This is a genomic window from Pseudomonas sp. R1-1 (assembly GCF_051132135.1).
Classification (GTDB): domain Bacteria; phylum Pseudomonadota; class Gammaproteobacteria; order Pseudomonadales; family Pseudomonadaceae; genus Aquipseudomonas.
The window spans coordinates 2,752,428-2,809,857 of sequence record NZ_CP071663.1 but is presented as its reverse complement, the minus strand read 5'-3'; the positions used below and the strand labels follow the sequence as shown (position 1 = coordinate 2,809,857).

General features: G+C 62.5%; 50 protein-coding genes (1 of these 50 running past the window's edge). 30 read left to right on the top strand and 20 right to left on the bottom strand.

The features are described from left to right. The 4 genes in view from J3P75_RS12795 to J3P75_RS12780 are tightly spaced (at most 45 nt apart) and all read left to right on the top strand, a layout consistent with a single transcriptional unit that may run on beyond the window. Positions 1-3,646 carry the 3' portion of a BapA/Bap/LapF family large adhesin gene (locus J3P75_RS12795; RefSeq protein WP_434710889.1) on the top strand. The gene continues 8,084 nt to the left of window position 1, outside the view, so only the last 3,646 of its 11,730 coding nucleotides appear in the window; its start codon lies beyond the left edge, outside the window; its stop codon occupies positions 3,644-3,646. A 45-nt stretch (positions 3,647-3,691) separates the two neighbouring features. Then, positions 3,692-5,128 (top strand): TolC family outer membrane protein, encoded by a 1,437-nt coding sequence (locus J3P75_RS12790; RefSeq protein ID WP_434710887.1) that lies wholly within the window; start codon positions 3,692-3,694, stop codon positions 5,126-5,128. Further along, positions 5,125-7,287: a type I secretion system permease/ATPase gene (locus tag J3P75_RS12785; protein WP_434710886.1), complete on the top strand. Its 2,163-nt coding sequence runs from the start codon at positions 5,125-5,127 to the stop codon at positions 7,285-7,287. Before J3P75_RS12790 ends, J3P75_RS12785 begins: the two co-directional genes overlap by 4 nt. A gap of 5 nt (positions 7,288-7,292) precedes the next feature. After that, positions 7,293-8,480, top strand: a complete 1,188-nt coding sequence (locus J3P75_RS12780; protein ID WP_434711278.1) for an HlyD family type I secretion periplasmic adaptor subunit — start codon at positions 7,293-7,295, stop codon at positions 8,478-8,480. Here the strand turns inward: J3P75_RS12780 and J3P75_RS12775 are convergent, their stop codons facing one another. From J3P75_RS12775 to J3P75_RS12740, 8 genes are all read right to left on the bottom strand, one after another. Then, on the bottom strand, positions 8,481-8,984 hold the full coding sequence (locus J3P75_RS12775) for a trypsin-like peptidase domain-containing protein (RefSeq protein ID WP_434597919.1): 504 nt from the start codon (positions 8,982-8,984) through the stop codon (positions 8,481-8,483). A 375-nt stretch (positions 8,985-9,359) separates the two neighbouring features. Next, positions 9,360-9,719, bottom strand: coding sequence for a DUF6124 family protein (locus tag J3P75_RS12770; RefSeq protein ID WP_090283069.1), 360 nt, complete (start codon positions 9,717-9,719; stop codon positions 9,360-9,362). Positions 9,720-9,840: 121 nt separating this feature from the next. Continuing rightward, entirely contained in the window at positions 9,841-10,212 is a 372-nt protein-coding gene (locus J3P75_RS12765; RefSeq protein WP_434710884.1) for a DUF6124 family protein, read from the bottom strand. Between the two features lie 405 nt (positions 10,213-10,617). Beyond that, entirely contained in the window at positions 10,618-13,701 is a 3,084-nt protein-coding gene (locus tag J3P75_RS12760; RefSeq protein WP_434710882.1) for an efflux RND transporter permease subunit, read from the bottom strand. Continuing rightward, positions 13,698-14,804 (bottom strand): efflux RND transporter periplasmic adaptor subunit, encoded by a 1,107-nt coding sequence (locus J3P75_RS12755; RefSeq protein ID WP_434710880.1) that lies wholly within the window; start codon positions 14,802-14,804, stop codon positions 13,698-13,700. Before J3P75_RS12755 ends, J3P75_RS12760 begins: the two co-directional genes overlap by 4 nt. Positions 14,805-15,131: 327 nt before the next feature. Further along, positions 15,132-15,758: a TetR/AcrR family transcriptional regulator gene (locus tag J3P75_RS12750; RefSeq protein WP_434710879.1), complete on the bottom strand. Its 627-nt coding sequence runs from the start codon at positions 15,756-15,758 to the stop codon at positions 15,132-15,134. A 68-nt stretch (positions 15,759-15,826) separates the two neighbouring features. Further along, a complete protein-coding gene (locus tag J3P75_RS12745; RefSeq protein WP_434710877.1) occupies positions 15,827-16,990 on the bottom strand; it encodes an iron-containing alcohol dehydrogenase in 1,164 nt (387 codons plus the stop codon). Between the two features lie 34 nt (positions 16,991-17,024). Next, positions 17,025-18,767: an acyl-CoA dehydrogenase C-terminal domain-containing protein gene (locus J3P75_RS12740; protein ID WP_434711277.1), complete on the bottom strand. Its 1,743-nt coding sequence runs from the start codon at positions 18,765-18,767 to the stop codon at positions 17,025-17,027. 114 nt (positions 18,768-18,881) lie between these two features. Here J3P75_RS12740 and J3P75_RS12735 point away from each other — a divergent pair, with 114 nt between their 5' ends. Next, positions 18,882-19,799 (top strand): LysR family transcriptional regulator, encoded by a 918-nt coding sequence (locus tag J3P75_RS12735; protein WP_434710875.1) that lies wholly within the window; start codon positions 18,882-18,884, stop codon positions 19,797-19,799. Positions 19,800-19,990: 191 nt separating this feature from the next. Continuing rightward, on the top strand, positions 19,991-20,950 hold the full coding sequence (locus J3P75_RS12730) for an EamA family transporter (RefSeq protein ID WP_434710873.1): 960 nt from the start codon (positions 19,991-19,993) through the stop codon (positions 20,948-20,950). Positions 20,951-20,953: 3 nt separating this feature from the next. Here J3P75_RS12730 and J3P75_RS12725 read toward each other — a convergent pair whose 3' ends face one another. Then, complete coding sequence (locus J3P75_RS12725) at positions 20,954-22,129, bottom strand: XylR family transcriptional regulator (protein WP_434710871.1); 1,176 nt, start codon at positions 22,127-22,129, stop codon at positions 20,954-20,956. A gap of 174 nt (positions 22,130-22,303) precedes the next feature. On the opposite strand from J3P75_RS12725, the gene xylA reads away from it, so the two are divergent. The 4 genes from xylA (at position 22,304) to J3P75_RS12705 (ending at position 27,615) form a co-directional block, all read left to right on the top strand. Further along, a complete protein-coding gene (xylA, locus tag J3P75_RS12720; protein WP_434710869.1) occupies positions 22,304-23,620 on the top strand; it encodes a xylose isomerase in 1,317 nt (438 codons plus the stop codon). Positions 23,621-23,768: 148 nt separating this feature from the next. Continuing rightward, a complete protein-coding gene (gene xylF, locus J3P75_RS12715; RefSeq protein WP_090283055.1) occupies positions 23,769-24,770 on the top strand; it encodes a D-xylose ABC transporter substrate-binding protein in 1,002 nt (333 codons plus the stop codon). A gap of 151 nt (positions 24,771-24,921) precedes the next feature. Then, positions 24,922-26,478: a D-xylose ABC transporter ATP-binding protein gene (xylG, locus tag J3P75_RS12710; RefSeq protein WP_434710867.1), complete on the top strand. Its 1,557-nt coding sequence runs from the start codon at positions 24,922-24,924 to the stop codon at positions 26,476-26,478. After that, positions 26,479-27,615, top strand: coding sequence for a sugar ABC transporter permease (locus J3P75_RS12705; protein ID WP_394507078.1), 1,137 nt, complete (start codon positions 26,479-26,481; stop codon positions 27,613-27,615). Between the two features lie 166 nt (positions 27,616-27,781). On the opposite strand, the gene J3P75_RS12700 is transcribed toward J3P75_RS12705, so the two are convergent. Then, the gene (locus J3P75_RS12700; RefSeq protein ID WP_434710865.1) at positions 27,782-28,663 is read right to left on the bottom strand and encodes an MBL fold metallo-hydrolase; all 882 of its coding nucleotides are present in this window, start codon (positions 28,661-28,663) and stop codon (positions 27,782-27,784) included. 231 nt (positions 28,664-28,894) lie between these two features. On the opposite strand from J3P75_RS12700, the gene J3P75_RS12695 reads away from it, so the two are divergent. The 3 genes from J3P75_RS12695 to J3P75_RS12685 are packed head-to-tail and all read left to right on the top strand — an operon-like array spanning position 28,895 to position 32,315. Further along, positions 28,895-29,119, top strand: a complete 225-nt coding sequence (locus J3P75_RS12695; RefSeq protein ID WP_434710863.1) for a hypothetical protein — start codon at positions 28,895-28,897, stop codon at positions 29,117-29,119. A gap of 36 nt (positions 29,120-29,155) precedes the next feature. Then, positions 29,156-30,703, top strand: coding sequence for an alpha-amylase family glycosyl hydrolase (locus tag J3P75_RS12690; protein ID WP_434710861.1), 1,548 nt, complete (start codon positions 29,156-29,158; stop codon positions 30,701-30,703). After that, positions 30,693-32,315, top strand: a complete 1,623-nt coding sequence (locus J3P75_RS12685; protein ID WP_434710860.1) for an alpha-amylase family protein — start codon at positions 30,693-30,695, stop codon at positions 32,313-32,315. The genes J3P75_RS12690 and J3P75_RS12685 overlap by 11 nt, the downstream gene beginning before the upstream one ends. Here J3P75_RS12685 and J3P75_RS12680 read toward each other — a convergent pair. From J3P75_RS12680 to J3P75_RS12670, 3 genes are read right to left on the bottom strand one after another with little or no spacing between them, the layout of a single operon-like run. Continuing rightward, complete coding sequence (locus J3P75_RS12680) at positions 32,304-33,290, bottom strand: SDR family oxidoreductase (protein ID WP_434710858.1); 987 nt, start codon at positions 33,288-33,290, stop codon at positions 32,304-32,306. The genes J3P75_RS12685 and J3P75_RS12680 overlap by 12 nt on opposite strands. Positions 33,291-33,310: 20 nt before the next feature. After that, positions 33,311-33,550 (bottom strand): hypothetical protein, encoded by a 240-nt coding sequence (locus tag J3P75_RS12675; protein ID WP_434597865.1) that lies wholly within the window; start codon positions 33,548-33,550, stop codon positions 33,311-33,313. Between the two features lie 22 nt (positions 33,551-33,572). Then, complete coding sequence (locus J3P75_RS12670) at positions 33,573-34,586, bottom strand: chemotaxis protein CheB (protein ID WP_434710856.1); 1,014 nt, start codon at positions 34,584-34,586, stop codon at positions 33,573-33,575. Positions 34,587-34,838: 252 nt separating this feature from the next. On the opposite strand from J3P75_RS12670, the gene J3P75_RS12665 reads away from it, so the two are divergent. After that, positions 34,839-35,948, top strand: a complete 1,110-nt coding sequence (locus J3P75_RS12665; protein ID WP_434710854.1) for a M28 family peptidase — start codon at positions 34,839-34,841, stop codon at positions 35,946-35,948. A gap of 35 nt (positions 35,949-35,983) precedes the next feature. Here J3P75_RS12665 and J3P75_RS12660 read toward each other — a convergent pair whose 3' ends face one another. Genes J3P75_RS12660 through J3P75_RS12650 form a run of 3 tightly spaced genes read right to left on the bottom strand, consistent with a single transcriptional unit; the run spans position 35,984 to position 37,206 of the window. Next, positions 35,984-36,658, bottom strand: a complete 675-nt coding sequence (locus tag J3P75_RS12660) for an SOS response-associated peptidase family protein (protein ID WP_434597859.1) — start codon at positions 36,656-36,658, stop codon at positions 35,984-35,986. Between the two features lie 45 nt (positions 36,659-36,703). Then, positions 36,704-36,952, bottom strand: coding sequence for a hypothetical protein (locus J3P75_RS12655; protein WP_434710852.1), 249 nt, complete (start codon positions 36,950-36,952; stop codon positions 36,704-36,706). Beyond that, positions 36,949-37,206: a DUF6555 family protein gene (locus J3P75_RS12650; RefSeq protein WP_434710850.1), complete on the bottom strand. Its 258-nt coding sequence runs from the start codon at positions 37,204-37,206 to the stop codon at positions 36,949-36,951. The genes J3P75_RS12655 and J3P75_RS12650 overlap by 4 nt, the downstream gene beginning before the upstream one ends. A gap of 442 nt (positions 37,207-37,648) precedes the next feature. Here J3P75_RS12650 and J3P75_RS12645 point away from each other — a divergent pair, with 442 nt between their 5' ends. Beyond that, positions 37,649-37,867 carry a hypothetical protein gene (locus J3P75_RS12645; RefSeq protein WP_332766885.1) on the top strand — a complete coding sequence of 73 codons (219 nt, stop codon included), beginning with the start codon at positions 37,649-37,651 and terminating at the stop codon, positions 37,865-37,867. Between the two features lie 344 nt (positions 37,868-38,211). On the opposite strand, the gene J3P75_RS12640 is transcribed toward J3P75_RS12645, so the two are convergent. After that, positions 38,212-38,970 carry a gamma-glutamyl-gamma-aminobutyrate hydrolase family protein gene (locus tag J3P75_RS12640; RefSeq protein ID WP_434710848.1) on the bottom strand — a complete coding sequence of 253 codons (759 nt, stop codon included), beginning with the start codon at positions 38,968-38,970 and terminating at the stop codon, positions 38,212-38,214. A 733-nt stretch (positions 38,971-39,703) separates the two neighbouring features. Between J3P75_RS12640 and J3P75_RS12635 the strand changes: the two genes are divergently transcribed. Together J3P75_RS12635 and J3P75_RS12630 are read left to right on the top strand one after the other, a co-directional pair. After that, positions 39,704-40,537 carry an SRPBCC family protein gene (locus J3P75_RS12635; RefSeq protein ID WP_434710846.1) on the top strand — a complete coding sequence of 278 codons (834 nt, stop codon included), beginning with the start codon at positions 39,704-39,706 and terminating at the stop codon, positions 40,535-40,537. After that, positions 40,537-41,706, top strand: coding sequence for a zinc-dependent alcohol dehydrogenase (locus J3P75_RS12630; protein ID WP_394507067.1), 1,170 nt, complete (start codon positions 40,537-40,539; stop codon positions 41,704-41,706). The genes J3P75_RS12635 and J3P75_RS12630 overlap by 1 nt, the downstream gene beginning before the upstream one ends. A 45-nt stretch (positions 41,707-41,751) precedes the next feature. Here J3P75_RS12630 and J3P75_RS12625 read toward each other — a convergent pair whose 3' ends face one another. Next, positions 41,752-42,066: a hypothetical protein gene (locus J3P75_RS12625; protein ID WP_203421867.1), complete on the bottom strand. Its 315-nt coding sequence runs from the start codon at positions 42,064-42,066 to the stop codon at positions 41,752-41,754. A gap of 346 nt (positions 42,067-42,412) precedes the next feature. Between J3P75_RS12625 and cyoA the strand changes: the two genes are divergently transcribed. From cyoA to J3P75_RS12585, 8 genes are all read left to right on the top strand, one after another. Further along, on the top strand, positions 42,413-43,342 hold the full coding sequence (gene cyoA, locus J3P75_RS12620; RefSeq protein ID WP_336354675.1) for a ubiquinol oxidase subunit II: 930 nt from the start codon (positions 42,413-42,415) through the stop codon (positions 43,340-43,342). Between the two features lie 2 nt (positions 43,343-43,344). After that, complete coding sequence (gene cyoB, locus J3P75_RS12615) at positions 43,345-45,318, top strand: cytochrome o ubiquinol oxidase subunit I (RefSeq protein ID WP_203421865.1); 1,974 nt, start codon at positions 43,345-43,347, stop codon at positions 45,316-45,318. Positions 45,319-45,320: 2 nt separating this feature from the next. Next, a complete protein-coding gene (locus J3P75_RS12610; protein ID WP_434710843.1) occupies positions 45,321-45,935 on the top strand; it encodes a cytochrome o ubiquinol oxidase subunit III in 615 nt (204 codons plus the stop codon). 1 nt (position 45,936) lies between these two features. Continuing rightward, positions 45,937-46,275: a cytochrome o ubiquinol oxidase subunit IV gene (gene cyoD / locus J3P75_RS12605; RefSeq protein WP_203421864.1), complete on the top strand. Its 339-nt coding sequence runs from the start codon at positions 45,937-45,939 to the stop codon at positions 46,273-46,275. Continuing rightward, complete coding sequence (cyoE, locus tag J3P75_RS12600; RefSeq protein WP_434710841.1) at positions 46,233-47,150, top strand: heme o synthase; 918 nt, start codon at positions 46,233-46,235, stop codon at positions 47,148-47,150. The genes cyoD and cyoE overlap by 43 nt, the downstream gene beginning before the upstream one ends. Positions 47,151-47,261: 111 nt before the next feature. Continuing rightward, positions 47,262-47,516: a metallothionein gene (locus J3P75_RS12595; protein WP_093101949.1), complete on the top strand. Its 255-nt coding sequence runs from the start codon at positions 47,262-47,264 to the stop codon at positions 47,514-47,516. A 40-nt stretch (positions 47,517-47,556) separates the two neighbouring features. Then, positions 47,557-47,799 (top strand): DUF2934 domain-containing protein, encoded by a 243-nt coding sequence (locus tag J3P75_RS12590; protein ID WP_434710840.1) that lies wholly within the window; start codon positions 47,557-47,559, stop codon positions 47,797-47,799. A 42-nt stretch (positions 47,800-47,841) separates the two neighbouring features. Continuing rightward, positions 47,842-49,014 (top strand): MFS transporter, encoded by a 1,173-nt coding sequence (locus J3P75_RS12585; protein ID WP_434710839.1) that lies wholly within the window; start codon positions 47,842-47,844, stop codon positions 49,012-49,014. On the opposite strand, the gene J3P75_RS12580 is transcribed toward J3P75_RS12585, so the two are convergent. Both J3P75_RS12580 and J3P75_RS12575 read right to left on the bottom strand, forming a co-directional pair. After that, complete coding sequence (locus J3P75_RS12580; RefSeq protein ID WP_434710838.1) at positions 48,974-49,879, bottom strand: LysR family transcriptional regulator; 906 nt, start codon at positions 49,877-49,879, stop codon at positions 48,974-48,976. The genes J3P75_RS12585 and J3P75_RS12580 overlap by 41 nt on opposite strands. 94 nt (positions 49,880-49,973) lie before the next feature. Next, positions 49,974-51,173 carry an MFS transporter gene (locus J3P75_RS12575; protein ID WP_434710836.1) on the bottom strand — a complete coding sequence of 400 codons (1,200 nt, stop codon included), beginning with the start codon at positions 51,171-51,173 and terminating at the stop codon, positions 49,974-49,976. Positions 51,174-51,461: 288 nt separating this feature from the next. Here J3P75_RS12575 and J3P75_RS12570 point away from each other — a divergent pair, with 288 nt between their 5' ends. The 5 genes from J3P75_RS12570 (at position 51,462) to J3P75_RS12550 (ending at position 57,302) form a co-directional block, all read left to right on the top strand. Then, complete coding sequence (locus J3P75_RS12570) at positions 51,462-52,739, top strand: c-type cytochrome (RefSeq protein WP_434710834.1); 1,278 nt, start codon at positions 51,462-51,464, stop codon at positions 52,737-52,739. Further along, a complete protein-coding gene (locus tag J3P75_RS12565; protein WP_434710832.1) occupies positions 52,736-53,209 on the top strand; it encodes a (2Fe-2S)-binding protein in 474 nt (157 codons plus the stop codon). Before J3P75_RS12570 ends, J3P75_RS12565 begins: the two co-directional genes overlap by 4 nt. Further along, on the top strand, positions 53,206-55,440 hold the full coding sequence (locus tag J3P75_RS12560; protein ID WP_434710830.1) for a molybdopterin cofactor-binding domain-containing protein: 2,235 nt from the start codon (positions 53,206-53,208) through the stop codon (positions 55,438-55,440). The genes J3P75_RS12565 and J3P75_RS12560 overlap by 4 nt, the downstream gene beginning before the upstream one ends. A 171-nt stretch (positions 55,441-55,611) precedes the next feature. Further along, the gene (locus J3P75_RS12555) at positions 55,612-56,724 is read left to right on the top strand and encodes an alkene reductase (protein WP_434710828.1); all 1,113 of its coding nucleotides are present in this window, start codon (positions 55,612-55,614) and stop codon (positions 56,722-56,724) included. A gap of 98 nt (positions 56,725-56,822) precedes the next feature. After that, positions 56,823-57,302, top strand: a complete 480-nt coding sequence (locus J3P75_RS12550; protein ID WP_434710827.1) for a helix-turn-helix domain-containing protein — start codon at positions 56,823-56,825, stop codon at positions 57,300-57,302. Positions 57,303-57,430 lie beyond the last annotated feature (128 nt).

The following is a 57,430-nucleotide window of genomic DNA, read 5'->3' as shown; positions in this document are numbered from 1 at the left end:
TTCGCTGCCCACCGAAATCAGCGCCGACGACACCTCGGCACCCGCGCCACTCAGCGATCTGGCAGTGAATGCCAGCGGCACACTGGTCAGCGGTCGCGGCGAAGTGGGCGCAACGGTGCGGATCACCGGCGCGGGCGGCGTGTTGTTGGGTGAAGCGGTGGTTGGGGCGAATGGCACGTTCAGCGCACAACTGAATGCGCCGCAGGTCAACGGCCAGCTACTCAATGCTACACAGACCGATGCGGCCCTCAACACCTCGCCGACGCTTCCGGTCACGGCGCCCGACTCTACCGCCCCGGCGGCACCGACCGCGCTGCTGCTCAGCGGCGGCGGTCTGGTGCTGAGCGGGCTCGGTGAAGCCGGTGCCCTCGTCACAGTGCGCGGCGCTGGCGGCACGGTGCTGGGTACCGCGACGGTGGCGGGCAACGGCACGTTCTCGGTGACCTTGTCCACGGCGCAACTCAACGGCCAGCAATTGAGCGTCAGCCAGAGCGATGCGGCGGGCAACATTTCGCCGTCAACCAACCTCAACGTCGCCGACACCACAGCGCCGGCTGGATTGAGCAATGTGACCCTGAACGGCACCGGGCTGGCGGTCAGCGGCACGGGTGAAGCCGGCGCCACGGTCAGCGTGACCAACGCCGCCGGGACGGTGCTCGGTACTGCGGTGGTCAATGCCGGCGGCACCTTCACCGTGCAACTGTCCAGTGCCCAGCTCAACGGTCAACAGCTCAACGTTCAACAGGCAGACCCGACGGGCAATCTGTCGCCAGTGTTCAACCTGACCGCCAACGACACCCAGGCACCGCTCGCAGCGACCGGTCTGGCGCTGGCCGACAATGGCCTGACCGTGAGTGGCACTGGCGAAGCCGGCGCGACGGTCAATGTCTACGGCCCGGGCGGCGCGCTGCTCGGCAACAGCACCGTGGGCAGCGGCGGCACGTTCAGCTTCAACTTGAACAGCGCGCAACTGGACGGCCAACTGCTGACCGTGCGCCTGGTCGACCCGGCCGGCAACCTCTCGCCGAACGCCAGCCTGACAGCGCCGGACATTACAGCGCCCGGTGCGCCGACCGGCGTCAGCGTCAATGGCAGCGGCACCCTGCTCACCGGCATCGGTGTGCCCGGCGCGACCATCAGTGTGCGTGGCGTCGGCGGCGTGGTGCTCGGCACCGCGACCGTCGCGGCCAACGGCAGCTTCTCGGTGGTGCTGGCTTCGGCGCAGATCAACAGCCAGGTGCTCAGCGTCACCCAGGCAGACCCGAGCGGCAACGTCTCGGCAGCGGCGAGCGCCACCGCGCCCGACCTGACGCCGCCCACCGCCGCTACGGCGCTGCTGGTCGGCGCCGACGGTCTAACCGTCACGGGCACAGGTGAGGCCGGCGCAACCGTCACCATCAAGTCGGCCAGCGGCACCGTGCTCGGCACCGGCACGGTCAACAACCTCGGGGTGTTCAGCATTGTCCTGAACAGCGCGCAGATCAACGGCGAAAAACTCACCGTCAACCTCAGCGATGCGCGTGGCAACGTCTCGGTTGCCGCGAATGTCACGGCGCCGGATATCGACGTCAACGCACCGGTGGTGGCCAGCGATAACCTTGCCGTCGGCACCGTCACCCTAGCCCCGGCCACCGCGTCGCAGACCTTCAACGACTCGTTCACCACGCTGCTGGCCGGCTTCTCGAAAACCTTCACCTTCACCGTGGCCGGCGGCACGCGGCTTGATCCAACCCTGACGTTGACCACCAACAGCCTGATTTCGCTGCTCGACGGCGTGGTCTATACATTGCAGGTGAAGAATGCCAGCGGCACCTGGGTCACCCTGGACGTCAACGGCAGCAGCGGTCTGCTCGACCTGATTGCCCTCACCGGGCAAGGCGTGCGCGTCGACATTGGTAACTTGCTGTCAGGCGACTACCGGTTGACCGTGTCGAGCACCGGCATCGGCGTGCTGACCACGGTCAACACGCAACTGCAACTGGACGTCAGCAGCCTGACCCAGTTCAACGGCATCGCCGGGCCTGCGGTGACCGGCAACGTCATCACCAACGTCGGCGTCGATGGCACCGCCGACCAGACCGGCCCGGACAACGGCGCGCAATTGCAGATCTTCAAGAACGGCGCCTGGGTCAGCGCCGGGGCCGGCACCACGGTGCAGGGGTTGTACGGCACGCTGACCATCGACGCCAACGGCAACTACAGCTACAAGCCCAACGGCAGCGTCAGCAGCGTCGGCAAAGTCGACGTGTTCAACTATCAGCTGGTACACCCGAACGGTTTGAGCGACACCGCCAATCTGTACGTGCGCATCGACAGCCCGCAAGCCACCGAAGTGTGGAACGACGCCAACCTCGGCAGCCCGGCGCTGGTGGTCGATGCCACGGCGGACATCGCGTCGACTGACGTCACGTTGGTCAACCGCGAAGTCACCAGCACTTCCGCCCTCGGCACGTTCAACGTGTTGTTGGGCGGTGGCAGCGGCAACTACAACACCGTGGTCGCGGCAGACACCGTCAGCGACCTGACCGTGGTGGTCAACTCGAGCAACCTGCTGGCGCTGCTCGGTTCGATGACGGTGGGCCTGTACAAACTCAACACCGCGACCAACCAGTACGTGCTGGTCAAGAGCTACGGCGGCAACGCGCTGCTCAATCTCGGCGGTGGCAATTACGGGATCAAGTTCGATGATCAGACCGCCGGCACTTATCAGGTGCGGGTGGCGGTCGGCGGCCTCGGCCTGCTGACCAGCGTCAATACCAGCCTGATCAACGTTGCGACCTACACCAACCAGTTTGTGGTCGGCAGCTATACGCCGGTGTCGGGCAACCTGCTCACCGACACCGCGGGCGGCGGCGCCGATGTGCTGGGCTCGGTCTACACCCTGCTCAGTGTGTTGGTCGCTGGCAGTTACGTGGCGCCGGGTTACAACGGCGTCTCGCTGGTCGGCAACTACGGCACGCTGCTGGTGCAGGCCAACGGCAATTACACCTACACGCTCAAGACCGGGCTGACCGATGCAGTGATCGGTCAGGAAGACACCTTCACTTATCAGCTCACTCACCCCAACGGCACGGTCGATACCGCCACGCTGACCATCGACCTGAACAAGGCCGGCGCCTTCGCCAGCACCGCGTTCTCGGCGCTGGCCAGCGATGACCTCGGTCTGGCGCACGCTAGCGGCAGCGAGCTGATCCAGGGCACCGATGGCAACGACACCCTCGACGGTTCGCACGGCGGCGCCGTTACCCTGCAAGGCGGTGCCGGCGACGACACGCTGATCATCGCCGACCAGCAGTTCACCTCGGTCGATGGCGGCAGCGGCACCGACACCCTGCTCTGGGCCGGTGGCGACGTGGCGATCAACCTCGGCGATCTGCAGAGCAAGATCCATAACGTCGAAATCCTCGACCTCAACCATTCCAGTGCGGTGTCACTCACGTTGAACCTCAGCGACCTGCTGGCGATCACTTCCTCTGACAACAACACCCTGCTGATCAAGGGTGATGACAAGGACAGCGTGCACATGACCGATGACTGGGTCGCCGATGGCGCGCAGCAGGCCGACGGCATCGACTATGTTCAATACACGGCACAGGAGGATCCAAGCCACCACTTGTGGGTGCAAAACGGCATTCAAGTCGTCTGAAAAAAGGCAACAGCAACGTCCGTCTCTCAACAGTAAGGGAAGTCTGTGGAGTCAGTTTTTCGCCAGAAATGGCCGGTGGTCTTGCTGACCATCGGCCTCTACCCCGCGTTCACCGTCGACGTTCGCGCCGACGACAATCTCGACAGCAGTTTGCGCAGCATCAGCCCGGCGCAACTGCAACAACCGGCAGGCAATGACCGCCGTCAGCGCCCTGCCCCTGCTTCGCGGGCGTCCGCCAATGTGGACGCTTTGGGCCTGGAACAAGCCGTGCGCCTGGCCGTGGACTGGCACCCTCGGATTGGCGAGGCCATCGGCACGCTGTTCCAGCAAGGCGAAGGTGTCAACGTCGCCGAGTCCGGTTATTACCCGCAGGTCACCGGCGGCATCAAGGGCGGTTACACCAGCGGTTACGGCAGCGATGCCGGCAGCCAGTCAGTGAACATTTCCCTCAAGCAGATGCTCTACGACTTCGGCAAGGTGTCCAGCTCGGTCGACGCTGCCCGCGCCCGGGTGGCGCGCAGTCAGGCCGGGATTTTGCTGGCGATCGATGACGTGGCCCGCGACACCGCCAAGGCCTACATTGAAGTGCAGCGCTATCAACGTCTGCTCGACGTCGCCCGCGAACAGATTCAGGGCATCGGCGGCATCGTCGAGCTGGCCAGGCAACGCAGCGACATGGGCGCCAGCACCCGCTCCGATATGGTTCAGGCGCAGTCCCGGGCCGAAGGCGCGACCGCCACGTTGCAGGAATTCAAAGCGCAATACGCACGCTGGCAAGCCACCCTGACCAGCCTGCTCGGACGGCGTACGCCGCCAGCGGTCAGCGCAGCCGCCGCGCCGACGCTGAGCCAGGCTTGCGATGCCTCGCAAATCTCCGATGCCCTGCCCGCCGTCCTGCAAGCCGCCGCGCAACGCACCCAAGCCCAGGCGGAACTGGCGCAGGCCAAGGCCGAAGCCTACCCGACCCTGTCGCTGCAACCGTCGGTCAATCAATACCTCGACGACCACTACGACGATCAGAACTCGCGCGCCGATCGCACCCAGGTCGGGATCTTCCTCAACCTCGAAGTGCCGATCTATCAGGGCGGCGCCATCAGCGCGCGCAGCCGCGCCGCCGGGCATGCCTTGACCGCCGCCGACTCGGCCGAAGACTTTGCCCGCCTGCAAGCCCGCCAGGGTCTGGCTGAAGCGCAGGCGCAGACCTCGGGCCTGAACCGGCGGTTGCGCTCGCTGGAATTCCGCCAGACCAGCATCACCGAGGCGCGCATGTTGTATGGCCGCCAATACCTGGAACTGGGCACGCGGCCGCTGCTGGACTTGCTCAACGCCGAGCAGGAAATCCACCAGTCGCGCTTCGATCTGGTCAACACCCAGGCCGATCTGCAACGCCTGCAGATCGATTGCTTCTACAACAGCGGGGCGATTCGCCGGGTCTTCGGCATCGACCACAGCGCCATTCAGAATGTCGAGATCCTGCCATGACCGACGCCAGCATCACTATTCCCGAACCCGTGGCTGCCGAGGCGCGCGAAGATTATTCGCCGTGGCTGGAAGCGGTGCTCAAGGTCGCCCGCCACTACCGCCTCGACGTCTCGCCGGAAAGCGTGCGCCTGGCTTCGGTACACAGCGAAGGCCGCGTCGAAGAAGTCGTCCGGCACATGGCACGGCAGGCCGGGCTCAGCGTCAAGTTCGCGGTGTTCGACAACAAGAGCCTGAGCCGTTGGCGCACGCCGCTGGTGGTGCAGTTGCGCGACGGTCAGGTCGGCGTGCTGGAAAGCATCGGCGAAAACGGCGAACTGGGCATCTGCTTCAGTGGCGATCAAGGCTTGCAGAGCCGGATGGACGCGGCCGTGCTCGCCGAGCAGGCGCTGCGCACGGTGATCTTGCGCCCGACCCAACCCGTGTCCGACGTGCGCACCAACGACTACATCAAGCCCTACGACGAGCACTGGTTCCGTCGCATCGTCCTCACCGACCTGCGGCCGTACACCCAAGTGATGATCGCCTCGCTGGTGGCCAATCTGCTGGGCATGGCCGGCGTGCTGTTTTCCATGCAGGTGTACGACCGGGTGATCCCGGCCGAATCGCTGCCGACTCTGTACGTGTTGTTCGGCGGGGTGATGCTGGCGCTGCTGTTCGATTTCGTCATGCGCATTCTGCGGCTGCGCATCACCGATGTGCTGGGCAAGCGTGCTGACTTGCGGGTGTCCGATCTGGTGTTCGGCCACGCCTTGCGCCTGCGCAATTCCGCCCGGCCGAAGTCCACCGGTTCGTTCATTTCGCAACTGCGCGAGCTGGAGCAGATCCGCGACCTGATTACCTCCAGCACCGCCACGGCGCTGGCCGACATGCCGTTTTTTCTGCTGTTCCTGCTGGTGTTCTATTTGATCGGCGGGCCGCTGGTGCTGATCCCGTTGGTGGCGCTGGTGTTCATGCTGCTGCCGGGGATCATCGCGCAACCGCGTCTGGCCAAACTGGCCAATGCCTCAATGCGCGAAGCCGCGCTGCGCAATGCGATGCTGGTGGAAAGCATTCAGGGCCTTGACGACATCAAGGCGCTGCAGGCCGAGCAGCGTTTCCAGCAACAATGGAATCAATACAACGCCGCCTCGGCGGACAGCAGCCTGCGTTTGCGCACCCTGACCAACAGCCTCGTGGCCTGGACACAGAACGTGCAAGGCGCGGTCTTCGCCGTGGTGATCGTATTCGGCGCGCCGATGGTGATTGCCGGCGACCTGACCACCGGCAGCCTCGTCGCGGCGTCGATTCTGTCGTCACGGATGATGGGGCCGATGGCGCAACTGACCCACGTGCTCACCCGTTGGCAGCAAGCCAAGGTTGCGCTGGAAGGCTTGAACCGGATCATGCAGATGCCGGTGGATCATCCCGAAGGCAGCCAGCGTGTGCACCTGCCGGCGATTCGCGGCGACTACCGGATGCACCAGGCGAGTTTCCGCTACAGCGAAGAATCGGCCCCGGCGCTCAACGCCATCGACCTGACCATCCGCCCCGGCGAGCGCATCGCCCTGCTCGGCCGCAACGGCGCCGGCAAATCGACGCTGCTGCAGGCGCTGGGCGGTGCGATGGATCTGAGCAGCGGCGAAACCACGCTGGACGGCATCGCCTTGGCGCATCTCGATCCGGCCGACCTGCGTCGCGATGTCGGCCTGCTGTCGCAACAGGCGCGGCTGTTTCACGGCACCCTGCACGACAACATAACCCTCGGCGCCGGTCAGGCCAGCGATCAGGAAATCGTCGCCGCGCTGAACGTTACCGGCGCGCTCGAGTTCGTCCGTCAGTTGCCCAAAGGCATGGATCATCTGGTGCTTGAAGGCGGCCTCGGCCTGTCCGGCGGTCAGCGCCAGAGCCTGCTGCTGTCGCGCTTGTTGCTGCGCCAGCCGCAGGTGCTGTTGCTGGACGAACCGACGGCGGCGCTGGATGACGTCACCGAGCGTTTGCTGCTGGAAAAACTCGCGACCTGGACCCAGGGCCGCACGCTGGTGGTCGCCACGCACCGGGTCAGTGTGCTCCAACTGGTCGAGCGGATCATCGTCCTCGATAACGGGCGCATCGTCATTGATGACCATCGCGATGCAGCGCTGGCGCGGTTGCGCGCACCCGGCAAAGGAGTGGCGGTATGAAAACGATGATGACTGACGTGCCGGACCCGATGTCCTACCTCGACGGCCGCGACGAGCGCGCCCTCGCCGGGGGTGCAAAAGTGATCTGGGGCTGCGCGTTGATGCTCGCTTGCTTCATCGCCTGGGCGGCGTGGTTTGAAGTGGTCGAAGTCTCGACCGGCACCGGCAAGGTCGTGCCGAGTTCTCGTGAACAGGTGATCCAGTCGATGGAGGGCGGCATTCTCGAGCAGCTCAATGTCAGCGAAGGCGCCTTGGTCGAACGCGGGCAGATTCTCGCGCAACTGGACCCGGTGAAGAACCAGTCCAACGTCGGCGAAAGCGCGGCCAAGTACCGTGCGGCGCTGGCCAGCGTCAATCGTCTGCAAGCTGAAGTCAGTGAAAAACCACTGACATTCGATCCCTCGCTGCAGGACTTTCCCGAGTTGATCCGCGCCGAAACCGAGCTGTTCCAGACCCGCCGCAAAGGCCTGGCGGAAACCCTCGACGGTATTCAGAGTTCGTTGAAACTGGTGCGCAGCGAACTGGCGATCACCGAAAACCTCGCGAAGATCGGCGCCTCGAGCCGGGTCGAAGTGCTGCGCCTGACCCGCCAGCGCTCCGAGCTGGAATTAAAGGCCACCGAAGCGCGCTCCGATTACATGGTCCGCGCCCGCGAAGATCTGGCCAAAGCCAATGCCGAGGCGCAGATGCTTGAAGCAGTGATCCGGGGTCGCACCGACTCGCTGTCACGCCTGACCCTGCGCTCGCCGGTGCGCGGGATCGTCAAGGACATCGAAGTCAGCACCATCGGCGGCGTGATCGCGCCCAACGGTCAGGTCATGCAGATCGTGCCGCTCGATGAACAACTGCTGATCGAAACGCGCATCTCACCGCGTGACATCGCCTTCATTCATCCGGGCCAGGCGGCCAAGGTCAAGATCACCGCTTACGACTACTCGATCTACGGCAGCCTCGACGGCGAAGTGGTGACGATCTCCCCGGACACGATTCAGGACGAAGCCAAGCCAGAAATTTTCTACTACCGCGTGTTCATCCGCACCGCCTCGGATGAACTGCGCAACAAGGCCGGCAAACGCTTTGCCATCGTCCCCGGGATGATCGCCACGGTGGACATTCGCACCGGCGAAAAAACCGTGCTCGACTACCTGATCAAACCGCTCAACCGCGCCCGCGAAGCGTTGCGCGAACGCTGATCAGCGGCTGGCGAACTTGGTGGTCGGTGGCACGATTGGCGCAAGGCTGGCTTGATAACGCGTCCACTCGCGATTGATTTCCGCGTACGGCAGGAAAATGCTCACGCGCGGTTGATCAAGCAAGTCTTTACGCTTGAGGCGGCTGACGTCATCCCGGGTAAGAAACGCCACGTTGATGCCGACCACCTTGCCGTCGGCGGAAAACACCGGCCCGCCGGACATGCCCTTGGCCAGCGCGCCATTATGAGTGCCGTAAAGCACGTTGCCCTCTTTGACGTCGAGGCGAACCATCGCCGGCAGCGCCTGGCCGGTGCCCTTGACCGACATGTACAGCGAATTGAAGCCCACCGACGTCAGTTCCTCGCCCGGCTTGTAGCCACGCCACGCCGGCACGCTGCCGGCCTTGTGCCGGAAGAACTGCACGTCGGCCTGTCCCTGAAAAACCGCGCCCGACAGGTAAGGAATGTGCTTCACCGTCACGGCGTAATCTTCATTCCATTGCACAGCCGAACCCATCAGCACGTAAGGCAAAGGCGCGCCGGAGTGAACGACAAAGGCTTGGTCTAAAACAGGATCCTGAACAAAAGCGACTGGCATTCCATTGCACCCGCTGAGCAGCATCGACGCTGCAACAAGTGACTTGAGGGGGCGCATTTTCGGCACATCATGTAGTGAGGGAAGGTGCTGCAATATGTCATTGCGCCATTACTTCTGGCAATAGGCTTAGACTACCGTTTGTCTGCCAGCGATATAGTGAGTCAATGATTGGATCCAAGGTTTTAAACCGCGCCGATGGTTGGCATCGAAGTCCGCCAAGAAGCCTCCCATGGTCAGACTCGCCGTGCAGATGGTTGCCTGCCTGCACGGCGAGACGTCGGCTTACTGCGGTGGCACGGCGTTATCCAGCGCCCGGTTCACCGCCAGCTCCCCCAACATGACGATCTGCGCAATGCCCAACAGCGCATTGCGGTTCGACCCTTCCAGCATGCCGGCGAAATTGCCGAGCAAAACAGTCGCCGACGCCAAGGACTCGCTGGCGTTGGCCAGCAAGGTTTCCATGTCGGACTGCGGGTTGATCATGAACAGCTCGTTGGGGCTGTATGGGGTGGCCATGATTTGCGCGGGCACCAGATAATGGTCGAGCGCGCGTTCGGCGGCTTCGTGCAGCTTCTTGGAATCGAACGATTCGTAAGGCGACGCCGGGTCTGTGACTGGCGGCTTGGGAGGTGTCTTGGACATCAGCTGGAACTCCTTGTAAATCCTGCAGGCGGCTTTTGAGCAGGCATCCTGCCTCGCTGTCATGGCCGTAACGACTGGTGGGCACTGAGGGCCTGGCCCTCACCGGGTTGGGCGCGACGTATCAGCTCGGCGTGCGCCGGGCATCCAGTACCCGGTTGACGATGAGCTCGCTGAGCGTGATCACCTGCTGCAGGATCAGCATCGACCGGCGCTGCGGGCTCTCGATGTTGTCGCCGATGTCGCGGGCCATCTCACCGGCGGCCGCCAATGTTTCGCAGGCTTCAACGAGCAACGTTTCTTCATCCACCGTGGGATCAATGAGAAAGATCCTGCCGGTCTTGCGCGACGGGATGGAGGTTTTCAGGGTTTCGGGGTTGAGATAGAAATTGATGGCGCGGTTGGTTGCCTCTTTTATCTTCTGAGGTTCCAGCGCGGGATCGTAGGGGATTGGATCGGCATCGGTTTCTGGAGGGTTGGGCGTTACTTTGAACATTGATGAAGCTCCACTTAATCAGATAAGGAGCCATCACTCTCGCTACCAAACGAGGGTGGCGGCCAAGCGCAGGTTGGTAGACCGGTCTAAGCGGAGTAAAACCCCGGCGCTCCCGAAGGAGCCCCACGCGTGGCCGCCATAAAGCACAGTTTCCGATAAGGACTGTATTGGGCGTTGCCATCACGCTTAGAAGACGGGCTACCAAACCCGATCACTGTTTTCAGTGACAGGGATACGATATAGCCGACCCTATAAGCGTGTAAGCCGGCGGATTCTGAAGCACGCGTAGGCAGCGACGCAAGGCGCTGTAGCCTTTATGGCGTAACAGTTGGTGTAATTTAAACGCGTGCGCTTAGTCGTGTTTAAGCACGACAAATCGTGATATCCGCGTTGTTCAATTTCGCCTCAGGATACCGCTCTCCGCGTGCCCTCCTCCCCAGCCCGAATCCTGAACCAGATCGCATACATCGCCGGCAAGAACACCAAGGTAATAATCGTCCCGACAAACGTGCCCCCTATCAGCGTATACGCCAGCGTGCCCCAGAACACCGAATGCGTCAGCGGAATGAACGCCAGAATGGCCGCCAGTGCGGTCAACAGCACTGGCCTTGCCCGTTGCACGGTGGCTTCGACCACGGCGTCAAAAGGCGCGAGGCCTTCCTGCTCGTTGTGATGAATCTGCCCGATCAGAATCAGCGTGTTGCGCATCAGAATCCCCGACAGCGCAATCAACCCGACCAGTGCGTTGATGCCGAACGGCTGATTGAAGATCAGCAGCGTCGGCACCACGCCGATCAAGCCGAGTGGCGAGGTGAGGAAGACCATGATCATCGCCGAGATCGAGCGCACCTGGACGATGATGATCAGCAGCGTCACGGCGATCATGATCGGCAGCAGCGGCAGGATCGCTTTGCCGGCCTTGCCGGACTCCTCGATGGCGCCGGCCTGTTCAATGCGGTAACCGGTAGGCAGTTGCGCAATGATCGGCTGCAATTGCCCGATGATCACGCCGGAGACGTCCGGTGGCTGCAAGCCTTCGGCGATGTCGCCGCGCACGGTGATGGTCGGGGTGCGATCGCGGCGGCGCAGGATCGGATCTTCCATGCGCACTTCGACCTTGCCGATCTGCGACAGCGGAATGCGTTGCCCTGCTGCGCCGACCAGGGTGAAGCCTTCGATCTGCGCCGGGTCCAGGCGGATGTTGCCCGCCGCACGGCCAACTACCTGCACCGAACGAATGTCTTCACGCACCGCGGTAATCGGCACGCCGCTGAGCAAGAATTGCAACTGCTGGGCCACGGTGCTGGACGTCAGGCCGACTGCCTGCAAGCGATCCTGATTGAGGTTGAAATGCAGCGTCGGTGTCAGCGGCCCCCAGTCGGTGTTGACGGTGCGCATCATCGGGCTGTCCTGCATAACGCCGCGGACCTGCTCGGCGATGACGCGCAACTTTGCCGGATCGGGGCCTATCACCCGGTAAGCCACCGGGAACGGCGAATACGGACCGAAGACGATCTGCGTCGCACGAACGCGCGCTTCCGGGGCCAGGCCTTGAGCAACCGCTTCGCGCAAACGCAACTTGAGGGTTTCGCGGGCGTCCTGACTGTCCGTCAGCACGACGATCTTGGCGAATGACGGGTCCGGCAATTCGGGTGCCATGGCGAGGAAAAACCGTGGCGCACCTTGACCGATATAGGCCGTGACGATTTTCGCCTCCGGCTGTTTTTGCAGCCACGCCTCGACTTTGGCTGTGGCGGCGCTGGTCTGCTCGATCGCGGTGCCGTAGGGCATTTGCACTTCGATCATCACTTCAGGACGGTCAGAAGTCGGGAAGAACTGCTTCTTCACCAATCCCATGCCCGGAATCGCGACGACAAACAGCGCGACAACAGTGCCCGCCACCAGCCATTTACGGGTGATCACCCATGCCAGAATCCGTCGGAAACGGTTATAGCGCGGCGTGTCGTAGATCGCCGCGTGCCCGCCTTCGACTTGCTGGATGTCCGGCAACAGCTTCACTCCCAGATACGGCGTGAACGCCACCGCAACGACCCACGAAGCGATCAAGGCGATGCCGACAATCCAGAACATGTTGCTGGTGTATTCGCCCGCCGTGGACTGGGCGAAACCGTTCGGCAAAAAGCCTATCGCCGTCACCAGCGTACCGGCCAGCATTGGCGCTGCGGTATGGCTCCAGGCATAGGCCGAGGCTTTGATGCGGTCATAGCCCTCCTCCATTTTCACCACCATCATTTCAATGGCGATGATCGCGTCGTCGACCAGCAAGCCCAGCGCGAGAATCAACGAGCCGAGGGTAATCCGGTCAAAGTTTTTGCCGGTAGCGGCCATCACCACAAACACGATCGCCAGGGTCAACGGCACCGCTGCGGCGACCACCACGCCGACGCGCCAGCCCATGCTGAGAAAGCACACCAGCATCACCACCAGCAGCGCGACGAAGAACTTGACCATGAACTCGCCGACCGCCGAGTCGATATTCACCGCCTGATCGGTGACTTTCGACAGGGTCATGCCCAGCGGCATTTCTGCATTGATGTTGCGCGTTTCGGCATCCAGCGCCTTGCCCAGATCCAGACCGTTCCAGCCCTCGCGCATGATCACGCCGAGCAATAACGCTTCCTCGCCGTTGTTGCGCACCAGAAAGGTCGCCGGGTCTTCGTAGCCGCGCTCGACCGTGGCCACATCCGAGAGCATGAGGGTGCGCCCCTGCGCGACAACCGGCGTGTCACGAATTTTCTGCAAGGTGTCGAACGCGCCATCGACCCGCAGGAAAATCTCCGGCCCTTTGGTTTCGACCGATCCGGCGGGTGTCAGCACGTTCTGATTGTTCAGTGCAGCGAAGATGTCCTGCGGCGACAGGCCCAGTGTCGCCAGGCGATCATGGGAAAACGAGACGAAGATGCGTTCTGCCTGCTCACCGATGATGTTGACCTTTTTCACCCCCGGCACATGCAACAGGCGCTGGCGCAAAGACTCCGCATCGCGAACCAGCAAGCGCTGTGGCTCGCCCTTGGCCTTCAGGGCAAACAGCGCGAACGTTACGTCGGAAAACTCATCGTTGACCATTGGCCCAATGACCCCGGCCGGCAGTTTGATCGCTTCGTCGTCGAGCTTCTTGCGCGCCTGATAGAACTCTTCCTGCACCTGCGACGGCGGCGTGCTGTCGAGCAACGACACCATGGTGAATGCCAGCCCTGGGCGGGTGTAGGTTTCCGTGCGGTCGTACCACTTCAGTTCCTGCAAACGCTTTTCCAGCGGTTCGGCGACCTGATCCTGCATCTCCTGCGCGGTCGCGCCGGGCCATGCGGTGATGACGGTTAATTGCTTGACGGTAAACGGTGGATCTTCGGCCCGGCCCAATTTGAAGAACGCCAGAGTGCCGGCGACGGCGATCAGAAAAATCAGAAATACCGTGATCGCGCGTTGGCGTACGGCGATGGCGGAAAGGTTGAATCGACCTTGGCTCATGGACGACTCCCGGCAACCTGGGCGTCATCGCCGGCCAGCAAGCGCACGTCCTCGCCTTCGTGGAGCAGATGCGCGCCGAGCGCAACGATCGGCTCACCGACACTGAGTTCGCCGGCAACCCGCGCCGAATCGTCACTCAACCCCAACACCTCGACGGCGCGCCAGGTTACTTTCGCCGGTGTACCGGCAATCGCCCACACGCCGGCACCTTTGCCTGAGTTGTACAGCGCCGCGATCGGTACTTTCAGCGCTTGTTGCTGTGCTGAACCTTGGGTGATATCAACGGTGACGGTCGAACCGATCGGCGCATTGGCGAGTTTGCCTTCGAGCACGTAGCGCGCCTCGAACGTGCGGGTCGAAGCGTCGGCGGAATCGGCAAGCAGGCGCAGGCTTGCGCTGACAGCCGCCGGATCGCCATAGAGTCTGGCCCGCGCGGTGGAGCCTGCGACCGGGCGCAAAGTCTCGGGCAGATGGACGATGGCTTCCCGCTGACCTGCGCGCGCCAGTCGCACTACGGCTTGCCCCGGACTGACCACTTGCCCAGGCTCGGCGAGTGTCTCCACGATCACGCCGTCGGCGTCCGCCACAAGCACCGCATAACCGGAGGCATTGCGTGCCACGTCCGCTTGCGCAACAGCGGCGCTGAGTTGCGCCTTGGCGGCGTCGGCGGAAGCTTTGAACTGGTCGTAGGCCGATGCCGAGATTGCGCCAGCAGCGACGAGCTTGCGATTGCGCGCTTCTTCATCGGCGGTCTGTTTGGCGCGTGCTCGAGCGGCGGTAACGGCTTCTTGCTGCGCTCGCGCTTGCAGACCGAGGTCGATCGGGTCGAGGCGCATCAGCGGCTGCCCGCGCTTGACCGTCTGACCGGTGTCGACCAGACGCTCGAGGACCTTGCCCGAAACGCGAAAGCCCAAGTCGCCCTGAACCCGCGCTGCCACCACTCCCGTGAATGACCGCGAGCCATCCTCGGCAAGCTGCACGACCGCCGACCTGACGATGGGCGCAAGGGCGCGCGGGTCTTGCGTAGTAGAAGCATCCCCACACGCCGTCAGGACGAGCGGCAGCCAACAGGCTGCGAGGGGAGAAGGTCTGAACCTGGGCATGGGATTTCTTCACTGAAATAGGATGATCATCATATTCTCAGTCGGTGACCAATGTCGTCAACGGTCACTCGTCATCAAATTTGCACTTCGCCCGTTTCAGCCCTGCAGATTTTCCACCTGAATCTCCACGCCACTGCGCTGCCAATCACCTTTACGGTCAGCGACGGCTCGATAGCGATTTGGCGGTTCGGCCCCGATTACCGGCGCCTGCTTGTGCGACGCGATGGCACAAACGCGGTCGAGCGGCGCGGCGCAGGCGTTGTTCAAGTCTTTGGGGATGGCGGGCGACCCGATGAGTCCCAGCCTGTAATGCGGATCAGCGAGGCACTAAGGCATCAAGCTGCGCAGGATCAGGTTCGAGGTCAGCGTCGGCGCCACCTCGATGAAGTCCAGGTTGTGTTGCAGCATCAGCGGATTGACGAAGGGCCGCAGCGTTAGATGGATCGATTCGACAGTTTCGTCCAGCGGCGTCTTGCGTTCGAACTCACCGGCCGTGCGCCCGTCACGCACGATGTCAGTGATAAAGCCTTTGATCCGCGCATCGTAGCGCTGGGCGCTGGGCCAGTTCTCGCCGGCTGCAAAGGCCGCGATGTCGTAGAGCTTGCGGTCGGTGAAGAACAGTTCGACACCGGTGGCGATCACGGTTTTCACCAACAGGCGGAAACGCTCGGTCGGCGACAGCCCCTCAGCGCTGATCGCCAGTTCCACCGCCGCGACGATTTGCCCCAGGCAATTGGCGCAGATGGCTTCGCCGATCGCCTGCTTGGAATCGAAGAATTTGTAGATGTACGCCTTGGAAAAACCGATGGCCTTGGCCAGGTCGGAGACCGTGGTTTTGCCGTAGCCATACTGGCTGAAATGCTGGTTGGCCGCCGCGACAATCTGGTCACGAATGTCGTGATCGACCGGGCCACGCGGGCCGGGAAAGGATGAGGAAGCTGAGGTCTGGTTCATCCCGGCAGCTTACTCACCTGATCGGAGGCTTACAACTGAGCCTCCCTGCCCTCACCGCGAATCACCCGTCACCACGCCGCCTGATAAATCGCCAGCGCGTCGGCTTCGTTGACTTCACGCGGGTTATTCACCAGCAAGCGTTGCTGCTGCATCGCGTCACGCGCCAATTGCCCGAGGCAATCTTCGGGTACATCAACGTCGCGCAGGCGATGGGGCAAGCCGCAGCGTGGCGCTAACTCGGCCAGTTCGGCAATCAACTGCTCTGCCTGACTGCGCCGATCGCCGATACGCAGCCGCTCGCCGAGCAACGGCACGGCCAGCTCGGCGTAATCCGCCTCGGCCACTGGCAGGTTGAAGCGCAGCACATGCGCCAGCACCAGCGAGTTGGATAAGCCGTGAGGAATATGAAAGTGTCCACCCAACGGATAGGCCAAGGCATGCACCGCCGCCACCGGCGCGTTGGCAAACGCCTGCCCGGCAAGACAGGCACCGAGCAGCATGGCCTGCCGTGCCTCGAGGTTGCCGCCGTTGTGCACCGCTTGATCCAGATGGGTCGCCAGCAGGCGCAACGCCTCGCGGGCGAGCAGACTCGACAGCGGGTTGCGCTTGAGTTTGCTGCTGTAGGCCTCGATTGCGTGGACCATAGCATCGATCCCGGTGGCCGCCGTGACCTGCGGCGGCAGGCCCAACGTGCATACCGCGTCGAGCACGGCGAGATCCGGCAGCAGCAACGGCGAGACGATGCCCATTTTGCTGGTTTCGCCGGTGGTGACGATGGCGATCGGCGTGACCTCCGAACCGGTGCCTGCGGTGGTCGGCACCTGGATCAGCGCCAGGCGCGGGCCCTTGGCCTGATCGACGCCGTACAACTGAGTGAGCGTTTGGCTGTTGCCGGGATGGGCGAGTAACGCGACCAGTTTGGCGACATCCATCGAGCTGCCGCCACCGAAACCGACGATCAGGTCGGCGCCGATATGCCGGGCGCGATCGACTGCCGCGAGCACACAGTGTTCATGGGGATCGGCGCTGACGTCACTGAAAATCGCTACCGCGACTTTCGCCGCGCTGAACCCCGGCAGCACGTCATCGAGCAAGCCGAGCCGGGCGATTCCCGGATCGATGACAATCAACACCCGGCGTGCGCCACGCTCACGGCACAGGCTGGCGAGTCGCTGGGCGGCGCCGGCTTCGCAGAGAATCTGCGCGGTGGTGGCAAAGCTGAAGGATTGCATCGGCACGACTCCTTAGGGTTATCCGTTCTGGGGTTCAGAAACTGAAGTCGCTGGCCGCCATTGCCATCAGGCAGTTCGCCCCGCCGAGCACGGCGTCGCGATGGGCGCCGGCGCGCGGCAACAGGCGTCGCCAGTAGAAGTCGGCGGTGTGCAACTTGGCTTGATAAAAGCCACTGTCAGCACTGGCTTGGGCCAATCCCTGTTGCGCGCGTGTCGCCGCTTGCAGCCAGAAACCGGCGAGCAGGACGTAGGCTGAATAGGCGAGAAAATCCACCGACACCGCACCGATTTCCTGCGGATCGCGCTGACACGCTGCGATGACCGATTGGCCAAGCTCGCGCCACTCGCGCAAGCGCTGGCCAACCGCCTGGGCCATTTCCCGCAGCGGTTCATGCGCCTGGGCGGCTTCGGCCAGTTGCGCGAATTCGCCGATCAGCACATTGAGCTCAGCGCCGCCGTCGCCGAGCAGTTTGCGCCGGATCAAGTCCAGCGCCTGAATACCGTTGGTGCCTTCATAGAGCTGAGTGATGCGGCTGTCGCGCATCAACTGTTCCATACCCCATTCGCGGATATAGCCGTGGCCGCCGTACAACGCGACGCCGAGGCTGGCGACTTCCTGACCGACATCGGTAAAAAACGCCTTGACGATTGGAATCAGCAACGCCGCCCGACGCTTCGCCGCTTGATGATCCGCGCCCAGGGCTTGCTCAAGATCGAGTTGCCGCGCGGTATAAGCCGCAAGCATTCGGCAACCTTCGGTGAGCGCTTTCTGGGTCAGCAACATGCGCCGCACGTCGGGGTGGACGATGATCGGGTCCGCGGCCTGCTCCGGCGCAACAGCACCGGCGAGCGAACGCGACTGCAAGCGTTCCCGCGCATAGCGCAGACCACCCTGAAACGCCGCTTCAGCAATGCCCAGGCCCTGCAGACCGACCTGAAACCGTGCGTCGTTCATCATGGTGAACATGCACGCCAGGCCTTGGTTTGCTTCGCCCACCAGCCAGCCCTGCGCGCCATCGAAATTCATCACGCAGGTCGAGGTGCCCTTGATGCCCATCTTGTACTCCAGCGCGCCGCAACTGAGCGTGTTGCGCTGGCCATCGGGCAAGACTTTCGGCACCAGAAACAGGCTGATGCCCTTCACGCCCGGCGGTGCGTCCGGCAGGCGCGCGAGCACCAGATGGATGATGTTATCGGTGAGATCCTGCTCGCCGCCGCTGATGAAAATCTTGTTGCCGGTAACGCGGTAACTGCCGTCGGCTTCGGGCTGGGCGCGGGTGCGCAGCAAGGCCAGATCGGTGCCGGCCTGCGGCTCGGTGAGGCACATGGTGCCGGTCCATTCGCCGCTGATCAGGTTCGCCAGATACGCTTGCTTCAGTTCAGCGCTGCCGTGGCGATGCAGCGCCAGCACAGCGCTTTCGGTAAGCCCGGAATAAACCCGAAAGGCCAGCGACGCCGACATCAGCATTTCATGAAAGCACGCCGAGACCATCTGCGGCACGCCCTGGCCGCCGAACGCCTGTGGTCCGGTCATGCTCGCCCAACCGTTGTCGATGTATTGTCGATAGGCCTGACGAAAGCCGTCCGGCGTGGTCACATCGCGGCCGTGCAACTGGCAGCCCTGCTCGTCACTGTTGCGATTGAGCGGTGCAATGACTTCACCGGTGAACCGCGCGCCCTCCTCGAGAATGCCGTCGAGGACGTCGCGGTCGAGTTCGATCTGCAATTGTCGGCAGTGCGCGCTGACGTCGAACAGTTCGTGCAAGACGAAACGCATGTCGCGCAGAGGCGCCTGGTAGTTCGAAGACGTAGTCACGCGCAGCGCTCCAATCAATAAAGGACAAGCGCCACCCTAAGCAGCGTTCAGATATTTTTGAAATTTAGAATTCCCATGGCATATATTCCGCGCATGAATATTTCCAACTTCGATCTGAATCTGCTGCGCGTGCTCGACATGCTTCTGCGTGAACAGAACGTTTCGCGCGCAGCCGAGCGGCTGGCATTGACGCAACCGACGGTGAGCAACGCCCTGGCGCGGTTGCGCGATCTGCTCGACGATCCGCTGCTGGTGCGGGTCGGCCGACGCATGTGCCCGACGCCGCGTGCGCTGGCGCTGGAAGGACCGATCCGCGCGGCACTGCGGCAGATCGAACAAACGCTGGGCAGTGGCGAGGCCTTCGAGCCGCAACACAGCCACCGGCAACTGCGCATCGCACTGACCGATTTCGTCGAACAGCTGTGCATGCCGGCGTTGCTCGCGCGCCTGCAAAGCGTGGCACCGCAACTGCGCATCGACGTCGCCCACCTGACGCCGAACCTGCCGGTCGAGGCGCTGGACCGCGGCGACCTCGACATGGTGCTCGGCCGTTTCAACGAGGTGCCGGCCCGTTTCACCCGGCAACTGTGGCGCCGGGAAACCTTGCGCATCGCCGTGCGCCGCGAGCATCCGCAGATCAGCGGCGCGCTCGACCTGCAAACCTTTCTGCAACTGCGCCACCTCTGGGTCCACGGCGGGCAGACGCGCGGCATGGTCGATCAATGGCTGGCCGAACAGAACCTCGAACGGCAAATCGTCTACACCACGCCGAACTACCTGCAAGCTGCGCACCTCGCTGCCGCCACCGACCTGTGCGTGGTGCTGCCGACGCAACTGGCGCAGCAGTTCGCCGAATTGCTGCCACTGGAGCTGCATGAATTACCGTTCGCGCTGGAACCGTTCGAGCTCGATCTGGTGTATCTGAGCCATCGCCAGCACGACCCGGCGCTGACGTGGCTGGCGGAGCAGATTCTGGCGATTGCGGCGCCCTGATCGCCCTAGTCATACGATCTCCAGCCCGTAACGTAACCATCAGAAAATCGCCCTTGGTGGCCATGGGACTAGCTTCTTTGGTCTAAGCCACCCTTGCCCGACCCTCCCCGATACGGTACAAACAGCGCAGTTGTACGACAACATAATAAAAATCCAGCGCCATCCCGAATGGCCATTTTTCGAGAACTGCCATGTCCCGCTCTACCATTGCACCCACCGTACCGCCGCCCTTCCCTCGCCACCTCGCCGTGCTCATTCTGTTGTGCATGGGCTGTGCCTTCGCCGGCAACCATGTCGCCGCGCGGGTCGCGTTTGACGATGGTGCGGGGGTGTTGCTGGCGATTCTGATGCGTTCCGGCGGGACATTGCTGGTGCTGGCGCTGCTGGTGCTGTGGCAAAAACAGAGTCTGCGGCTGCCGCCGGGTGCCTGGCGTTGGCAATTGCTGTTGGGGCTGTTGATTACCGCGCAGAGTTTGTGTCTGTATTCCGCCGTGGCGCGGGTGCCGGTGGCGCTGGCGCTACTGGTCGCCAATGTGTTTCCGATTCTGCTGGCATTGCTCACCTGGGCGATGGGCGGGCCGAGACCGAGCGCGAGCACCGCGATGTTGATGGGGTTGATTCTGGTGGGTCTGGTGTTTGTGCTGGACGTGCCCGGGCGTCTTTCGAACGCCGGCAGCGTCGGCGCGGATTGGTGGCTGGGCGTGACGCTCGCCTTCTGCGCGGCCAGCGTGTTCGCCTGTGCGCTGTGGATCACCGACCACAAACTGTCGCAGGTGCGCGGTTCGGCGCGCAGTCTGTTGACCATTTTCATCGTGTTCAGCAGCGTCAATCTGGCGGGCCTCACCGGTGCCCTGCCCGGCGGCTTGAACCTGCCGGCGACCTCGACCGGCTGGCTGGCCCTCGCCACGCTGGTGGTGTTGTACGGCACCGGTTTCATCGTGCTGTTCATTTCCGTGCCACGCCTGGACATGCCGCGCAATGCACCGGTGATGAATATCGAGCCGCTGGCGACGTTGCTGATGGGCTGGATCGTGCTCGACCAGATGCTCAGCAAGGGCCAGGTGCTCGGCGGAGTGATTGTGGTCACTGGCATTGTGTTGCTGACGTATCGCAAAACCGCGGTCAAGGCAGAGGCGAAAGCGTCGGCCTAGTCGCTAACGCGCGCCCTGCTGATACTCACGCGGCGTACAACCCAGCTCACGGCGGAACACCGTGTGCAGGTATTGCGCCGATTTGAAGCCACAGGCCCGGGCCACGTCGACGATTGCTGCGTCGCGGTTCTCCAGGCCACTGGTGGCCGCCGCCAGTTTGAAGCGCAGGATTTCGTCGTGAACGCTGCAGCCGCGCTCATGACGGAAGTGCGCTTCCAGCGAGGAGCGCGAGATGCCGACATAAGCCGCGACCTGCGCGGTCTTGATGCCCTGGCAGGCATATTGGCGGATGAACAGCAGCGCTTGCATCACGTAGGGATTGCCCAACGGCTGGTGCAGGCTTGACACCTGCACATTGACCGCGTCCGGCGGCACCAGAATCTGCGTGCCGCTGGAAGGCATGCCGTGGAGCATCTGGTGCAGCAATTGCGCGGCGGTGCGGCCCATGGTTTCGGTACCCTGGATCACCGAGCTCAACGGCACGCGCGTCAGGCTGCGCGTGAGCGGGTCGTTGTCGATGCCGATCAACGCCACCTGCTCGGGCACGGCAATGCCGGCGGTCAGGCACGCTTGCAACAGCTGCCGGGCGCGGGCGTCGCTGACGGCGATGATGCCAATCGGTTTGGGCAAGCCTTGCAGCCAGGCGATCAGTTGCTCGACGGCGCTGTCCCACAGCGGCGCGCTGGTGCCCATGCCGCGATAAACCTCGGCGCGCAGGCCGTCACGTTGCATCAGCCGGCGAAAGGCTTTTTCGCGCTCCTGCGCCCAGCGATTGGCCTGCGCCTCGGGCAGGCTGAAACAGGCAAAGCGCTGCAGTCCCGCTTCGATCAGGTGGTTATAGGCCAAAGTGATCAGGGCGTTGTTGTCGGTGGCGACATAGGGAATCGCTTTCGGGTACGCCCGCGCATCTTCATAGGAGCCGCCCACCGCCACCACCGGCAACTGGATGTCGGCCAGGGCCTCGCCGATCAGCGGGTCGTCGAAGTCGGCAATGATCCCGTCACCCTGCCAGCGTTCGATGCCTTTCAAGCGGCAGAGAAAGTCCTCTTCCAGAAACAGGTCCCACGAGGCGCGGGTGCTGCTCAGGTAGTTGCCGATGCCGGCGATGATGCCGCGGTCGTAGATTTTGCTGCCGTTGAACAACAGGGCGATGCGGTGAACAGGCGGTAATGTTTTCATTGTTTTCGGCGCGTTCATGGCCTCTTTGCAAAGAGGCGGTCGGCACAGACTAGGCGCGCGCGCAGCGAATCTCAATACGCAAAATCGCACTGTGTGTTGGTGATTTTCATAATCTTCACGCCCGGGGCCGTTGCTAGTATCGAGACACCGCCAAGAACAACAAGGACACCGTCCATGCCGTACTTCCCCGATGTCGCCCCGATTCGCTACGAAGGTCCAGACAGCGATTCGCCCCTCGCCTTCCGCCACTACGACGCCGATAAACTGATCCTCGGCAAACCCATGCGCGAGCACTTGCGCATGGCCGCCTGTTACTGGCACACCTTCGTCTGGCCGGGTTCCGACGTATTCGGCGCGGGGACGTTCAAACGCCCCTGGCACCACGCCGGAGACCCGATGGAAGTGGCCATCGGCAAAGCCTCGGCGGCCTTCGAGTTCTTCAGCAAACTGGGTATCGATTACTACTGCTTTCATGACACGGATGTCGCCCCCGAAGGCCAGTCGCTGAAGGAATACCGCAACCACTTCGCGCAGATGGTCGATCACCTCGAGCAACACCAGGAACAAAGCGGCATCAAGCTGTTGTGGGGCACCGCCAACTGCTTCAGCAATCCGCGCTTTGCCGCCGGTGCCGCGAGCAATCCGGACCCGGAAATCTTCGCCTGCGCAGCGGCTCAGGTGTTCAGCGCGATGAACGCGACCCAACGCCTGAAAGGCGCCAACTATGTGTTGTGGGGCGGTCGTGAAGGCTACGAAACCCTGCTCAACACCGACCTCAAACGTGAGCGCGAACAACTCGGGCGCTTCATGCGCATGGTGGTCGAGCACAAGCACAAGATCGGCTTCAAGGGCGATCTGCTGATCGAACCCAAGCCGCAAGAGCCAACCAAGCACCAATACGATTACGACAGCGCCACGGTGTTCGGCTTTCTGCAGCAGTTCGGTCTGGAAAAGGAAATCAAGGTCAACATCGAAGCCAACCACGCGACGCTGGCCGGGCACAGTTTCCATCACGAAATCGCCACCGCCGCCTCGCTGGGGATTTTCGGCAGCATCGACGCCAACCGCGGTGATCCGCAAAACGGCTGGGACACCGATCAGTTCCCCAACAGCGTCGAGGAAATGACCCTCGCCACCTATGAAATCCTCAAGGCCGGCGGCTTCAAGAACGGCGGATTCAACTTCGATTCCAAGGTGCGCCGGCAAAGCCTCGACGAGGTCGATCTGTTTCATGGCCACGTCGGCGCCATGGACGTACTCGCCCAGTCGCTGGAGCGCGCCGCCGCGATGATCGAGAACGATCAGTTGCAAGCGCTCAAGGATCAACGCTACGCCGGCTGGCAGCAGCCTTTTGGTCAAGCGGTCATGGCAGGCGACTTCAATCTTGAGTCACTGGCCGAGCATGCCTTCACCAACGAGCTCAACCCACAAGCCGTCAGCGGCCGTCAGGAAATGCTCGAAAACATCGTCAACCGTTTTATCTATCGCTGATCCCGATGGGGTCTGTCGGCGCCTCGCCGCTGTGACAATTGCACGACAATTCTGTGCGTGCGGCGCCGGCAAATTCTCTACAGTTCTACCAGCCCGATATTCATCGTCAGGCCGTGTCTTTCAAACAAAAATAAAAGGACGCACCACCATGAAGAACCTCAAACGTACGCTCTTGGCCAGTGCTCTGGCGCTGCTCTCGCTACCGGTGCTGGCTGACGCTGCCCACCCGAAAATCGGCTTCTCCATCGACGACCTGCGTCTGGAACGCTGGTCCCGCGATCGCGATTACTTCGTCGCGGCGGCGGAAAAAATGGACGCCAAGGTGTTCGTGCAGTCGGCCGATGCCAACGAGCAGAAGCAGATTTCGCAGATCGAAAACCTGATCTCCCGTGGCGTCGATGTGATTGTCATCGTGCCGTTCAACGCCACCGTGCTGACCAATGCTGTGGCCGAAGCGAAGAAGGCCGGAATCAAGGTCGTGTCCTATGACCGGTTGATTCTCAACGCCGATGTCGATGCGTACATTTCCTTCGATAACGAAAAGGTCGGCGAGATGCAGGCCGGCGGCGTGCTGAAGGCCGCGCCGAAGGGCAACTACTTCCTGCTCGGTGGCGCGCCCACCGACAACAACGCCAAGATCCTCCGTGAAGGCCAGATGAAAGTGCTGCAACCGGCCATCGACAAGGGCGACATCAAGATCGTTGGCCAGCAGTGGGTCAAGGAGTGGAACCCGACCGAAGCGCTGAGCATTGTGGAAAACGCCCTGACCCGCAACGACAACAAAATCGCCGGCATCGTCGCTTCCAACGACGCCACCGCCGGCGGTGCGATCCAGGCCCTGGCCGCGCAACAACTGGCCGGCAAAGTGCCGATTTCCGGGCAGGACGCCGACCTCGCCGCCGTCAAGCGAGTGATCGCCGGCACGCAAACCATGACCGTGTACAAGCCGCTGAAACTCATCGCCTCGGAAGCGGCCAAGCTCTCGGTGCAACTGGCGCGCAACGAAAAACCCGCCTACACCTCGCAATACGACAACGGCAGCAAGAAGGTCGACACCATACTGCTCACGCCGACCCCGCTGACCAAGGACAACATCGACTTGCTCGAACAGGACGGGTTCTACACCAAGGCACAGATAGCCGGGCAGTGATCAGGACGGTTTGTCCGAAACCCTTGCAGGAGCGAGCCTGCTCGCGAAGGCGGCAGGTCAGCCAGCCGAGCAGTGTCTGAACTGACGCTATCGCGAGCAGGCTCACTCCTACAGGTCTGGTGTTTGAGTCCTTGGTATATGAGCCTTTTCCATGTCTGACTACCTGCTGCAAATGAACGGCATCGTCAAATCCTTCAACGGTGTCAAAGCGCTCAATGGCATCGACATCAAGGTCCGGCCCGGTGAGTGCGTTGGCCTGTGCGGTGAGAACGGTGCCGGCAAATCGACGCTGATGAAAATCCTCTCGGCGGTCTATCCGCATGGCACCTGGGACGGTGAAATCCTCTGGGACGGGCAACCGCTGCGGGCGCAATCGATCAGCGAAACCGAAGCCGCCGGCATCGTCATCATTCATCAGGAACTGACTCTGGTACCGGACCTCTCGGTCGCCGAAAACATCTTCATGGGCCACGAACTGACGCTACCCGGCGGGCGCATGAACTACCCGGCGATGATCCACCGCGCCGAAGCGCTGATGCGCGAACTGAAAGTCCCGGATATGAACGTCTCACTGCCGGTTTCCCAATACGGCGGCGGTTATCAGCAATTGGTGGAAATCGCCAAGGCGCTGAACAAACAGGCGCGCCTGCTGATCCTCGACGAGCCTTCATCGGCCTTGAGCCGCTCGGAAATCGAGGTGTTGCTGGACATCATCCGCGACCTCAAGGCCAAGGGCGTCGCTTGCGTGTACATCTCGCACAAGCTCGATGAAGTCGCCGCTGTGTGCGACACCATTGCGGTGATCCGCGACGGCAAACACATCGCCACCACCGCCATGGCCGACATGGACATTGCGCAGATCATCACGCAGATGGTCGGCCGGGAAATGAGCAACCTCTACCCGTCCGAACCGCACGAGATTGGCGAGGTGATTTTCGAAGCGCGGCATATCACCTGCTACGACGTCGACAACCCCAAGCGTAAACGGGTCGACGATGTGTCGTTCGTGCTCAAGCGCGGCGAGATCCTCGGTATCGCTGGACTGGTCGGCGCCGGCCGCACCGAGCTGGTCACCGCCCTGTATGGCGCGTATCCCGGCCGCCATGAGGGCGAAGTCTGGCTCGACGGCCAGCCGATCGACACCGCCACGCCGCTGAAATCGATCCGCGCCGGCCTGTGTCTGGTGCCCGAAGACCGCAAGCGCCAGGGCATCATCCCCGACCTGGGCGTTGGCCAGAACATCACCCTCGCCGTGCTCGACAGTTATTCGAAACTCAGCCGCATCGATGCCGAGGCTGAGCTGGGCAGCATCGACCGGGAAATCTCGCGCCTGCACCTGAAAACCGCCAGTCCGTTTCTGCCGATCACCAGCCTGTCCGGCGGCAACCAGCAAAAAGCCGTGCTGGCAAAAATGCTGCTGGCCAAGCCGCGGGTGCTGATTCTCGATGAGCCGACCCGCGGCGTCGATGTTGGCGCCAAATACGAGATCTACAAATTGATGGGCGCGCTGGCGGCCGCCGGCGTGTCGATCATCATGGTCTCCTCGGAACTGGCCGAAGTGCTCGGCGTCTCCGACCGCGTGCTGGTGATCGGCGAAGGCCAGTTGCGCGGCGACTTCGTCAATCAGGGTCTGAGCCAGGAACAGGTGCTCGCCGCCGCGCTCAGCCAGCCCGGCAGCCATAACAATAATGATCGGAAATCCGCGTAAATGAATCAGGTCAAACAGCTGTTCACCCGCTACAAAATGCTCGCGCTGGTGTTCGCCGTGGTGCTGATCTGGCTGTTCTTCAGCTGGCAGACCGAAGGCGGTTTTCTTACCCCGCGCAACCTTTCCAACCTGCTGCGGCAAATGTCGATTACCGGGATTCTCGCCTGCGGCATGGTGCTGGTGATCATCAGTGGCGAGATCGATCTGTCGGTCGGCTCACTGCTTGGCCTGCTCGGCGGCCTCGCGGCGATACTCGACGTGGTCTATCACATTCCGCTGCTGGCCAACCTGAGTCTGGTGGCGCTGTGCGGGCTGATGATCGGCCTCGGCAACGGCTACATGACTGCGTACCTGCGCATCCCGTCATTCATCGTCGGGCTGGGCGGCATGCTGGCGTTTCGCGGGATCTTGCTGGGGATTACCGGCGGCACCACCATTGCCCCGGTATCGCCGGAACTGGTCTACATCGGTCAGGGTTACCTGCCCCACGCCATGGGCACCGGGCTGGGCATCGTGCTGTTCGCGCTGACCGTATTTCTCACCTGGAAACAGCGGCGCAATCGTGCCCTGCACGGCCTCGCTGCGCACTCGCTGGTGCGCGACGTGATTCGCGTGCTGGTCATCGGCGCGGTACTGGCCGGCTTCGTGCAGACGCTCAACAGCTACGACGGCATTCCCGTGCCGGTCCTGCTCCTGCTGGCCCTGCTCGGTGTTTTCAGCTACGTCACCAGCCAGACCGTGTTCGGCCGTCGCGTGTATGCGGTGGGCAGCAACATGGAAGCGACGCGCCTGTCGGGCATCAACGTGCAAGCGGTCAAGCTGTGGATTTTCGGGATCATGGGCGTGATGTGCGCCCTCGCCGGCCTGGTCAACACCGCGCGCCTCGCCGCCGGTTCACCCTCGGCCGGCAGCATGGGCGAACTCGACGCCATCGCCGCCTGCTTCATCGGCGGCACCTCCATGCGCGGCGGCTCCGGCACGGTCTACGGTGCCCTGCTCGGTGCGCTGGTGATTACCAGCCTGGACAACGGCATGTCGATGCTCGACGTCGACAGTTACTGGCAGATGATCGTCAAGGGCAGCATTCTGGTGCTGGCGGTGTGGGTGGATGTGAGTACGCGCACGGGGCGGCGTTGAGGTTCGGATCTCGTTGATACTGACAGGGAAGCTCCTCACCCTAGCCCTCTCCCGAGGGAGAGGGAACTGATTCGGGGATATTGGGGATCTGCGCCGACGTGAGCGTTCTGCGGTGAATCTGCAATCGATCGGGAGTCGCGGCGGTTAGCAATGGCGATTGCAACCCTCACAAATGCCGCAACCGGTCCCCCTGCCCCGGCGATCTCGCCGCCGCGTCAGCCCCGGCGTGCATTGCCCGTTCCAGTTCACGCGCATCATGGCTGCAATAGATCTTCACCGCCGCCCGCGCATCGGCGGCCAGTTCGCGCAGGCGTTGCTGGTTGTGCAGTCGCGCCTGGCGATCGCTGTCCATCATGAATTGGTACAGGCGCATGCCCGGCGGGCAGCGGCGTTTCGGCAGATGGACTTCATCGTGGTGGAAATAGGCGTCGCCGGCGTGCAACTGCCAACCGTCGGCGGTGCGCAGGGCAATGCCGGCGTGGCCGAGGGTGTGGCCGCTGAGCGGCACCAGCAGGATGTCTTCTTCCTCGGCGCCGAGCACGGCGCGCACCGAATCGAATCCAAACCAGGTGTCGCCCTGCGGCGCGTACAGCTCCCAGCCTTCGACGTCGCGCCATTGCGCCGGAACGAAGCGCCGCCGTTCGATCCAGTCATTCGCCGAACGGGCATGTTGCAGTTCCTGCTGCATGACGTGCACCCGTGCCCGTGGGAAATCCTGCAGGGCGCCGGCGTGGTCGAAGTCCAAGTGGGTTAGCAGAATATGGCGTACGTCATTGGCGTCGAAGCCCAGCCGGCGGATCTGCTCAAGCGCGGTGAAGCGGTGCTCGAGACGGATGTTGTTCAGCGTGCGGAAAAAGCGGCTCAGGCGCTGCGGATGCTGGACGTCCTGCTGGCCGAAACCGGTGTCGACCAGAATCAGGCCGTTGCTCGCGGTTTCGATCAGCAGGCAGTGGCACACCACCGACGCCGTCAGGCCGCGACTGTAGCCATCGAACAACGCGCCACCCAACGGGCACATACAGCCGCAATTCAAATGATGCACACGCATGTTTTACCTCCCTCGCGCCGGGCGCGCTGCCGAACCGTTATGCGCGGTTGACCCGGCCTGAGCGGCCACTGCTCGACTGAGTCGACGTATGGCACGGCGGGCGTTGCGCTTGGGCAATTGGAGGGAACAACCGCCCGTCTTCAGCGTCATCACTGAAAGCGCCGGGCGTTTATCCGCCGCGTCAGCACCACCCAAACAGTCACCCAGCCCCGCATGAAAAGGATGGCCACCATGTTCGATAAACCCCGCTACATCGTCAGTTTCATCCTCGACAATCAGCCGCAGAGCCGAACCCTGGAGCAGGACCTCGACGGCCTTGATCCGCAGCAGGCGGAAGCCGTGCTCAGGCAGGCATTTCCCGAACTCAAGGACGCCCGCCTGAGTGACGTGCAGGTGCAAAAACGGACCAAGCCTGACGAAGGCGATAACGTTCCCGGGCACTACCAGCAGCCGTAAACCAAGGCGTGTCAAAGCAAATTCAAGGAGAGGACCATGTCCGCTACGCAGAATTTGACATGGTGGAAAAACGTCGCGATTTATCAGGTCTATCCGCGCTCGTTTGCCGACGGCAACGGTGACGGCATCGGCGATCTGCCGGGGCTGATCGCGCGGCTCGATTACCTCAAGACGCTCGGTGTTGGCGCGTTGTGGTTGTCGCCGGTGTACCCGTCGCCGATGTGCGACGCCGGTTACGACATTTGCGACTACACCGACATCGACCCGCTGTTCGGGCGCCTGGCCGATCTCGATCAGCTGATTTCCGAGGCGCACAAGCGTGGCCTCAAACTGCTCATGGATTTTGTGCCCAACCACACCTCGGACCAGCATCCGTGGTTCATCGAATCGCGCGCCAGCCGCGACAACCCCAAGCGCGACTGGTACCTCTGGCGCGACCAGCCGAACAACTGGCGCGCGTCGATCGATGGCGGCAGCGCCTGGACCTGGGATGAAGGCAGTCAGCAATACTATCTGCACTTCTTCCTGCCGCAGCAGCCCGACCTCAACTGGCACAACCCGGAGGTCGTCGAGGCCATGCACAACGTGCTCAAGTTCTGGCTCGACCGCGGCGTCGATGGCTTCCGCATTGATGTGGTGCATTGCGTCGGCAAGGATCCGACTTTCGCCGATGACCCGCGCTGCATGGCTGGCGAAACCATGGTGCAGATCAACGATCAGCCCTACAGCCATGAAGTGCTGCGTGGCTTGCGTCGGTTGGTAGACCATTACCCCGGCGACCGCGTGCTGATCGGCGAAGTGAACATCCGCTCGACCGCACGGGTGGCGGCGTATTACGGCGCCAGTGATGAATTGCACATGTCGTTCAACTTCCCGCCACTCGACGCGCCGTGGGACCCGGTGGTGTTTCGCCTGTGCATCCGCGAAGTCGAACGTTGCCTCGGCGAGCAATCGGCATGGCCGACCTGGGCCTTGTCCAATCACGACAACAGCCGCATCCGCAGCCGTTACGGCGGCTCGCTGGCGCGCACAAACGCAGCGGCGGTGATGCTGCTGAGTCTGCGCGGCACGCCGTTCATTTTTCAGGGCGACGAACTGGCGCTGGAGGACACCCAGGTCAACGCACAAACCCGCGTCGACCCCGGTGGACGCGACGGCAGCCGGGCGCCGCTGCCGTGGCTGGCGCAGACGCCGCACGGCTGGTCGGGTACAGCGCCATGGCTGCCCTTCCCGCCTGAAGCCGAAGCGCTGGCAGTGGAAACTCAGGAAAGCGCCAGCGACTCCACGCTCAATCTGTACCGGCGCCTGCTGCATTGCCGCCGCGAGAGCACAGCCTTGCGCCTCGGCGACTGGCAGGAATTGCCCTCGCACCCACAGCTATTGGCTTATCGGCGCCACTGCGAGGATGACGAACGCATCGTCTGCATCAACTTCGACGCGGCCGAGCATGCCTTTGTGTTGACCGGCGAGTGGATCGTCGAAGTGGCCAGTGATCGCCACGGCGAAGACCAACCGTTCGCCGGCCTCGTCGCCGCGCACCAAGCGCTGATCCTGCGTCAGAAAGGAAGTGCCCATGAGTGCTGAATGGCCGCATACCACCGTGATTTATCAAGTCGACCCGTCGCAGTTTTTCGACCGCAACGACGATGGCTGCGGCGACCTTGCCGGCATCGTTGAGCGCCTCGATCACCTGTGCTCACTGGGCATCGGTGCGCTGTGGTTGCTGCCGATCTTCGGCTCACCGTTTCGCGATTGTGGCTATGACGTCAGCGATCACCAGGCCGTGGAACCGCGTTTCGGCAGCGAAGCGGATTTCCGCCGGCTGATCGACGCGGCCAACCAGCGCGGCATACGGGTGATCATGGAACTGGTGCTGCAACACACCAGCGACCAACACCCGTGGTTTCAGCAGGCGCGCCAGGATCGCCACTGCCGCTATCGCGACTATTACATCTGGTCGGACCAACCGGTGGACGATGGCAACCAGCCGATTTTTCCCGGTGTGGAAGACAGCATCTGGCAATGGGACGAACAGGCCGGGCAGTTCTACCGGCATCTGTTTTACCGGCATGAGCCGGACCTGAACCTGCAAAACCCGGCGGTAATCGCCGAGATCGAACAGATCATCAGCCACTGGCTGCGTCTGGGCGTTGCCGGGTTTCGTCTGGACGCCGCGTCCCACGCCGTGGAACAGGCCGGCGGCGGCGAGGAAGAACGCGGTGTGTGGCTGCTCGAACGGTTGGCCGCGCATGCGCGTTCGATCAACCCGGAATGCCTGTTGATGGGCGAAGTCGATGTCGAGCCGCAGCGGTTTCAGCACTATTTCGGCAGCGGCAATCGCTTGCAACTGGCGCTGGATTTCTGGATGAACAATCACCTGTTTCTGGCCCTCGCCCGCGAGCGTGCCGAACCGCTGCTGCGCGCGTTGCGCCAGCGCCCGCACGCCCCGGATGGCGCCGGCTATGCGGTGTGGCTGCGCAACCATGACGAACTGGATCTGGAACGCCTGAACCCGGCCGAGCGCGAGGAAGTCATGCAGGTGTTTGCCCCGCAAGCGAACATGCGTGTCTATGGCCGCGGTATTCGCCGGCGGCTAGCACCAATGCTCCATGGCGACGTGCGGCATCAGGCCTTGGCGCAGGCGCTGCTGGCGTCGTTGCCGGGCACGCCGATCATTCGTTACGGCGAGGAAATCGGCATGGGCGATGACCTGCGACGGCGCGAACGCCTCGCGGTGCGCACGCCGATGCAATGGAATGCAGAGGTCAATGGCGGATTTTCCCGCGCGGAACAAACGAAGCTGCCGGCACCGCTGATCGAGGACGGACCGTTCAGCTATCAGCGGGTAAATGTTGCCGGGCAGCAAGACGATCCCGAGTCGCTGCTGGCGCGCTGTCAGGCGATCTTTCAGCAGCGGGCGCAGCTCGGCGAAATCGGCTGGGGCGCCTCTGAACCCCTTGCGCAGGCGCATCCGGCGGTGTTTGCCATGCGCCATGTCGGCGCAGCGACCACCGTTGTGCTGGCCAACCTCAGCCGGCAAGCGGTCGAGCTCGATCTGGCGTTGAACAAAGAGCTGACGGGTTTCGAGCAGGTCCTCGCGGACGGCGTCTACCCCTCGCCCGTCAGCGAAACCGAGGCACTGACACTGAACGGCTTTGGCTACCGCTGGTTTCGTCGCAGCGTTTCAAAACCATAACAGCACCAGCGCGCCGACCACTGCCAGCGCCGCTGCCAATGCCGACACCTGCGTCGAAGTCAGCGCCAGCGCGCTGTCGCGGGAGCGGCCGACAAAGCGTCCGCGCGCACGGTGCAGGTCGCCACTCAGCGGTTGGAAGAGGTTGTCGCCGTGCTCACCGTGGTCGTCTTCCTGGCTCATCTGCCCCGGATAGCATTGGCGCGCGAGCATTCGGTCGAGCAACCCCGGAATCAGGCAACTGCCGACAATCGCCTTGATGCTCGCCATGCCCAGCCACAACTCGCGCGGCGGGCGCTGGATGACACTAAAGATCGCCCGCGCGGCGACGTCCGGGTCGTGAATCGGCGGCACCGGTTGCGGACGTTTTTCCAGTTTGTTGCGCGCCCAATCGAACTGCGGTGTGTTGATCGCCGGCAACTGCACCATGCACACGCGAATACGGCTGCGCTCGTGCAGCAGTTCGCAGCGCAACGCATCGGTGAAACCGCGCACGGCAAACTTGGCCGCGCAGTAGGCCGACTGCAACGGAATCGCCCGATAGGCCAGCGCCGAGCCGACCTGGATGATCAGCCCCGTATTGCGTGGGCGCATCAAGCGCAACGCCGCCAACGTGCCGTGGACAGTGCCGAGATAAGTCACTTCGGTGACCCGACGAATCTCCGCTGCGCTGAGCTTCTCGATCGGTGAAAACACCGTGACCATGGCTGAATTGACCCAGATCTCCAGCGGCCCCAGTTCCTCTTCCAGCGCAATGGCCGCCGCTTCCAGCGCTTGCGCATCAGCGACATCGACGCTGATCGCCTTCACTGCCTGCCCGTATTGCGCCAGCTCGTCACGCGTCGACTCCAGCCCGGCCTCATCGCGTGCGAGCAAGCCGATGCGGTAACCGGCCGCGGCGAAACGCTGCGCCGTGGCGCGCCCCACACCGGCACTGGCGCCGCAAATCACCACCAGCCCGTTGTTTTGCTGATCCATGCTTTGCTCCTCCCGGCAGACTAGAACTTGGGCACATCGCCCGTGGCTTCGGCCAGCGTCGCCAGTGCCTCCTCCATGCTGGCGATGTTGTCTTGCAGCTTTTCAAAAACCAGATCGAACGCACCGTCAACGTCCATCGTCTGCTGGCCACGCAGCGTGGCGCTGCCCTCCTCGATCTCGCGCAAGGTGTTCACGCTCTCGCGCAAACTCAGCAATTGCTCAAAAATGCTGGCGACCTGGGCTTTGCTGTCAACGCTCATGCTTGCCATCCGGACCTCATCATCATTCAACCGAACGCAGGCTCGTGAGCAGGCCGCGCAACGTATCCTTGTGGTTCTCGAGACCTTCGCTGGTCAGCTCGTATTCCTTCAGCGCCGTGGTGCGACCGTGGTCCTTGCTGCTCTGCATCAGCCGCCCGAGCAGCAACTGCTTTTCGTGCAAGGCGCGAATTGCCACCCACAGCGCTTCTTCGACGGTTGCATTCTGGGCGTGGAACAAGGCGCGGCTGGTGTAGGCGTGCCCGGTGTGACAGCGAAAACGCGGCGGGGTATCGCCGACTTCCCACAGCGCCCCGCCACATTCCGGGCAGGATATACCGGCGACCTTGCCGATCCCGTCCAGGACATAAGCGCCGCCGCGGCTGAGGCTTTCGGTGAGTTCGTTTTCCGTCGCGTAAGGCTCGATGCGTGGCGGCTGCACAGCCGAATGAGCGCCGTCCGTGCGTCGCCGGACCGCCTCGACCAACGCCGTGCCCAGTGTGTTCAGCGGCAGGCACACGTCCACCTGCACATGCCGCAATGCATTGCGTGGCATCGACGGCGCTTCGGCGGTGTCCGGGTCCTGCACGAACACCTTACCGCCATACGCTTTGATCGCTTGCAGCCCGACCACGCCGTCATCCAGCTCGCCGGTCAGCAGCACGCCAATGGCTCTGTCGCCGTAACTGGTCGCCGCCGAGCGAAACATCGGATCGATGGCCGGGCGCGCATGGTTCTCCTTGGCGCTGCGCACCAGTTGCAGCGTGTCGCGCTTGATCAGCAAGTGCTTGTCCGGCGGTGCGATGTACACACAGCCATTGGCTGGCCGGGCGCCGCTTGCGGCGAAACTGATGTCGAGCGACGATGTATGCGTCAGCAGGCTCGGCAGCAGGCTCGGCTGATCGCCGATGTGCATGGTGATGAACACCGCTGCCGGCAGATCGCGTGGAAACTGCTCCAGCAGCACGCGCAATGCGGCCAGTCCACCGCTTGAAACACCAATGACAATGATCTGTTCGACCGGCTTGTGTTGATTCATGTTCTACGTCCTTACTGCCGGATCGAAAGCGCCGATTTTGCCCTCTGACCGCGCTGGCAGGCTGTTGCGGGCGCACCGTGCCCCGCTTGAAAAAATGATCGTTGTGTCTGTTGTGATCGGTCGAAACGAACGAAGGTTCGAAGAAATCTTCAATCGCCGGTCGTGGCGCCTGCGATTGAATTTTTAACGCCCATGCCTTCCTAAACGTAGAGCGGCCCGCAACGGGGCGCACGTCAAAGAGGACTGAAAGCGATGCCGAAAATCCGCGAACAGGCCGCCGATGGCGAGACCACGGCCAACACCGAAGCACTGCTCAAGCGCCTGCTGATGGCGCGCGGCCCCGGTGGACAGGAAGACGAGGTGCGGAGCATTTGTCAGGAGCATTTGCAGCGCCATTGCGATGAAACCTGGACCGACCCGGCCGGCAATGTCATCGGCTTGATCAAGGGCCGGCACAGCAGCGCCGATGCCAACCGCGCGGTGCGCATCATGGGCCACATGGATGAAATTGCCATGCTGGTCAAACGCGTCGAACCGGACGGCACCCTGCGCGTGGTGGCGCTGGGCGGTGCCAATCCGGTGAACTTCGGCGTATGCCCGGTCGACATTCTCGGCGACGAGCAAATCCTGCCCGGCGTGCTGTCGTTCGGCTCGATGCACGCGACCACCGGTTCGCCGCAAGGCCAGGACGTACTCAGCGGCGCCGTGCAATGGAAAGACGTGCACATCATCACCCGCCAGGACCCGCAAGCCTTGCAACGCATGGGCGTGCGTCCCGGCACGCGGGTGGTGCTCAGTCAGCACTGGCGCACGCCGTTTCGCGTCAACGATGCTATTGCCGCGCATTTTCTCGATGACCGCGCGCCCGTCGTGGCCATGCTGCAAGCCGTCGAGCAATTGCAACACTGGCGCAGCGAGTTGCCCTGCGACGCCTACTTCGTCTTCACCACCCTCGAAGAAGAAAGCAACGCCGGCGCGATGTACGCCGCCGCGCATTTGCCCGGGGAAACGACCATTGCCGTCGAGGTCGGTCCGGTGATGAGCGAATACGCGACGCAGTTGAAGGTCGATCCGATCGTCAATACCGGCGACCAGAAGGGTTATTACTCAAGGCATGTGGTGACCGCACTTGCCGCGGCCGCAAAGGATTGCGGCTTTGACCCGCAGTTTGCCTTGCTGGTGGACTTCGCCTCCGATGCCAGTGCGGTGATGAGCTCAGGCGTCAGCGCCCACGCCGGATGCCTGGCGATACCGACCGAGAACACGCATGGCTACGAGCTGGTGGTGGACGGCGCGATCGAAGCCTGCGCCGCGACGCTGGTGCAATACCTGAAAAATCAACCGAGCGACGGCGCGCCGTGAGGCGGCGCAGCGGTGCGAATCGATGATGCGGCGGTTTATTTGAAACGCAAGGTTCGCTGCGAGGTCAGCACATGCTCCAACTGCGGCTCGACCACCGCGCAGTGCACCGCCAGCACCCGCGCCTGCTCCCACTCAAGGTCGGGGCGTAACCATTCCAACGCATCCTGCGCCGCAAACGCCAGCAACCGCTGGCGTTTCATCTCGCGATCCTCATGGGTCACCAGCGCAAGCCCTTCGCACCCGTTGAACGTGCTGCCGACCTGGGCCAGCGCCGCAAGAAACATGGGCGCTGGCTGACGCGACGTGGTGTAAGCCAGATTACGTGAGTGCACGCTCATCCCGGCATCCAGAGGCTCGTACCAGCCCTCGACAGCGACGAGCATGCGCCCGTCACGCTTGACCCGGTTGAACACTTTCGAGCGCATCACCAGGTGCAGCGGCAAATGCGTGAGCGGCGGCAACGTCCCGCTCGACCAGGACGGCGACCAGCCCCAGCGTACCGGCAGGCACTCGAGGGTTGTGCCGCGATGGCGAATGCCGGTGACCTGCATGCCCGGTTTGATCAGATCGCCGCGCCCGCTGTGTCGATGATCGGCGTCAGCGCTACTGTTGGTCGCAACGCCCAGCACTTCGATACGGGAAATCTTTCCTTCGAGAAAGCACGACGCCAGTTTCTGCGGGGCGGCGTGTTGAACAATGTACTCACACATTACGACACTCCTGACACTCGATCCGGAAACGCCTGCCGGGCCGCCTCAGCGGCGGCCCATCAACCGCTTGATGTTCATCCAGTCCTCGTAAGCGGCCCTGCGCCTGGCATCGGCCAGCGCTTTTGCTTCAGTGAAACGCGACCAGACATCGGCATTTTCGTCCCCCGTCTGGATGAGCTTGTAGGCGATCTCGTCGAGCAGGTCTGCCTCTCTGAACAACGCGGTATTGCGGGCGATGGCTTCATCCCATTGGGTGGGCGGGTCGGGGTCCGGGTCTGACAGGGGTCTGGTCATATCGCAAGGTCCTCATCCCAGGTCACCGGCTTCGAGGCCCGCCATTGCACGTCGGTCACGCCGAACCGCTCTGCCATCGGTTTGGAAAAACGCTTCAAGGGAGGCCTTCCGGGCTTGGGGATCGGGGTCAACCCCGCGTCACAACTGGCCCACTGCCAGGCTTCCGCGTTGTTCATCAGTTTCGTCCTGATAATGAACGACTTGGGCATGCCATGGAGTCGGTAGTTGATCACATAAAATTCTGCTTGGCTCATGAGGCTCTCCTGTTGTTACTAAACAGGGATGTTTCACGCGCACAGAAATTCAGAGAATTTGACTGGATTTCGATATACGTTTCAAAGCCCTGAAAATTAGCTATACAGAGTCACCAAATCTGTACAAGTCGAGCGTAATGTTTTTTTAACAGCCAAATAAAAGACAACTAACGATCCCTTGCCTGACAACTTTGCGATGCAATTGCAACGTGCAAACTCGATCGTGTTCGCGTTCGCCCTGTCATTTCCGTGTCGTTGCGCGCAAAACCCCGTCTCATGCAGTCGCAAGGGTGGAAGTTGTACTGACGTGCAAATAAACCCTGATCTTCCGATCCTCAATAATTGATAAGCGAAGCGCTTTTCGCGTGATTTTTTATACAAACCCACCGAAGCCTGTGCGAAGGTTGAATTGGCCTATCGAGCCGTAACAGGAGAGTGCGATATGGATGACGACGATCAACAGCATACTTGTACAAGGTGCAGCAGGCTGTACAAAAGCCCCCAGCAAGCGGAACGCTACAAGGCGGGCGCGGGCCATGCCGGGCTGTGCGGGCGATGCATCAAGCTGCAACAAGAGCAGGCCATTGATGAAGGCCTCGCGCTCTGCGCCGCGAAGATGATGCTGATCGACAGCCAGTTCAAAACACCGCCGAAGCGCTAGTTTAGTGTCTGCCATATCCGCATCTTATGGACGATCGTTGCAGTCCGCGCAGATAAACTGGCTGTAGCGGTCAACAAAACCAGATAGATATCAAAAAAGTGGCAGATTGATATTGATTCTCCGCTGCTTTGAAAGAAGTGACCGTTAGTCAGATGGACTTCAGAAAAAACGAAACAACTTCAGCCAGTACGATCCCAATAGCAGACCTGCCAAAAGCAGGTCGCTCACGAGTACCCTCCTTAATTGCCCGTACTCTGTACGGGCTTTTTTATCATGTTCTTTACAGGCTGTTTTTGTTTAAAGCCCGAACTTACGAACCCTGACCATTGTTAACATCCATCCAGCTAAAGCCCAGCGGTACGTTGTTCGGCATACAGGCGGCACGCCTCGCCAAAGGCATGAAATATCTTCAGATAGTCCGGATGCGACAGCACCTGCCACTCAGGATGCCATTGCACGCCCAAAGCAAATCCCTTGCTGCCCTCGACCGATAACGCCTCGATCAAGCCATCCTCCGCCACCGCCTCAACACGCAAACCCTCAGCCACCCGCGCAATGCCCTGAGCGTGCACGGAATTGACCTTGATCACCCCCTCAAGCCCAAGCCCCGCCAGAACGCCACCCGGTTGCACCGTCACGTCGTGGGTCTTGGCGTACTGCTCTTCGATAGATTCATCACTGGGCGGTTCATGCTCCGGGCCAGGCTCATCGAGCTGCTGGTGCAAGGTACCGCCGAAGGCCACGTTCAGTTCCTGCACCCCGCGACACAAACCGAGCAACGGCACCCCCGCAGCAATCGCCACCCGCAACAACGGCAGCGTCAAATGATCACGCGCCGGATCATGCTCAGTCCCCGGCGGACTCGGCGGCCCGCCGTAATGAAACGGCTCGATATTCGACGGCGCACCGGTGAACAGCAAACCATCGACACTCGCGACGATCTGCTCAGGATCAAGCAGATCAGGGAACATCGGCAAAATCAGCGGCAACCCACCGGCCGCACTGGCCACCGCACGCGAATTCTTGTCGTCATTCATTTGCACCGCATGCGGACCGATCTTCCAGCAACTGGCCGTGACCGCAATGACAGGTAATCGAGACATACACTCCCCCCGGGATTTGGTTGTTGGCGTTTCGCCTGGAATTTTTGAGTTCGGGGTTGGGGTGGGCGTTCAGTTGGTTTTATGGACGCGGTCATTGCCTGCCTGAAAATCAAAAGATCAAGATCAAAAGCCCCTCACCCTAGCCCTCTCCCGGAGGGAGAGGGAACTGACCGCGGTGAATGCGAGGGCTACGCCGACTCCAAAGACCGAGTCGTACACACAATTTGAAAAGCCCAAAGATCGGCCCCCTCTCCAGGGGGAGAGGGCTGGGGTGAGGGGCGAATCCACCGCAAACCCAAAGCCATGCGACGCTTCTCACCACTCAATAGGCCGAGTGTCAGCTCGCCTGCTTTTGATCTTGATCCACCAGCGACGTCGGAAGGCTGAGCGGAGGGATTGATCCGGGCGTGGGAGCGCAGCGACCGTCTGGCGCAGCCAGACACAGCGGAAGTAGGTGCAGCGAAGCAAACCGTAGCCGCTGCGCCCGGATCGATCCCGCAGCGAAGGAACCCGAGCCTGCGAGGGCCGTACGTAGGAGCAAGCGTTTTTTTGCTTACTTTTTTTAGGCGTTTGTAAAAAAAGTGAGTCGCCGTCAGGCGAAACCGTAAGCAGCCGTTACCGCAGCAACGGATATGCTCTCAAAAATACCTTTCATCCCACCCGCGACAAACCCAGTGGAACCGCAAACGCCAGCCTTTCTTCTATCGCAAACACCCCGATGGAGAACCGCAACATGACCGACCATCCACTGATAGCCACCCACACACGAAACGACACCGGCCAGCGCGGCGCAATGAGCAGCGCCGAACGCGCCCTGTCCCTCACCGCCGGCGGCGCCCTGCTCTTGCACGGCTGGCGCACCGGCGGTCTCGCCGGCGCACTGGAAATCGTCGCCGGCGCATACGGCGTATGGCGCGGCGCCGCCGGCCACTGCCGCTTGAAACAGGCCCTCACCCCTACCCCGTTCGAACAACAATTCAGCCGCGAACACCACTGGCCGATCAGCGAAGCGATCACCCGCAGCGTGACGATCAACCGCCCGCTGGAAGAAGTCCGCGACTTCATCGCCCGCGTCGAAAACATCGGGCCGTTGCTGCGCTGGGTCGACAGCGTCGAACAACTGAGCCCCGACACCACCTGCTGGACGCTGCGCGCCCCAGCCGGTCGCAAACTGCAAACGACGCTGACCCGCCAGCCCGCCGAAGACCCGAACACCCTGCACTGGCAAACCCCGGACCAATCCAACTGGCAACATGACATTTCCCTGTCGTTGACCCCCGCCCCCGCCAACCGTGGCACCCAGGTCAAAGCCGTGGTCGTGTGCAAACCGGCGATGGGCAAACTCGGTTACGCCTTCGCTCGCGCAATCAGCCTGTTCAGCGACAAAGCCCTGCTCAACGGTTTACAAGCAGTCAAACAGCAGATGGAAACCGGCGAAGTCAGCAACAACCGCATGCGCCCTGAAGGCGACGATGATTTTTTTTATGTCCACGGCGACAGCGGCCATGCCGCGGCCAGCCAGCCACCGGTGAAAACCGGCGTGGCGATTGAAGGGGGGGTTCACTGATGCGCGCACTCACCTGGCAAGCACCCAACCATCTGCAAGTCGACAACGTCCCCGATCCGTCGATTCTCAACCCGCGCGATGCAATCATCCGCGTGACGATGTCCTCGGTTTGCGGCTCCGATCTGCACCTGCTCGGCGGTTACGTTCCGGCGATGAAACCGGGCGATATCATCGGCCATGAGTTCATGGGCGAGATCGTTGAGGTTGGTCCCGGCGTCAACGGCCTGCGCAAGGGCGACAAGGTCATCACCATTTCGATCATCGGCTGCGGCAATTGCGAGCCGTGTCAGCGCAGCGATTTTTCCTGCTGCGACAACTCCAACCCCAACCCGTCGGTGACCGACCTCGCCTACGGCCAACCGTGCTGCGGGATCATCGGCTACAGCCACGCGTTCGGCGGCTATCCCGGCAGCCACGCCACCTATGTGCGCGTGCCCTACGCCGACGTCAACCTGTTCAAGGTGCCCGACGGCGTGCGCGACGAGCAGGCGTTGTTCGTCTCCGATGCCGCGCCCACCGGTTATTTCGCCGCAGACAATGCCGACATTCAGCCCGGCGAAACGGTGGCGGTCTGGGGCTGCGGCGGCGTCGGGCTCATGGCGATCTGCAGCGCTTATCTGCTCGGCGCCGAACGGGTCATTGCGATCGATCGTTACCCCGAGCGACTGCGCCTGGCCGAAGAACGCTGCAACGCCATTCCGATCAATTACGAGCAGACCAACGTTCACGAAGCGCTGCTGGAACTGACCGGCGGGCGCGGGCCGGACCGCTGCATCGATTGCGTCGGCATGGAAGCCCACGGCACGGAAATCGACTACGCCTACGACAAAACCAAACAGATGCTGCGCCTGCACACCGAACGCGGCACCGTGCTACGCCAGGCCATTCGCGCCTGTCGCAAGGGTGGCACGGTGTCGGTGGTCGGGGTGTATGGCGGGTTGCTGGACAAATTCCCGATGGGCGCGATCGTCAACAAGGCGCTGACGGTGCGCTCAGGGCAACAGCCGGGGCAACGCTACGCACCGACGTTGTTCGAGCACATTCAGAAAGGCGAACTCGATCCGTCGTGGCTGCTGACCCATCCGATGAGCCTGGAGGACGGTGCCGAAGGTTATCGGATGTTCAAGGAGAAGACCGATCAGTGCATTCGCGCCGTGTTCAAGCCGTGAAGGTTGCAACGCCGCTGACGCCGGTTGCCGGCGTCAGCGGCGCTGTCATTCATTCTCATGGCCGTGCGCGTCGGCACAGGACAATCGCCCCGACTCGCCGCCGGCGATGCGTTCTGCCTGATCGATGCCGCGCTTGAGCGCGTCTTCGACTTCCCATTCGATACCGGGCAATTTTCTGATTCGCTCGTAGGCGCATTCGCCGGTCGCCGTGTAGACGCTGATAAACATTTCCACGTCGCCGTCATCCGCCTCGCGTGCCCGCACCTCGATGTGACAACCGTTTTCGACTTCTTCGGTGTGGCACTTTTCTGCCCTCTCCGTGGCCTTCCATTTGCTGTAGGTTTCGCCGCGTTTGAACATGTCGTACTCCTGATCTGAATCCGCTTATTCAAAGACCCAGGCTGTCGCTGGATGATTCCCGAATTTGCCCAAAGGTCATTTCCAGCATAGTCCGCCAGTTCTGCCCCGCCGCTTCGCTAGTTCAACCGTTCGTCAGGTTCAGTAACATTTTGTCAAACCAATGCCGAAGGGTTTATTCAAAAAATCGTGGCTCACATGAACCACTGTTACAGCCGCCTGAATATTGATGCAGGCAACTTCGCTGCGCTTTAAACAAACGCAGCGGCAATACCTCAACTCATTGTTTTACTCAGGTGCGTCGCAGTTCCGCCACAGGACGAGGATCGGCGTTTATACAGGAGCATGTATGAAGCGAATCATTGGGTATGGCCTGACCTATCTCGCTACCAGCGTTGTTCTCGCCGGTTGCAACTTGATCGTGTTCAACCCCAAGGGCCAGGTGGCCAAGGATGAACGCGACCTGATCATCCTCGCGACCGGCCTGATGCTGCTGGTGGTGATTCCGGTCATCGTGATGACTTTCCTGTTCGCCTGGCGCTATCGCGCCACCAACAAAAAAGCCCGCTATTCGCCGCGCTGGGCCAGTTCGCACAAGATCGAAGCAGTGGTCTGGGGCGTGCCGTTCCTGATTATCTGCGTGCTCGGCTGGGTCACCTGGGAAACCACGCACGCGCTGGACCCTTATCGACCGCTCGACTCCGATGTCCCGCCGGTGAATGTGCAGGTGGTCGCCACGGACTGGAAATGGTTGTTCATTTACCCGGATCTGGGTATTGCTTCGGTCAATGAACTGGCACTGCCGGTCAATACGCCGGTAAGTTTCACCGTCACTTCCGACGCGGCCATGACTTCGTTCTTTATTCCGGCTCTCGGCGGGCAGATATATGCCATGGCGGGCATGCAAACCAAGTTGCATTTGATCGCCAATGAGGCCGGCCAATATCGCGGGATTGCCGCCAACTATAATGGCCACGGCTTCTCCGACATGCACTTCAGCACCCTGGCATTGAATGGCGCCGACTATGACGCGTGGGTAAACAAGGTCAGGAACACCCCCCAGCAACTCGATCAGAACAGTTATGCCGAACTGGCGAAGCCTTCGGTTGCACACCCGATTACTTATTACTCGAAAGTTCAAGAGCGACTGTTCCTGAATATCGTCGACAAGTACGAAGGCATGAACAAGGCACCGCGCCCCACGGGTAGCCAGGTGCAACGCAACAGCGACGACAAGCGCGTCGATCAACAACCGAGTCTGCTGGCCGAGGAGCGTTAACAATGTTCGGGAAACTTTCATGGGACGCGGTTCCATTGCACGAGCCGATTGTCATGTACACCCTGGCCATCGTTGGCCTGATGGGTTTTGCCCTGGTCGGCACCGTCACCTGGAAGCGCAAGTGGGGGTACCTCTGGCGCGAGTGGTTCACCTCGGTCGATCACAAGAAAATCGGCTGCATGTACATCATCGTCGCCCTGGTCATGCTGCTGCGCGGCTTTTCCGACGCGATCATGATGCGCACCCAGCAGGCGATGGCCTCGAGTGGCGGGCCGGGTTATCTGCCGCCGGAACATTACGACCAGATCTTCACCGCCCACGGCGTGATCATGATTTTCTTCATGGCCATGCCGTTCGTGGTCGGCCTGATGAACATCGTCGTGCCGTTGCAGATTGGCGCGCGCGATGTGGCGTATCCGTTTCTGAATGCGCTGAGTTTCTGGCTGTTCGTGGTCGGTGCGGCGCTGGTCAATATCTCGCTGGGCGTCGGTGAATTCGCCCGCACCGGCTGGGTCGCCTACCCGCCCCTGTCCGAACTCGGCTACAGCCCCGGGGTGGGCGTCGATTACTACATCTGGTCATTACAGATATCCGGGATAGGCACGTTACTCACCGGGGTCAACTTCTTCGTGACCATTCTGAAGATGCGCACTGAAGGCATGACCCTGTTCAAGATGCCGGTGTTCACCTGGAACGCCCTGTGCACCTCGGTGCTGATCCTCGCCGCGTTCCCGATTCTCACCGCAACCCTGCTGATGCTCACCCTCGACCGCTATCTGGGCATGCACTTCTTCACCAACGAGGCCGGCGGCAATCCGATGATGTACGTCAACCTCATCTGGGCCTGGGGTCACCCGGAGGTGTACATCCTGATCCTGCCGGCCTTCGGGATCTTTTCCGAAATCGCCGCAACCTTCAGCAGCAAGCGTCTGTTCGGCTACGTGTCGCTGGTGTGGGCAACGATTGCGATCACCATCCTGTCGTTCATCGTCTGGCTGCACCACTTCTTCACCATGGGCGCCGGGGCCAACGTCAACGCGTTCTTCGGCATCATGACGATGATTATCGCGGTGCCGACCGGGGTGAAAATCTTCACCTGGCTGTTCACCATGTACCGCGGGCGGGTGCGCTTCGAAACGCCGATGCTGTGGACGCTGGGCTTTATCGTCACGTTCAGCATCGGCGGCATGACCGGCGTGCTGCTGGCGGTGCCCGGCGCGGACTTCCTGTTGCACAACAGCCTGTTTTTGATCGCGCACTTCCATAACGTGATCATCGGCGGCGCGGTGTTCGGCTACATGGCCGGGCTCACCTACTGGTTCCCGAAAGCCTTCGGCTTCCGCCTCAACGACCGGCTCGGGCGCATCGCCTTCTGGTGCTGGCTGATCGGTTTCTACTTCGCCTTCATGCCGTCCTACGTGCTCGGTTTCATGGGCATGACCCGACGCCTCAACCACTTCGACAACCCGGCCTGGCAACCGTGGCTGCTGCTGGAACTGGTCGGCGTCGGCATCATTCTTTGCGGCGTGTCCGCGCAGGCGCTGCAGCTGTATGTGAGCATCCGCAACCGCGCCAAATACCGCGACCTCACCGGCGACCCGTGGGATGGCCGCACACTGGAATGGGCCACAGCCTCGCCACCACCGTTCTACAACTTTGCCGAGCAGCCGAAAGTCAACGATCTGGACGCTTACTGGGGCATGAAAGAGCGCGGCGTCAGCACCCTGAGCCACACCGATTACCGCGCCATTCATATGCCACGTAATACCTCGGCCGGTCTGGTGATCAGCATTTTCGCGCTGATCTGCAGCTTCGCCCTGGTCTGGCATATCTGGTGGCTGGCGATCTTCGGGCTGGTGGCCTCGGTGGTTGCCATGGTCGTGCGCAGTTATGACGAAGACATCGACTATTTCGTCCCCGCGCAGGAAGTCGCACGGATCGAAAAAGCGCGTCTCAAAGACCTGGCGGAGGCTTGATCATGTCCAATATCGTCCTGGAAAAAGACATCGCTCACAGTCATGAGCAAGGCCACGAAGACGCCGGGTCCATGCGGGTGTTCGGTTTCTGGATCTACCTGATGACCGACTGCATTTTCTTCGCCACGCTGTTCGCCGGCTACGCCGTGCTGCGTGACAGCGTCGCCGGAGGGCCGTCGACTGTCGATATTTTCGAGTTGCCCTACGTCCTCGCCGAAACCGCCCTGCTGCTGCTCAGCAGCATCACCTACGGCTACGCCATGCTGGCGATGAACCGCAACGACAAGGCCCATGTGCTGCGCTGGCTGGCGGTGACCTTCCTGCTGGGCTGCGGCTTCATCGCGATGGAAATCAACGAATTCCATCACCTTATCGCACAAGGCTACGGCCCGGATCGCAGCGGTTTCCTCACCGCGTTTTTCACTCTGGTCGGCACCCACGGCGCGCACGTGCTCAGCGGCCTGGTGTGGATGGCAATCTTGATGGCGCAGGTCAGCAGCCGCGGCCTGACCAACACCAACACCACGCGCCTGAGTTGCCTGAGCCTGTTCTGGCACTTCCTCGATGTGGTGTGGATTTGCGTGTTTACCGTGGTTTATCTGTTGGGGGTGGTGTGACATGTATAACCAAAGTCAGGTTCACAGCAGTGCCGGGACCAGCCACGGCAGCAGCCGTACGTACATGGTCGGCTTCATCATTTCGGTGGTCCTTACCGTGATTCCGTTCGGTCTGGTGATGTTTCCGACCTTGCCGCGCAGCGTCACCGCGTGGGTGGTGGTGGCGCTCGGCGTGGTGCAGGTGTTCGCCCACCTGAAATATTTCCTCCATCTGGACACCGCCTCGGAACAGCGCTGGAACCTCATCGCGCTGATATTTTCCGCCGTCATCATTCTTCTGCTGGTTGGGCTCTCGCTATGGATCATGGACAGCATTCACCACAACATGCTGGCGCACTGAGGCAATGGAGAGTACCGCTCAACGTCGGCATTGAACTGACCAAACCGGGGATCATCTTCGGCAATCTGGCGTCGGTGCTCGGTGGTTACTTCCTCGCAGTGGCCGGCAGGCCGTTGTCGCTTGCGCATCTGCTGGCCACCGTGCTCGGTACCGCGTTGATCATCGCTTGCGGTTGCGTGATCAATAACTGCGTGGATCGCGATATCGACCGGCGCATGGTCCGCACCTGCCATCGGGCGCTGGCGATCCGTGCGGTGTCAGTGCCGGCAGCCCTGTGTTACGCGGGCGTGCTTGGATTGCTCGGTTTCGCCCTGCTCTGGCGCGGTACCACGCCGCTGGCCTGTGCGCTGGCGGCGATTGGCTTGATCATCTATGCAGGCGTTTATACCTGCCTGATGAAGCGCAGCTCGCACTGGGGCACGCTGGTCGGCAGCCTGTCCGGCGCCATGCCGCCAGTGATCGGCTATGGCGCGGTGACCGGCAATTTCGACGCCACCGCGCTGTTGCTGGTCATCGTGTTCTGCTGCTGGCAGATGCCGCATTCCCATGCAATCACCGTGATGCGCCACGAAGATTTCCGCGCCGCCGGGCTGCCAACCCTGACGCTGAATCAGGCACGACGCGAGATCATTCTGTACATGCTTGCGTTCCTCATCAGCGCGGCCGTGTTGGGCTGGGTGGCAAATCTCAACGTGTCGTACCCGCTGGTGATTGTCGGCCTGGGTGGCTACTGGTTTTATCTGGCCTTGCGGCAGGTCAGCAGCCGCACGTCGAAAGCCTGGGCACGACGGCTTTTTGTGGTGTCGATCCTGCTGATTCTGGCGTTGAACCTGTCGCTGGCGCTGAACGCGGTACTGCCTTCATTCAGCGTTTAGCCAGCGCGTAGCGACCGCTCATCGGTCTTGAAGAAATCCGTTCAAACCCTGTCGCGCTGCCGGTTATCAGAATTTATGAACGCAACAACCATCAGCAACCGGGAGGCCCACATGGCAAACGACACCTCAACATCGCAATGCGCCTGCTCTGGATGCACCTGCAGTGCCGACAACGCGGTCGAGCGCGACGGCAAACGCTATTGCAGCCAGGCTTGCGCCGACCTTCACCCCAATGGCCAGCCCTGCCCGTCGAGCAGTTGCCACTGCGAGCAGAACCTGGGGCACAGTGAGCGCAACGTCAGTGATTCCAAACTGGACGAAGCGGTGGAAGAAACCTTTCCCGCCAGCGATCCGATTTCACCGTAACGCGCAGGCCCTGATTTTTTTACCCGCTGGAGAGATTGATATGGACGAGGAAACCATCCGCAAAACCGCCTATCGCCTTTGGGAAGAGCAAGGCCGGCCGCACGGGCAGGATTTCGATCACTGGTTCCAGGCCCGCGCCGAACTCGATGCGTTCGACTCCGACGGTTTGCCCGGCTCGGTCGCCAGCAGTGTAGCGCCGCCGGCACCGCGGAAAAACAGCAAAGACGCGCCCGCCACCACGGCGAGCAAAACCCGCAAGAAAACCTCAACCGCAGCGAAATGACCTTCGCCCTGCCGTCGCCCATCCTGAGCGGGCGCTGAAGCTTTGAAGCGCGGCGCTAACCTGGTGGCGGCGGCGTTCGCCCTCACAGCGTTGTCCTATGGCCTGGCACGGTTTGCCTACGGCCTGCTGCTGCCGCAGATTCGTCAGGAGCTGGCGCTCAGCGTCTCGGCGGCCGGGTGGATTGGTGGCAGCGCCTTCGCTGCCTACTGCGTGGGCATCGTTGCCACGTTCATTAGCAATGGAAAAATCAGCCCGCGCGGGCTCACGGTGATTGCCGGTGCCGCCGCTGCGCTGGGCATGGGTTTGATCGTTTTTGCCCAATCAGGCCTGGCGCTGGGCTGTGGTGTGGCACTCGCCGGATTGAGCACCGGCCTGACTTCACCACCGCTGGCCAGCGCGGTGGCGGCCCGCATTGCCGAGGCGCAGCGCGCGCGGGCCAACGGTTTCATCAACGCCGGCACCGCTGCCGGCATTGTTTTTTCCGGTTTGGCCGTGGTTGTCGCCGCAGGGCAATGGCGGCAGTTGTATGCGTTGTTCGCGGTGATGGGCGTCGGCATTACGCTCTGGCTCTGGTTTGCAGTACCGCGCCGAGTCGAGAACACAACCGGCGATTTCTCATTGATCCTGCTGCGCCGCCCCGGTGTGTTGCCGCTGTGCTGCAGCGCCTTTCTGATGGGACTGGCGAGCACCGCCATCTGGACGTTCGGCGCCGACATTCTGCGCGCTGAAGCCGGCTTCTCCGATCGGTCGATTGCCTGGGCGTGGATATTGCTCGGCGCAGCGGGCATCAGTGGCTGCACCACCGGCGTGCTGACCGGTCGTTTTGGTGTTGCGCGCGTGCATCGGTTGGCGCTGGCCGGGATTGCTGCTGGCACGCTGGGGCTGGCAGCGGCTTCGCTTTCGGCGGTTTATGGGCTCGCGGCGATGTGCCTGTTTGGCGCGGCTTATATCGTCTCGTCCGGTGTGTATTTGATTCAGGGGATCAACCTGTTTGCGGATCATCCCGATCTGGGGCTGGGCATTCCCTTTCTGGTCCTGGCGCTGGGGCAAACCGCCGGCACGCCGCTGTTTGGCGCGGTGCTGGAGAATGCCGGGGTGACCGTCGCCCTGTGCGCGTTTGCTCTGGCTGCAGGCGTGGCGATGCTGCCGCGCGCGAGCGCCGCAAAGCAGTCGATCAAGCCGCCGGCTGGAGAATCTCCAGGAGAAAATCGATGAACACGTTGATCCGGCTCGAACCGCGGTGGTTGGGCAGGTACAGCGCGTTGATGCATGTGCTGGCAGTGCCGGGATTGACCTGATACTGCTCGAGCACGCGCACCAGGCGCCCGGCGACCACGTCGTCGCGTACCAGCCAGTCAGCCAGCAGCGTCACCCCGCCACCATCGATCGCGGCTTCGCGAAGGATGTCGGCATTGTTGCTTTGCAGGCGCCCGTGCACGTTGAGCTGGATGGTTTCGTCGTCGCCCTGAAAGGTCCAGTGCTGGTGCGTGCCGGCGTAATCAAAGCGCAGGCATTGATGGTCGAGCAGGTCGCGCGGATGACACAGCTCGGCATTGCGCGCCAGATACTCGGGGCTGGCGACGACCCAGCGCTGGAACTGCCCGACGCGTTTGCTGACGATGTCCTCGCTGACCACCGAGGAGCCGAGGCGTACTGAAACGTCGATCTGTTCGCTGAGCAGATCGCTGACCTGATCACTCAGCGACAGGCTGATTTCCAGGCCCGGATGACGCGCCAGCAAGCGGCTCAGGTGCGGCGCGATGAGGCGCCGGCCGAACTCCACCGGCACGCTGATGCGCAGCCGTCCTTGCGCCTCGCTGCCACGGTCGGCGACCACCGCGTCGGCTTCGTCGATGGCCTCGAGAATCGCCACGGCCTTGTCGAAGTAGGTCTGCCCGGCCACCGTCACGCTGGTGTTGCGCGTGGTGCGATTGAGCAGGCTCGCGCCCAGCTCGTGTTCCAGCCCCGCCACCTGCCGGGTCACCGAAGACGTCGATATCCCGAGTTTGCGCGCCGCCGAGGAATAGCCCCCGCAGCGCACGGTTTCGACAAACATCTTCAAGGCCAGCAACTTGTCCATCAGCGGGGTCCGGTCGGAAAGGAACGGCGCTGATTGTGCATCACCGTTCGCTTGCCGTCTTGTATCGCCGTGCTTGGCTGCAGGGGCCGCGTACTCAGGCATCGGCTTTGTGGCTCAGGAACAACCCCAGCGCCAGGGCCGGCAACAGCGCTACCGCAACCGCAGACAGGTTCCAGCCGAAGTGCTCGTAGAGCGGGCTGGCGACCAGCGAACCGAGGGCGCCGCCGGCGAAAATGCTGGTCATGTACACCGCATTGAGGCGCGCACGGCTGTGCGGGTCGATTGCGTAAACCTCACGCTGGCCAAGGACCAGGTTCAACTGCACGGCAAAATCCAGCAGCACCGCACACACCACCAGCCACCAGTAACTGCTGCTCGGCAGCGCAGCGATCAGCAGCGAAACCGGGGCCAACAACAACGCCACCAGCGTGCCGCGCCGTGCATGCCCGGCATCGGCCAGGCGACCGGCAATCGGTGCAGCAATCGCCCCGACCGCGCCGACCAGGGCGAAAATCGCCACTTGCGCCTGACTGAAGCCGTGATGGCGCATCAGTTCGATCGGCGCCAGGGTCCAGAACAGGCTGAAACTGGCAAACAGCAACCCCTGATACAGCGAACGCTGACGCAACAACGCATGCTGGCGCGCCAAGGCAAAGACCGAACCGATCAACGCGGTGTACGTGGCTTTATGGCTCGGCACACGGCGTGGCAGCGCAACGGCGGTGATCAGCGCAATGACCGCCATCAACCCGGCAGCGCTGAAAAACACCCCGCGCCAGCCGAACACCTCGACCAACAGACTCGACAGTGGCCGCGACAACAGAATCCCCAGCAGCAGGCCGCTCATGATGTTGCCGACCACTCGGCCGCGCGTGGCTTCAGGCGCCAGATGCGCGGCCAGCGGCACGAGGATCTGCACCGCGACCGAAGTCAGGCCGATCAGCAGGGAAAACACCAGGAACATCGACGGCGAATGGGTCAGCCCGGCGCACAACAGCGTGACACTCGCGGCGAGCGTGAAACCGACCACCAGACGGCGGTTTTCCATCAGGTCGGCCAGCGGCACCAGCAACAGCAGGCCCAGGGCATAACCGAACTGGGTCAGCGAGACGATCAGGCTGGCATTCGCGCTGGAGAGGCCGATTTGCGGGGCGATCAATTCGACGATGGGCTGCGCGTAATAAAGATTGGCCACCACCGCGCCACAGCAGAACGCGAGGAACGCGACCATCAGGCCGGAAAGTGAAGCGGGTTGCTCGGCCTTGGCCGTAGCGGCGGGATTGCCGGTGAGCATGGTGACACCTCATTGCGTCTGGAAAAGGTGAGCCAAGGCTACGGCCAGCAGCGGGCCGCGAGAATCACTGCGCCGGGCAACGCAGTGATGCGTGTCGCGCAACGGCACACGGCGTTGCTTGTGACGCAACGCGCTGTTGCGCCAAGCGCGGATTCTCCGCCGCGCGAGTGTTCTCTAGGCTTTGTCCGAGGCGCAAACGTCGGCGCCCTTCCCCGGTCGCCACAAGGAGCTTCGCATGACTCGCCATCCTTTCCCCCCGCTGTTTTGCCCTGTGCTGGGGTCGCGCCGATGAACCTGTCCTGGCTGAGATCCCGTAACTTCTGGATCGTTGTTGCGCTGCTGGCTGCGATGGCGCTGATCGCCGCCGTGCTGTTGATGTGGCGCCCGGCGATTGCGCCAATCGAGCGCCCTCCGATATTCGCTACGGCGCAGATCCAGCGCGGTGCACGGGTCGTCGAAGCCGGCGATTGCGCGGTCTGCCATACCCGCCCCGGCGGTGAATATCTGGCCGGTGGGCTGCCACTGGTGACGCCGTTCGGCACCCTGTTCAGCACCAACATTACCCCTGATGCGCAGACCGGCATCGGCCAATGGTCGCTGCCGGCCTTCGAACGGGCGATGCGCCAGGGCATCGCCCGTGACGGCCATTTCCTCTACCCGGCGTTTCCCTACGTGCACTACCGGCGCATGAGCGCCGAGGACATCGCCGATGCCTACGCCTACCTGATGAGCGGCCCCGCCGTGCAGGCGCCGGCGCGGCAGAACCAGATGAATTTCCCGATGAACATTCGTCCACTGGTGTCGTTCTGGAACCTGCTGTTTCTCCACGGCGAACCGCTGACGCCACTGGCCGAACGCAGCGCGGCGTGGAACCGCGGACGTTATCTGGTCGACGGGCCGGGGCACTGCGCCGGCTGCCATTCGCCGCTCAACCTGATCGGCGCGGAACAATCCTCCAAGTATCTGCAGGGCGGCAGCGTTGACGGCTGGGAGGCCCCGGCGCTGGTCGGTCTGGGGCAACGGGCCAATCCGTGGAGCCGCGAGCAACTGGTCGATTATCTGCGTGCCGATGTAGTCGCCGGGCACGGCACTCCGGCTGGCCCGATGCGCCCGGTCAGCCTGAGTCTGGCGCGTCTGCCGGCCAGCGAAGCCGATGCGATTGCCGAGTATCTGCTGAGCCTGGAGCAGCCGCCGACCGTCACCGAAACCACGGCGCCAACGCCGATCGACCCCGCCTCCACTGCCCAAGGCGCGCTGCTGTTTAGCAGTGCCTGCGCCGGCTGCCATGGCCGCGCCGCGCCGATGCGCGAAATCGACGGGCGCCCGCCGCTGGAGAGCACCTCGGCGCTGCACGCGGCCAGTTCGCGCAATTTCCTCAAGACCGTACTCGACGGGCTGCCGGCCACGCCCGGTTCGCCCGGCCCACAAATGCCCGGGTTCGCCGCCAGCCTCGACAACCGGCAACTCGCCGCACTGGCGGTGTACCTGCGCCAACAGGCGCGCCCCGACCAGCCCTGGGCAGACCTCTCTTTCACTATTGAAGCGTTACGTCAGGAGACCAAATGAGCCAGATCACCCTCAACGTCAACGGCGCCGCCCAGGCATTGGAGCTGGAACCGGACATGCCGCTGCTGTATGCGCTGCGCAATCATCTGGGCCTGAACGGCGCCAAGTACGGCTGTGGTCTGGGTCAGTGCGGCGCCTGCACGGTGATCGTCGATGACCAACCGGTATTCGCCTGCCTGACGCCCTGCGCGGGCCTGCAAGGCAAGCAGATCCGCACCGTGGAAAGCCTCGGCAGCGCAGAAAAACCCGGCCCGCTGCAAGCGGCTTTTATCGAGAAACAGGCAGCGCAATGCGGTTACTGCATCGCCGGCATGCTGATGCGGGCGCAGGCGCTGCTCGAACAAAATCCTCACCCGGACGAAGCAACCATTCGCGAACACATGGCCGGCAATTTATGCCGCTGTGGCACGCACCTGCGCATCATCGAGGCGATCAGCCTGGTCGCCGGGCAACACGGGAGCCGGCCATGAGCGAATCAACCGGTCTGAATCCCAGCCGTCGGGCATTCTTGCGCGGCGGCGCGTTGCTGATGGCCTTCACCCTGGTGCCGATGGCGCGGCGGGCGCTGGCCGACACTGAAGTCGACACGCTCGGCACCGTGGTGCTGGCGCCGGATCTGCCGGGTAGCCTGCGCACCAATCCGTACCTCGACGCATGGATTCGTATCGGCACCGACGGCATCACGGTGTACACCGGCAAGGTCGAGTTGGGCACCGGGGTGAAAACCGCGTTGCTGCAAATCGCCGCCGAGCGCCTGCAAGTGCCGGCCAGCGCGATCAACCTGCTCACCGCCGACACCGCGCTGACGCCCAACGAAGGCTACACCGCCGGCAGTCACAGCATCTTCGACAGCGGCACCGCGCTGTTCAATGCCGCCGCGCAAGTACGCGAGATGCTGGCGGACTCCGCCGCACGCCGCTGGCAGGTCGACCCGGCGCAGCTGACCACCGCTGATGCGATGATCGAAGGGCCGGCCGGGCAACGCATGAGTTACGCCGAAGCGGTCAGCAACGTCGATGTGCACCAATACGCCAAGGCGCAATCGCCGAGCCTGCCAGCGGCGGATTTCAAGCTGATCGGGCATTCGCTGCCGCGTCTGGACATTCCGGCAAAGGTCAGCGGCGGCGCCGCGTTCGTCCAGGACATGCGCTTGCCCGGCATGCTCCACGCGCGGGTGATTCGCCCGCCGCGTCCAGGTTGCACGCTGGAGGCGTTCGATGCCCCGGCCATCGAAGCGTTGGCCGGGGTGGTCAAGGTGATCCGCGACGGCAATTATCTCGCTGTGCTCGCCCGTGACGAATGGCAAGCGATCAAAGCCATGCGCGGGGCCAGCGAGGTCGCGCGCTGGCGTGGTGGCGACGCAATTCCCGAGGCCGCTGATATTCATACCCTGCTCAAGCGCCTGCCTTCGCGGCGCTATCCGATCAGCAACAACGGCGACGTGAATATCACCGGTGAAACGCGATTCAAGGCGCGGGTGACCAAGCAATATCTGATGCACGGCTCGATTGGTCCGTCCTGCGCCGTGGCCTGGTTCAAGGACGGCGTGCTGACCGTGTGGACGCATACCCAAGGCGTCTATCCGCTGCGCGCCGGCATCGCCGAAATGCTGCGTCTGCCGCCGGAGCGGGTGCGCTGCATCCACAGCGAGGGCTCCGGCTGTTACGGCCATAACGGTGCCGACGATGCCGCCGCCGACGCCGCGTTGATCGCCATGCGCGTGCCGGGCACGCCGGTGCGTGTGCAGTGGATGCGTGAACAGGAAAACCTGTGGGAACCGTACAGCTCGGCGATGGTGGCCGAGGTCGACGTCGGCCTGGCGAACAATCGTCTGCAGGACTGGAACTACGAGCTGTGGACCACGCCGCACAACGAGCGCATCGTCAATGCCGGGCGCCTGTTGCCGGCGCGTCTGTTGGCGCAGCCATTCACCTCGGCGCCCTCGGTGCCGATCGCCCAGCCCGAAGGCGACGGCGACCGCAACGCGGTGCCGCTGTATGACCTCGGCGCGACGCGGATCAACATGAACTTCGTCACGACCATGCCGTTTCGCACCTCGGCGATGCGCTCGCTCGGCGCGCACATCAATATTTTCGCCATCGAAGCGAGCATTGATGAATTGGCGAACAAGGCCGGCGTTGATCCGGTGGCGTTGCGCCTGGCGCATCTCACCGATCCACGAGCGCGGGCGGTGGTCGAGTGGGTGCGCGATGCCATCGACTGGCCGCATAAAAACTCCGAGCCCGGCGCCGGCATCGGTTTCGCCTTCGCTCGCTATAAAAACATTATGGGTTACTGCGCCCTCGCCGTGCGCCTGCGCGTGCATCCGCAAACCGGCGAAGTGCGCATCGAGCATGTGGTGACGGCGGTGGATGTCGGCCAGATCGTCAGCCCCGACGGCCTGCGCAATCAGGTCGAGGGCGGCATCGTGCAATCGGCGAGCTGGACGCTGTACGAGAAAGTCGCCTATGACGCCGGCGGCATTCGCAGTTACGACTGGAGCGGCTACCCGATCCTGCGCTTCACGCAGCTGCCGAAAAAAGTCGACGTGCATTTGCTCGACCAGCCCGGCGAACCGTTCCTCGGCGCCGCCGAAATCGTCCAGGGGCCGATGGCCGCTGCGCTCGGCAATGCCGTCGCCAATGCCACCGGCCGGCGCTGGCTGAACCTGCCGCTGAGCCGTTCGACCCAACCCTCCTGAGCAACGCCCGCGTTCATCGCCAATGAACGCGGGCGCCGTTGCGCCAGGCGCAAAACAGCGTAGCGCCGCCCACCAATTATCACCCCCGCCCTGCGCAGTTAACGTAGCTCTACCGCGTGCGCAGCCCCGCTGTCGCGCTTCAAGTCATTCGTTAATTACCTGGAGTTGCCCATGACCCGCCGCCTGTTTCAGCCCGTCACCCTCGGTCCTTACACCCTCGCCCATCGCGTCGCCATGGCACCGCTGACGCGCTCGCGCGCCGGCCAGCCCGGCGACATGCCGACGGCGATGAACGCCGAGTACTACCGCCAACGTGCCAGCGCTGCGCTGATCATCACTGAAGCCACACAGATCTCCCGCCAGGGCCAGGGTTACGCATGGACGCCGGGCATTTACAGTGATGAGCAGGTCGCGGCCTGGCGCGAAGTCAGCGGCGCGGTGCATGGCGCTGGCGGGCTGATTTTCATGCAGCTGTGGCACGTCGGCCGCGTCTCGCACCCGAGCTTTCAACCGGACGCCGGCCTGCCCGTCGCACCGAGCGCACTGCCGGTGCCCGGCAAAACCTTCATCGTCGACGAACACGGCAATGGCGTCTGGGGTGACGTGCCGGTACCGCGCGCCCTCGTAACCGCAGAAATCGCCGCCATCGTCGAGGACTATCGCCGCGCTGCGCGCAATGCCATTCGTGCCGGGATGGACGGCGTGGAGATTCATGCGGGCAACGGCTACCTGCTCGATCAGTTCCTCAACAGCAACAGCAATCAGCGCGACGACGCCTACGGCGGCAGCGTCGAGAATCGCGCGCGCCTGTTGCTTGAGGTGGTCGCGGCCGTGGCCGACGAAGTTGGGGCCGAACGCGTCGGCGTACGCCTGACGCCGATGGGGCGGTTCATGGGTATGGGCGACGACACCCCGGAGGCCACGTTCGGCCATCTGGTCGAGGCGCTGAATGCGTGGAATCTGGCGTATCTGCACCTGGTCGAGCCGGCGATGGTCGGCACGGTCAAGGACGAAAATTTCGACCCGCGCTGGGACGCGATCATTGCCCAGCTGCGCGCAACCTGGAAAGGCCTGCTGATCCTTGCGGGCGGTTACGACGCCGAGTCTGCCGAGCAGGCACTGCGCTCGGGCCGCGCCGATATCATCGCGTTTGGCCGGCCGTTTCTGGCCAACCCGGACCTGCCGCGGCGGCTGCGCGAGCACCTGTCGCTGAACACGCCGGACCCGAGCAGTTTTTTCGGTGGCGATCAGCGCGGTTACATCGATTATCCGGTTCATGCCTGAGCGGGAGGCGCGACGCGGCTTCAGAACTTTTCAGGTTTGCTTAAGGACTTTAAATGTCGGCGGCGCCCAGACTTTGCCTAACGATCAGGAGAGCCGCCATGACCCCGCAACCGGTGAATTCAGACCATCCCTGCACCCTGGCGCGTCCATTGGGCGCGCTGTCCGGCTGGCAGGAACGCCGCGCCAAGGCGTTCATTCTCGGCGACCTGAGCCGCAGCTTGCGGGTCAGTGAGATTGCCGAGCATTGCAATCTGTCGCGCAGTCATTTTTCCCGGGCGTTCAAGCTGGTCACGGGGTGCTCGCCGCAGGAGTGGATGTTGCGGGTGAAGATCGACAAGGCGAAGGGTTTGTTGCTGACGTCGATGCCGATTACCGAGATTGTTTATGAGTGCGGGTTTTCTGATCATTCGCACTTTACCCGCACGTTCGGGCGCCTGGTGGGGATGCCGCCGAAGGCTTGGCGTCAGGCGATGGCGCTGGACGCTGCGCGCGTTGCGGTGGTGGGCGAGCGGGTGGCGGTTTGGGAGGGTGTGGTGGGTTTGGCGGTGGTGGTGCGGGGGGTCGAATTGCGTACTTGATTTTCGTTTGTTTGCTCGCTCTTTTGGCCGCTTTGTTGCGGTCTTTTTTTTTGGCCGTGGCGGCCTGTGGGCCGACCAGGCTTTGGAGGTTTCGGGTGTATATCCGTTGCTGCGGTAACGGCGGCTTA

What these genes read in the sequence shown, in the direction of transcription:
- J3P75_RS12785 (WP_434710886.1), top strand. Translation starts at nt 5,125, where the DNA reads ATGACCGACGCCAGCATCACTATTCCCGAACCCGTGGCTGCCGAGGCG.
- J3P75_RS12780 (WP_434711278.1), top strand. Translation starts at nt 7,293, where the DNA reads ATGATGACTGACGTGCCGGACCCGATGTCCTACCTCGACGGCCGCGAC.
- J3P75_RS12770 (WP_090283069.1), bottom strand. Translation starts at nt 9,719, where the DNA reads ATGTCCAAGACACCTCCCAAGCCGCCAGTCACAGACCCGGCGTCGCCT.
- J3P75_RS12765 (WP_434710884.1), bottom strand. Translation starts at nt 10,212, where the DNA reads ATGTTCAAAGTAACGCCCAACCCTCCAGAAACCGATGCCGATCCAATC.
- J3P75_RS12760 (WP_434710882.1), bottom strand. Translation starts at nt 13,701, where the DNA reads ATGAGCCAAGGTCGATTCAACCTTTCCGCCATCGCCGTACGCCAACGC.
- J3P75_RS12755 (WP_434710880.1), bottom strand. Translation starts at nt 14,804, where the DNA reads ATGCCCAGGTTCAGACCTTCTCCCCTCGCAGCCTGTTGGCTGCCGCTC.
- J3P75_RS12750 (WP_434710879.1), bottom strand. Translation starts at nt 15,758, where the DNA reads ATGAACCAGACCTCAGCTTCCTCATCCTTTCCCGGCCCGCGTGGCCCG.
- J3P75_RS12745 (WP_434710877.1), bottom strand. Translation starts at nt 16,990, where the DNA reads ATGCAATCCTTCAGCTTTGCCACCACCGCGCAGATTCTCTGCGAAGCC.
- J3P75_RS12740 (WP_434711277.1), bottom strand. Translation starts at nt 18,767, where the DNA reads ATGCGTTTCGTCTTGCACGAACTGTTCGACGTCAGCGCGCACTGCCGA.
- J3P75_RS12735 (WP_434710875.1), top strand. Translation starts at nt 18,882, where the DNA reads ATGGCATATATTCCGCGCATGAATATTTCCAACTTCGATCTGAATCTG.
- J3P75_RS12730 (WP_434710873.1), top strand. Translation starts at nt 19,991, where the DNA reads ATGTCCCGCTCTACCATTGCACCCACCGTACCGCCGCCCTTCCCTCGC.
- J3P75_RS12725 (WP_434710871.1), bottom strand. Translation starts at nt 22,129, where the DNA reads ATGAAAACATTACCGCCTGTTCACCGCATCGCCCTGTTGTTCAACGGC.
- xylA (WP_434710869.1), top strand. Translation starts at nt 22,304, where the DNA reads ATGCCGTACTTCCCCGATGTCGCCCCGATTCGCTACGAAGGTCCAGAC.
- xylF (WP_090283055.1), top strand. Translation starts at nt 23,769, where the DNA reads ATGAAGAACCTCAAACGTACGCTCTTGGCCAGTGCTCTGGCGCTGCTC.
- xylG (WP_434710867.1), top strand. Translation starts at nt 24,922, where the DNA reads ATGTCTGACTACCTGCTGCAAATGAACGGCATCGTCAAATCCTTCAAC.
- J3P75_RS12705 (WP_394507078.1), top strand. Translation starts at nt 26,479, where the DNA reads ATGAATCAGGTCAAACAGCTGTTCACCCGCTACAAAATGCTCGCGCTG.
- J3P75_RS12700 (WP_434710865.1), bottom strand. Translation starts at nt 28,663, where the DNA reads ATGCGTGTGCATCATTTGAATTGCGGCTGTATGTGCCCGTTGGGTGGC.
- J3P75_RS12695 (WP_434710863.1), top strand. Translation starts at nt 28,895, where the DNA reads ATGTTCGATAAACCCCGCTACATCGTCAGTTTCATCCTCGACAATCAG.
- J3P75_RS12690 (WP_434710861.1), top strand. Translation starts at nt 29,156, where the DNA reads ATGTCCGCTACGCAGAATTTGACATGGTGGAAAAACGTCGCGATTTAT.
- J3P75_RS12685 (WP_434710860.1), top strand. Translation starts at nt 30,693, where the DNA reads ATGAGTGCTGAATGGCCGCATACCACCGTGATTTATCAAGTCGACCCG.
- J3P75_RS12680 (WP_434710858.1), bottom strand. Translation starts at nt 33,290, where the DNA reads ATGGATCAGCAAAACAACGGGCTGGTGGTGATTTGCGGCGCCAGTGCC.
- J3P75_RS12675 (WP_434597865.1), bottom strand. Translation starts at nt 33,550, where the DNA reads ATGAGCGTTGACAGCAAAGCCCAGGTCGCCAGCATTTTTGAGCAATTG.
- J3P75_RS12670 (WP_434710856.1), bottom strand. Translation starts at nt 34,586, where the DNA reads ATGAATCAACACAAGCCGGTCGAACAGATCATTGTCATTGGTGTTTCA.
- J3P75_RS12665 (WP_434710854.1), top strand. Translation starts at nt 34,839, where the DNA reads ATGCCGAAAATCCGCGAACAGGCCGCCGATGGCGAGACCACGGCCAAC.
- J3P75_RS12660 (WP_434597859.1), bottom strand. Translation starts at nt 36,658, where the DNA reads ATGTGTGAGTACATTGTTCAACACGCCGCCCCGCAGAAACTGGCGTCG.
- J3P75_RS12655 (WP_434710852.1), bottom strand. Translation starts at nt 36,952, where the DNA reads ATGACCAGACCCCTGTCAGACCCGGACCCCGACCCGCCCACCCAATGG.
- J3P75_RS12650 (WP_434710850.1), bottom strand. Translation starts at nt 37,206, where the DNA reads ATGAGCCAAGCAGAATTTTATGTGATCAACTACCGACTCCATGGCATG.
- J3P75_RS12645 (WP_332766885.1), top strand. Translation starts at nt 37,649, where the DNA reads ATGGATGACGACGATCAACAGCATACTTGTACAAGGTGCAGCAGGCTG.
- J3P75_RS12640 (WP_434710848.1), bottom strand. Translation starts at nt 38,970, where the DNA reads ATGTCTCGATTACCTGTCATTGCGGTCACGGCCAGTTGCTGGAAGATC.
- J3P75_RS12635 (WP_434710846.1), top strand. Translation starts at nt 39,704, where the DNA reads ATGACCGACCATCCACTGATAGCCACCCACACACGAAACGACACCGGC.
- J3P75_RS12630 (WP_394507067.1), top strand. Translation starts at nt 40,537, where the DNA reads ATGCGCGCACTCACCTGGCAAGCACCCAACCATCTGCAAGTCGACAAC.
- J3P75_RS12625 (WP_203421867.1), bottom strand. Translation starts at nt 42,066, where the DNA reads ATGTTCAAACGCGGCGAAACCTACAGCAAATGGAAGGCCACGGAGAGG.
- cyoA (WP_336354675.1), top strand. Translation starts at nt 42,413, where the DNA reads ATGAAGCGAATCATTGGGTATGGCCTGACCTATCTCGCTACCAGCGTT.
- cyoB (WP_203421865.1), top strand. Translation starts at nt 43,345, where the DNA reads ATGTTCGGGAAACTTTCATGGGACGCGGTTCCATTGCACGAGCCGATT.
- J3P75_RS12610 (WP_434710843.1), top strand. Translation starts at nt 45,321, where the DNA reads ATGTCCAATATCGTCCTGGAAAAAGACATCGCTCACAGTCATGAGCAA.
- cyoD (WP_203421864.1), top strand. Translation starts at nt 45,937, where the DNA reads ATGTATAACCAAAGTCAGGTTCACAGCAGTGCCGGGACCAGCCACGGC.
- cyoE (WP_434710841.1), top strand. Translation starts at nt 46,233, where the DNA reads ATGGATCATGGACAGCATTCACCACAACATGCTGGCGCACTGAGGCAA.
- J3P75_RS12595 (WP_093101949.1), top strand. Translation starts at nt 47,262, where the DNA reads ATGGCAAACGACACCTCAACATCGCAATGCGCCTGCTCTGGATGCACC.
- J3P75_RS12590 (WP_434710840.1), top strand. Translation starts at nt 47,557, where the DNA reads ATGGACGAGGAAACCATCCGCAAAACCGCCTATCGCCTTTGGGAAGAG.
- J3P75_RS12580 (WP_434710838.1), bottom strand. Translation starts at nt 49,879, where the DNA reads ATGGACAAGTTGCTGGCCTTGAAGATGTTTGTCGAAACCGTGCGCTGC.
- J3P75_RS12575 (WP_434710836.1), bottom strand. Translation starts at nt 51,173, where the DNA reads ATGCTCACCGGCAATCCCGCCGCTACGGCCAAGGCCGAGCAACCCGCT.
- J3P75_RS12570 (WP_434710834.1), top strand. Translation starts at nt 51,462, where the DNA reads ATGAACCTGTCCTGGCTGAGATCCCGTAACTTCTGGATCGTTGTTGCG.
- J3P75_RS12565 (WP_434710832.1), top strand. Translation starts at nt 52,736, where the DNA reads ATGAGCCAGATCACCCTCAACGTCAACGGCGCCGCCCAGGCATTGGAG.
- J3P75_RS12560 (WP_434710830.1), top strand. Translation starts at nt 53,206, where the DNA reads ATGAGCGAATCAACCGGTCTGAATCCCAGCCGTCGGGCATTCTTGCGC.
- J3P75_RS12555 (WP_434710828.1), top strand. Translation starts at nt 55,612, where the DNA reads ATGACCCGCCGCCTGTTTCAGCCCGTCACCCTCGGTCCTTACACCCTC.
- J3P75_RS12550 (WP_434710827.1), top strand. Translation starts at nt 56,823, where the DNA reads ATGACCCCGCAACCGGTGAATTCAGACCATCCCTGCACCCTGGCGCGT.